This window comes from Candidatus Methylomirabilota bacterium (assembly GCA_036005065.1).
Taxonomy (GTDB): Bacteria; Methylomirabilota; Methylomirabilia; order Rokubacteriales; family DASRDR01; genus DASYQW01.
Window position 1 is genome coordinate 1 of record DASYQW010000161.1, and the last position, 57,671, is coordinate 57,671.

A 57,671-nucleotide genomic window follows, 5' to 3' on the forward strand; every position below is an offset into this window, starting at 1 on the left:
CGGCCGAGGCGACACCCCGGACATGAGTCTCGTGCCCCAACCCGATCCAGCCGGGCTTCGCGCCCTTCCCGCCGTCGTCCCCTTCCTGGTCCGTCCGGGATGCCTGCCGGCCCGCGCCGAGCCGGCCGCCACCGGCCTCCCCCCCCTCGATGCGCTGCTCGGAGGCGGCTTCCCGCGGAGTCGGATCGCGGAGGTCGTCGGGCCGCGCGGCTCCGGACGCACGAGCCTGCTCCTCGCCACCGTGGGGGGCGCGACGGCCCGCGGCGCGCTGGCGGCGCTCGTGGACGCGACCGACGGCTTCGATCCCGCCTCGGCCGAGGCGCGAGGGGTGGGGCTCGACCGGCTCCTCTGGGTCCAGTGCGGCGGATCGATCCGGCGGGCGGTGCAGGCGGCCGACGTCATCGTGCGCGGCGGCGGATTCGACGTGGTGGTGGTGGACCTGGGCGACCTCCCGCCGGGGACCCTCGCCCGCGTGCCCGCGGTCGCGATCGTGCGCCTCCAGCGGGCGGTGGAGGGGACGCCGGCGGCGCTCGTCGTCTCCGGGTCCCGGCGCGTCGCGGGCAGCCTGGCGGCGGTCGCCGTCGCCCTGGCGCCGGCGCGCCCGCGCTGGGAGCGAGGCGGCCCCGGGCTCCTGACCGAGCTCGCCACCGAGGCGCGGCTCGTCCGCTCGCGCGAGCGCGCCCCCGGCGCTCTGGTCCGCGTGACGTGGCACGTGGCGGCGTGACCGGGTACGCGTGCCTCTGGGTTCCGCGCTTCGCCGCCGTGGCGCTCGTCCGGAGCGACCCGCGGCTCCGCGGCCAGCCGGTCGCGGCCATGACGGGGACCCCGGCCACCCGGAGCGTGCTCGACGTCACCCCCGAAGCGTGGGCGTGCGGCGTGCGGCCGGGGATGAGCGCGGGCGAGGCGGCCGCGCGCGCCCCCGGGCTCGTCTGCCGCGACCGGGATGACGCGGCCGAGCGCTCGGCGGCGGCGGCGCTCCTCGACGTGGCGCTCGCGACCTCGCCCCGCGTGGAGCGGGCCGCGCCCGATCGAGTCCACCTCGATCTCGCCGGAGTCACCCATCTCTTCGGGACCGAGGCGCGGCTCGGCGCGCGACTGGCGCGTATGGCCGCCGACCTCGACCTGCCGGCGCGCGTCGCCATCGCGGGGACCCGAACGGCCGCCGCCCTGGCCGCGCGCGCCACCTCCGGCGTCACCGTCGTCCCCCGGCACGGTGAGCCGGCGTTCCTGTCCCCGCTCTCGGTGGACCTGCTGGCGCCGTCGCCGGATCTGGGGGAGTGCCTCGAGCGGTGGGGGATCCGCACCCTCGGCCAGCTGGCGCGGCTGCCGACGGCGGCGCTGCTCGCCCGACTCGGGCTGCCGGGGACACGGCTCCAGGCCCTCGCTCGCGGCGCCGACGAGGCGCCGTTCGTCGCCCATGCGGCCCCCGAGCCGTGCGTCGAGGCTCTCGCCCTCGAGTGGGAGGTCGTCGCCTTCGAGGCCCTCGTCTTCGTGCTCCGGCGCCTCCTCGAGCGGCTGGTGGCTCGGCTGGCTCTGCGCGAGCTCGGCGCGACCGCGCTGATCCTGACCGCGGGACTGGCGAACGCGGGGGTGGAGACGCGGCGGCTCGGGCTCGTCGCCCCGGTCCGCGAGCTGCGGACACTCCTCGCCCTCCTGCGCGCCGACCTCGAAGGGTGGACACTCCCGGCCCCGATCGTCGCGCTCGCCCTCGAGGCCGAGACGGCGCCGCTCTGCGCCGTTCAGCCCGATCTCTTCGAGCCCAAGCGCCCGAGTCCCCACGAGCTGGCACAGACGCTCGGGCAGCTCTGCGCCCTCGTCGGGCGGGACCGGGTGGGCGCGCCCGTGCTCGGCGACACCCACCGGCCCACGGCGATCGGCCTGACGCCATTCGGGGGCACCGCCGAATCCCCGCCCCCCGCCACGCGGGCCAGTCTCGCCTGCCGCCGCTTCACTCCGCCGCTCCCCGCGGCCGTCGCGGTACGCGACAACCAGCCGCGTCGCGTTGCGGCGACCGGCCTCGAGGGGCCGGTGGTCGCCTGCGCAGGCCCCTGGCGGACTGTGGGCGAGTGGTGGACAGACACCGCGTGGTCGCGCGAGGAGTGGGACGTCGCGCTGCCGAACGGCGCCGTCTACCGCCTCGTCCTCGACCGCGCGACCGGTGGCTGGACTGTGGACGCCGTCTATGACTGAGTCAGTACCGCGGCCGGCATGACCACGCTGGTTCGGGCGGATCAGATCGAGCCGAGGATCCTGGTAGTCCGCGGCCAGAAGGTGATGCTGGACAGCGATCTGGCCCAGCTCTACGGCGTCGAGACGAAGGCCCTGAACCGGGCGGTAAAGCGGAATCGCGAGCGGTTTCCACAGGACTTCATGTTCCAGCTGACGCCGGAGGAGGCCGCAGACTTGAGGTACCAGAATGGCACCTCGAGTCTGCGGCCACAATCTGGCACCTCGGGTGGCTGGGGCGGGCGCCGCTACCTCCCCCATGTGTTTACCGAGCAGGGTGTGGCCATGCTCTCCAGCGTCCTTCGGAGCCGGCGCGCCGTGCTCGTCAACATCGAGATCATGCGCGCATTCGTTCGGCTTCGCGCCATGGCCGGCACGATCGCCGAGCTTCGCCGGAAACTAGACGGGCTGGAGAGAAGATACGACGCTCAATTCAAGGCGGTGTTCGATGCCATCCGGCAGTTGATGGAGCCACCGACTCCGGCCGAGAAGCGACGGATCGGCTTTCGCGTTGAGGATCGCGGATGACCGTGCCCGACCACGGCAAGCTGTTCCGGAGCCTGATGACGGCCTACGTCCCCGCGTGGGACCGGGTGCGAGGGCCGCGATTCGCGCGGGGATGCGGGCAGCGAACGCTGGCGCCTTAGAGGCATAGCCCACCAATTTCTCTTTTCCCCAGGAACGTCGGAGGCCGGGTACGGCTCATGCAAGTCAACAGGTGGCGAGGACGCGCGGGGGCTCGAAGTGGCAAAGGGAGGGTAAGCAACCGCCGGCAAGAAAGGAGGAACTCGCGCACTGGAACGCGCGCGACCCGGATGGTACTCGGGCCAAGATGTCGACTGCAGAAGACGAGGCGTGCGGGGATTCATACGGCGTCAGGCGAGGCCCGGCGCGGGCGGGCCCCCGAACGGAGCCTCGCATGACGCCCTACGTCGAGCTCCACGCCCAGAGCGCCTTCAGCTTCCTCGAGGCCGCCGCCTCGCCCGAGCGGCTCGCCGAGCAGGCGGCGGGGCTGGGGTACCCGGCCCTCGCGCTGCTCGATGCCGACGGCATCTACGGCGCGCCGCGCTTCTATCGGGCGGCGTCCGAGCTGGGGCTCCGCGCGCTGGTGGGCGCCGAGCTCACCCTCACCGGCGGCGCCCGGTTGCCGGTCCTGGTGGAGACCCCGGAGGGCTACCGGCGGCTGTGCCGCCTGCTGACGCGCGTGAAGCTGCGGGCCGCGAAGGGGAAGGCCCGGGCCACGCTCGACGACCTCGAGGGGGAGACTGCGGGGCTCGTCTGCCTGACCGGCGGCGCCGACGGCCCGCTGGCCGCCGACCTCCTGGCGGGCCGCCGCGACGCCGCCCGGGGCACTCTCGAGCGGCTCGCCCGGCTGTTCGGCCGCGAGCAGGTGTACGTGGAGCTCCAGCGACACGGGACGCGCGAGAGCGAGCTCCGGACGCGCCGCCTCGGTGAGTTGGCCCGCGACCGGCGCCCCCCCTGCGTGGCGACCAACGGCGTGCGGTACGCGATGCCGGGCGAGCGCGTGGTCCTCGACGTCTTCACCGCCCTCCGCTACCGGACGACGCTGGACGCCGCCGGACGCCGCCTCGAGCCGAACGTCGAGCGGTGGCTCAAGCCGCCGTCCGAGATGGCCCGGCTCTTCGCCGATCGGCCGGACGCGCTGGCCGAGACCGCCGAGCTGGCCGCCCGGTGCGCCTTCACGCTGAAGGATCTCGGCTATCGCTTCCCGGACTTCCCGGTCCCGGACGGAGGCTCGCCGATCGCCTACCTCCGGGCGCTGTCGGAGACCGGGGCGCGCGAGCGCTACCGGCGGGTCGGCGAGCGCGTCCGGCGTCAGCTCGATCGGGAGCTCGATCTCATCGAGAAGCTCGACCTGGCGGGCTACTTCCTGATCGTCTGGGACATCGTCCGCGAGTGCCGGGCGCGGGGCATCCTCGTGCAGGGCCGAGGCTCGGCGGCGAACAGCGCCGTGTGCTACAGCCTGGGCATCACCGCGGTCGACCCGGTCGGGATGGACCTCCTCTTCGAGCGCTTCCTCTCCGAGGAGCGTCACGAGTGGCCCGACATCGACCTCGATCTGCCTTCCGGGGACCGCCGCGAGGCGGTGATCCAGTACGTCTACCAGCGCTACGGGCAGACGGGCGCCGGGATGACGGCCAACGTCATCACCTACCGCCCTCGCCGGGCGGCCCGGGAGGTCGGCAAGGTGCTCGGCTTCCCGCTCGAGATCCTCGACCGGCTCTCGAAGCACGTGAGCGACTGGGAGTACCAGGATCCGGCCGACACCCCGGCCCGCCATCTCGCGCGGGTGGGACTCGACCCCGCCCATCCACGGGTCCGGCGCTTCGCGGAGGTGTGGGCGGCGGTCCAGGGGCTGCCGCGACACCTCGGCCAGCACTCGGGGGGCATGGTGCTCTGCGCCGGGCGTCTCGACGAGGTCGTGCCGCTCGAGACCGCCACCATGCCGGGCCGGGTGGTCGTCCAGTGGGACAAGGACGACTGCGCCGATATGGGGATCGTGAAGGTGGACCTCCTCGGGCTCGGGATGATGGCGGTCCTCGAGGACGCGCTGGTGCTCTGCCGCGAGGCCGGGCACGAGGTCGACCTTGCCCACCTCCCGCCGGACGATCCGCCCGTCTACGCGGCGCTCCAGGCGGCCGACACGGTCGGCGTCTTCCAGGTCGAGAGCCGAGCCCAGATGGCGACGCTCCCGCGGCTCCGGCCCGAGCGCTTCTACGACCTCGTGGTCGAGGTGGCCATCATCCGGCCGGGTCCGATCGTGGGCGACATGGTCCACCCCTACCTGGCCCGCCGGGCGGGACGGGCTCCGGTCAGCTATCCGCACCCCTCGCTCGAGCCGATCTTGAAGCGCACCCTCGGCGTGCCGCTCTTCCAGGAGCAGCTCCTCCGGATGGCCATGGTGGCCGCCGGCTTCACCGGTGGCGAGGCCGAGGAGCTGCGCCGGGCGCTGGGCTTCCGGCGCTCGGAGGCCCGGATGAAGGCGGTGGAGGCGAAGCTCCGGACCGGGATCGCGCGGAACGGGATCACCGGGGAGGCGGCCGAGGAGATCGTGCGGTCCATCACCTCGTTCGCCGAATATGGCTTCCCTGAGAGTCACGCCGCCAGCTTCGCGCTCCTCGCCTACGCGAGCGCCTACCTCAAGGTGCACTACCCGGCTCAGTTCTACGCCGCGCTCCTGAACAACCAGCCGATGGGCTTCTATCACCCGGCCACGCTCGTGAAGGACGCCCAGCGTCATGGCCAGGAAGTCCGCCCGGTCGACGCCACGCGCTCGGACTGGCTGTCGACGGTGGAGGACGGGGCGGTGCGGCTCGGGCTCATGACGGTCAAGGGCCTGCGCGAAGCAGCCGGCCGCCGGCTGGTGGCCGCGCGCCGCGAGCGGGCCTTCGATTCCGTGGACGACGTCGTCGCGCGGAGCACGCTCGCCCGGGACGAGCTCACCCGGCTCGCCGACATCGGCGCCCTCGAGTGTCTCGGGCTCACGCGGCGGGGGGCGCTGTGGGAGGCCGAGCGGGCCGCCCGGCCGCCGGGGCCGCTGTGGGTGGGCCACCGGCCGGCTCCGGACCCCTCGCCGCTCGCGGAGATGACGGTCGAGGAGCGCGTCGTGGCGGACTACCGCGGCACTGGCCTCACGGTCGGGCCGCATCCGATGGCGCTCCGCCGCGCCGAGCTCCGGCGCCTCGGGGTGACCGCGGCTGCCGGCCTGGCCGGAGTCCCCGACGGCGAGCCGGTCCGCATCGCGGGAGGCGTCATCGTCCGCCAACGCCCGGGCACCGCCAAGGGCTTCGTCTTCCTCTCGCTCGAGGACGAGACGGGGATCGCCAACGCAATCGTCCGTCCCGCGATCTTCGAGCGGGACCGCGCGGCGATCGTCCACGAAGCCTTCCTGCTGGTCGAAGGGATGCTGCAGCACCAGGAGGGCGTCACGTCCGTCCGGGCGACCGCCGTGCGGCCGCTTCCCCCATTCCCGGCCGCCGTTCCCTCCCACGACTTTCACTAGGTCATTTCGGGGGGGGCTCGGAAGACCCCCCCGATGCCCCCCCGGCGTGGCGGCGGCAAAGCCGTCGCTCGGAGCACTCCTCGATGAACCGCGCGCTCGGTGGTCGGCGCCGGATTACTCCGACAGACTCCTGGCGCGCGCTGCGCGCCCGGCGTGATCCCGGTCCCTCGGCGGCCCCGCGGCGGCATTGACGTCTCGGAGGGGCGCCGGGTAGACTGACGCTCGAGGCTCGCGGGAGGCCCCAGGGCGCCGTACCGCGAGCCGCGGCGCGGCGTTTTTCGTGGCACGGAGGAGGACTCCGATGACCAGGCGCGTGCTCGTCGCCCTCCTGGCCCTGGCGATGCTCGGCGGGCTCGTGACGTCGGCGCCGCCCGCCGGGGCGCAGGCCCCGAAGTCGCTCCACCTCGTGCTGACGCCGTCCCAGAAGCCGACCGACCTCCTGGCGGCCGGCGAGGAATTCGGCGCGGCCCTCGCCAAGCTGGTCGGCATCCCGGTCCGGGTGACGGTCGCCTCGGACTACGCGGCGGTCGTCGAGGCGCTCCGCAACAAGACGGCAGACCTCGCGTTCGTGCACCCGGCCGGCTACGTGCTGGCCAACCGGGAAGCCAAGGCGATGATCGTCGCGCAGGACCGCTGGCATGGCAACACCTCCTACCGGTCGCGCATCTACGTCCGGAAGGAATCGGGGCTCAAGTCGCTCGAGGAGCTCCGGGGCAAGACGATCGCCTTCGTGGACCCCGCCAGCACGTCGGGATACGTCTGGCCGATGCTCCTCCTGATCAAGCGGGGCCTGGTCCAGAACCGTGACCCGAAGAGCTTCTTCAAGGAGGCCGTGTTCTCGGGCTCCCACGACGCCGGCCTCCAGGCGCTCCTCAAGGGCCACGTGGATGCGCTGGCCTCGTTCGACCAGGCCCGCGAGCAGTACCTGAAGGACCCGGCGGAGCGCGAGCGCCTCAGCTGGGTGGCCGAGACCGATCCCATCCCGGAGGGCGGCATCTGCGCGCGGGACGGCCTGGATCCGGCCGTCGTCGCCAAGGTGCGGGCGTCGCTCGTGGCGATGCGCGGAGCGGAGTACGAGCCGCTCCTGAAGAAGCTCTACGACATCGACGGCTTCGAGCCGGTCGACGACCGCGTGTACGAGCCGGTGCGGGCGGCGATGGATCTGGTCGGCTGGCGCCCGAAGCGCTGAAGGCTCGCGACCGATACCCGTCGCCCCCAGTCGTCCTCCGCCGGGCCCCGCCTCGTCGATGATCGAGGTCGAGGGCCTCCGCGTCGTCCTCCCTCCGGACACCCTCGCGCTCTATGGCGTGGACGTGTCGGTGGCGCCCGGTGAGTTCGTCATGATCATCGGCCGGAGCGGCGCCGGCAAGACCACCTTCCTGCGCTCGATCAACCGCCTGGTCGAGCCCACCGCCGGCGTCATCCGGGTGGCCGGTCAGGCGGTGACCGGCGCCGAGCCGGCCGAGCTGCGCCGCGTTCGCCGCCAGATCGGGATGATCTTCCAGCAGTTCAACCTGATCCGCCGCGCCTCCGTCCTCACCAACGTCCTGGCCGGTCGGCTCGGGTACGTCCCGGTCGGTCCGAGCCTCCTCGGTCGCTTCCCGGCCCGCGACCGGGCCATGGCCCTCGAATGCCTGGCCCAGGTCGGCCTGGCCGACCTGGCGGACCGCCGGGCGGACTCGCTCTCGGGCGGCGAGCAGCAGCGGGTGGCCATCGCCCGCGCACTGGCCCAGGCTCCGGGGGTGATCCTGGGCGACGAGCCGACGGCGAGCCTCGATCCGCAGCTCACCGGCAGCATCATGGGGATCCTCCAGCGGATCAACCGGGAGCGTCGCCTCACGCTCGTCGTCAGCCAGCACCAGCTCGCGACGGCCCTCGAGTTCGGCACCCGCATCGTCGGCTTCCGGGCAGGGCGGATCTGCTTCGACGGACCCCCGGCGAAGGTGACTCCGGGCGTCGTGGAGGCGATCTACGGCGAGGAGTCTCCGGAGTGAGCCGGTGGCAGGCGTCGATCCTGGCCGGGGCGGCGGTCCTGGTCGCCCTGGCCTGGGACACCGGGGCGGACCCGATCCGCTTCGTGCGCGGGATGCCCTGGATGGCGGACTTCGTGCGGCGGTCGCTGCCGCCGGACTTTTCGGTTCTGGTGCCCGCGCTGGAGGGCGCGTGGCGGACGCTGGAGATCGCGCTCCTTGGCACGGCGGTGGCAGCCGCCCTCGCCGTGCCGCTCGGGTTCCTGTCGGCGCGCAATGTGGCGCCGCCGTCCGCCTTCTATCCGGCCCGGGCGGCGCTGAACTTCTTCCGCAGCATCGACACCCTGGTCTACGCCCTGCTCTTCGTGGCCGCGGTGGGGCTCGGCCCCTTTCCCGGGGTCCTGGCGGTCGTCGCATACACCACCACGTCGCTCGCCAAGCTCTACTCGGAGACCATCGAAGGCATCGATCCCGGCCCGGTGGACGCCATCACCGCGACCGGGGCCAGCCGCCTCCAGGTGCTCCGCTTCGCCGTGCTCCCCCAGGTCCTGCCGCTCTTCCTCTCGTACGTCCTCTACCGGCTCGAGTCGAACATCCGCGCGGCCACCGTGCTGGGATTCGTGGGGGCGGGCGGGATCGGGTTCTACCTCCAGACCTACCTCCGGATGATCGACTATCCGGCGGCCTCGACGGTGCTCCTGGTCACCGTCGTCATGGTGATGGTGGTCGACTTCGCGAGCTCGCGGCTGCGAGCCCGGCTGGTCTGACGGGCCCGGCTACCCAGCGGTCCGCGCGAGCACGGGCGCCCGCCGGCGGCGGCGCGACGGGGCCGCCACCTCGCGCACCGCCGCTCGCAGGGCCTGGAGGAAGGCGAGCGCTTCCACGCTCAGGGTCCGGTGGCGGGGGTGGATCACGTCGAGGCTCCGACTCAGCGGCTCGGCGCCCGCGATCTCGACCGCCACCAACGTCGCCCGGCGGATCTCCTGGGCGACCGCCAGGTGGGGGAGGAAAGCCAGCCCGAGCCCCCGCTCGACCATCTTCTTCGCGGTCTCGATCGTCTCCACTTCGAGGACGACGTTGGGGACGAGGCCGGCCCGGCGGAACAGCCCGTGGGTCAGGGTCCAATCGCTCGAACCCCGGTCGAAGAAGATGAGCGGTCGATCCGCCACCTCTTCCAGACGCGCGCGCCGCCCGCGCACGAGGCGATGCGCCCGATCCTGCACCAGGACGAGTGGATCGTCGCCCAGGCTCAGCGTTTCGACGGCGGGATGCTGGAGCGACCGGGCCAGGCCGATCTCCACCTCGCCGTGGAGGACCATCTCCAGCACCTCCTTGGAGTGGCCGGATCGGACCGTCATCATCACGCTCGGGTGCGCGGCCTGGAACCGCTTGAGCACCGCCGGCAGGAGGTACGTGCAGATGGAAAGGGCGGCGCCGATCTGGAGCGCGCCGCCGCTGGCCGGCCGCAGCTCGTGGACGGCCTGGCGGGCCAGCGCGACGGCGTGCAAGAGCTGCTCGGCGTGCGGCCGGAGCGCGCGCCCGGCCGGGGACAGACCGAGCCCGCCGCGGGTGCGCTCGAAGAGTGAGACGCCCAGCGACGTCTCCAGCGCCCGGATCCGGGCGCTCACGGCCGGCTGACTGATCCGGAGCGCGGTCGCCGCCCGGCGGAAGCCGCCGAACGTCCCCACGGCCAGGAAGGTTTCGACCTGATCGATCTCCACGGCGCGACTCGTGGCCCGGGCCCATTATACGGACCGGCCGCCGACCGCGCAAAATTTGCCGATCAGATTTCCTGATCGCTTCGATAAAGACAATCATCTTGCCCGTCACCCCCATTCACCGGCACAGTGCTAATAGAAGCCCGGGTGCCGCCCGGAGCGGACCCGGCCAGGAGGTCCTCCATGAACGAGCGATGCTGGTGCGGTGATCCCCTGCGACACGCCTACGAGAGCTGGACGTGCGCCCGATGCCGACGTCCCTGCTGCCCGGCGTGCGCCGAACTCGACGAGATCGCGCCGACGTGCGTGGCGTGCCGGGAGCCCGGCCGCGGAGCGGAGGCCGCCGCCTGACGGCAACTCGGCCTGAGGTGGCGCGCCCGAACGCGGGAACGGTCCGGGGTCCATTCAACTGGTCCGCGCCGAAGGGAGACGGGATCCATGGAGAGCAAGGGCAAGGCGTTCCGCGAGCTCCTGCGGGAGGAGCCGCACGTGTTCACCGGCGGCATCTACTCACCGCTCGACGCGCAGATCGCCGAACGGGTCGGGATGAAGGCGATCTACATGAGCGGCTACTCGGTGGCCATGCTGAACGGGTGGCCGGACATGGGGTTCCTCACGATGACCGAGATGACCCGGACGGCCTCGATGATCGCCAGCGCCGTCGCCATCCCGATCATCGCCGACGCCGACGATGGCTACGGATCGGCGCTCAACACCATGCGAACCGTCGCCGAGTTCGTGAAGACGGGTGTGGCCGGCATCCATCTGGAGGACCAGCAGTACCCGAAACGCTGCGGGCACATCGCCGGGAAGACGGTCGTGTCGCGCCCGGAGGCGATCGGGAAGTTCCGGGCCGCGGTGGCCGAGCGTGATCGCCTGGATCGCGACTTCGTGCTGATCGCGCGGACCGATGCCTACGGGGCGGTCGGCGGGAGCATGGAAGAGGCGATCGCGCGGAGTCGCGCGTACGCCGACGTGGGGGTGGATCTCGTCTGGTGCGAGCTCTCGAAGTCGGAGCGCCGGCCGGCCGAGGTCTTCGCCGAGGCCATGCGGAAGAGTCATCCCGATCTGCCGCTGGCGTTCAACTACTCCTCCTCGTTCAAGTGGCACGCGGACCCCGCTCCCCTGACGTTCCGGGAGTTGGGCGAGCTCGGCTATAAGTTCATCTTCATCACGCTGTTCGGTGCCCACGCGGCGATGTATGGCGTCTGGAACGCCATGGAGGACCTGGTCAAGAACCAGGAGGCCGCCCAGTGGTCGCTCGAGAAGTTGAAGAGCGGGCACCCGACCGAGAGCCACCACGTCATGGCCCGGGTCGCGCACTTCCAGGAGATCGAGCGCCGCTTCGTGCCGGGGGCCGCCGACCGCCACCAGGCGTCCGCCGGCTTCGGCGAGGGCGGGCACTAGGTCATTTTCGGGGGAAGCCTCGGGGAACCCCCTGAGGCCCCCGGTGCCGTCGCCTGCGCCAGCGGCGCCTGGGCTTCCTCCCAGGCGCCGGTCCGGCGTATGCTGAGGATGGCGGTTCCCGATCCGGCTAAGACGCCGTCCCGCGACGGCTGACCGTAATCCCCTTCCGCAGGTAGGCCCGTTAGGAACGAGCTGAGGAGGCCGAGGCGATGATCCGCGAGGACATTCTCCAGAAGTTCCCCGAGCTCTTCGGGACCAAGACGGTGAACGGCCGAGAAGTCAACGTCGAACAGGCGATTGCCACACTCACCGGAGAGCTCGGTCCCGAGATCGCCGCGGCCCTCACCGCGCGCCGGGCGCTCCTGCAGTCCCCCGCGCCGGTCCGCGAGAAATATGCCTGGCCCAAGTGGGACGACACGTTCGAGGATCCCGTCACGGGGCGGTTCTGGACGTTTCGCCAGATCGTCCAGGGCCTGATCGACAACGCTCTCGGTCGGGACAGCGAGTGGCGCTGGCGGCTCAACGACGAGGTGCCCATCCCGCCGGGCGCCCACCCGTTGACGAATCCCGGCCTGGAGCTGACCGGGCCGTGGCATCCGCTGGACATGGCCTTCAACGCGTTGAACAGCCCGGCGCCCATGAACATGCCGGACTTCGAGGACGCCTCCCCGCCCCATTTTCAGCCCGATGGCACACCCACGAATCAGCCGGTGGGGATCTTCGCAGCCATGCAGAACGCCAAAGAGATTTTCGAGGGCCGCTGGGCCGGCCGCCCCTACGAGGTGGTGAAGAAAGGCCAAGCGCGCGCGTACACGATCAAAACGTCCCCGGCGCAGTGGCCGACCCGGTTTGCGCGGCCTCCCGGCATCCACGTGCGGTACGACCACGTTCGGGTCGACGGCCACCCGGTGCCCGGGGTGATTCCCATCACCCTCCTCTGGGCCCTCAACAACTATGGGTCTCTCACCCAGGCTGGCACCGGCGTGTATTTCTACATCCCGAAGATCCAGACCCCCCGGGAAGCCCTCGTCGTGGAGAAGCTCCTGGCGCGGCTGGAAGGCATGATCGGTGTCCAGCCCGGCACCATCAAGATCAAAGTCCTCTACGAGGAGGGGAATGCGGGCCGGTTCTTGCCGGCGATCGCCTGGGTCTTGCGGCGCCGGCTCCTCGGGACGAACGTCGGCCGCTGGGACTACCTGGCCAGTCTCATCGAGATGTGGAAGGACGACCCGCACGGCGTCTTTCCGGATCCGCAGTCGATCGGCATGGCCTCCCCGAACATGATCGCGTATCAGCGGTATAACGCGCTGGTGATGCTCATGGCCGGCATGAAGAGCGGCGAGCTCAGCCACGGGGCCCCCATCGGCGGGATGGCGGCAGTCATGATCTACCCACCCACCGACCCCTATGGCCGCTCGAAGTACAACCCCCTGGCCCTGCGGGCGATGGTCATCGACAAGCTGCGCGAGCGCCTGTTGGGTCTCGTGTTCATGCCCGAGGAGCCGCTGCCCGCCGGTCAGCCCCCCACCCTCGAGGACATCTTGGCCGGCCGAGTGAAGGGTCGGCTGTATGATGCCTATCGGCAGAGCTGGGTCGCCAGCCCGGAACCGACTTACGTCGCCGCTGGCAATGCCCCGTTGCGGGCTCCCGTGGCGGAGCTCCAGGGGATCCTCGATGCGTCGCCAGAGACGGTGGACGTGAAAGGCCACCCGGTGCCGACGGTGGCCAGTGGGCTGGTTGACGCGGAGCGGCTCCTGCTGCAGTCCCGCGGCTTGTTGAACCCGAAGGGCGCGATCACGCCCTGGGTCATCACCAAGGACATGTTCAGCACGCCGGAGAACCTCTTCACGCCAGAACTGTGGGACAGCATCTACGGGGTGCCGAAGGGTGAGATCACCATCGAGCACATTCAACACGCGTTCTACATGGCGGCGAACTATGGCTTCCAGATTCTCAATGGGAACTTCGCGGCCGCCATCGACGACTACGAGCTGTTCCTGCGGTTCATGAATGACCTCGCCACTTACCGGATCGATGTGTCCTGGCTGTGGAGCCTCGTGCATCACGAGGCCGCCATCACCAAGGCCGGCTCCCTCAAACGGCCCGCGCTGACCGAGGATGGGGTCGTGCCGGCGGTGAACGCTTTCCAGGTCAAGGCCGGGACCCGCTTCACCAAGGAGCTGTTCGAGAAGCTGTGGGACTACCACAACGAATGGACGGCGGCATTCTTCGCCGAGCTGGACCACCGCGGCGATCCCGGCCGCTTCGACCGCGCCAAGGCGCCCCTCATCATGGAGCTCTTGAAGCGGCAGCTCTCGTCGCCCCGCTACATCCAGCACAGCGCCCGCGTGCTCTTCGTCGTGGGGCAGGCGAACGAGCCGGAGCGCGCGCAGATCCTCGAGGCGATCTTCGACCTCTCCCGCGAGGAGATCGTCAAGCGCATTCACGCCGGCACCCTGAACACGATCGCGCTGGGCGCTCACGACTATATCTATGACATCTTTCCGGGCATCGAAGGAGACGAGCGCCCGGCGGTGAGATCAGAGACCTTGGCCTCCGCCAGAACGTGAGGTGGGCATCCCGTCGTCGTCAAGCCCGCGCACCCCCGGGCAACCCCGACGCGCCCCCGCGCTCTGGACATGGCAGGGCTATCTGGCCGGGCGTATGCTGGGAGGGGAAGTCTCTTATGCGGGCGCCCAAGCTCAGCGACGACCAGCTTCAGGAGATGTATCACGCCCTCCGCCTTTCCCGGGCCTTCGAGGAGCGGCTCTCCCTGCTCCACCGGCAGGGGAAGATCCTGGGGGGCATCTACTCGGGGATCGGCCAGGAAGCGATCACCGTCGGCAGCGCCTACGGGCTGCGCCGCGAGGACTTCATCAGCCCGCTTCACCGCGACCTGGGCGCCTTGCTCGTCAAAGGGGTGCCGCCGGGCGTCCTCATGGCCCAGGTCTTCGGCAAGCGCGACGGGCTCTCGCGCGGCAAGGACTCCTACCTCCACTCGGGTGATACCTCGCTCGGCGTCTATGGCAACACGTCGATGCTCGGCTCGAATCTGCCGGTGGCGTGCGGCCTCGCCTATGGTTTCAAGCTGCGCAGCCAGGACCACGTCGTGGTCGCCTACTTCGGCGAGGGCGCCGCGAACTACGGCGACGTGCACGAGGCGATGAACTTCGCCGCCATCCAGCGGCTCGGGATCGTCTTCGTCTGCGAGAACAACCTCTACGCCTACTCCACGCCGTTCGAGAAGGCTTTCGCCATCCCCGAGGTCTCGGTGCGCGCTCAGGCGTACGGCTTCCCGGGCGTCGACGTGTATGGCAACGACCTCCTCCGCGTCTACGCCGCCACCCAGCGGGCCATCGCGCGGGCGCGGGCCGGCGAGGGCCCGACCCTGATCGAGTGCAAGACCTTTCGGTGGCACGGCCACTCCGAGCACGACAAGGCGTCGTACCGGACCGAGGAGGAGCTCCTGGAGTGGAAGGCCCGCGACCCGATCCCCCAGTTCGAGCGCTATCTCACCGAGAAGCGGCTCCTGAACGACGCGAGCCGGGATGAGATGACGGCCCGCGTGGAGCGCGAGATCGACGAGGCCGTCGCGTTCGCCGAGTCGAGCCCCTGGCCCGAGGGGCCGGAGGCACTCGAGGACATCTATGCCCCCTGAGGCCGGCCGCTCTACCGACGAGGTGACCTATCTCGAGGCCATCCGCCAGGCCCTGTGGGAGGAGATGGAGCGGGACGAGGCGGTCTTCTGCCTCGGCGAAGACATCGGCGCCTACGGCGGCGCCTTCCAGATCACCAAGGGCTTCGTGGAGCGGTTCGGCGAGGCCCGCACCCTCGATACGCCCATCTCCGAGTCGTGCATCGTCGGGGTGGCGACCGGGGCCGCCCTGATCGGCTTCCGGCCCGTCGCCGAGATGCAGTTCGGCGACTTCATCGCGTGCGGGTTCGACCAGGTGGTCAACCAGGCGGCCACGCTGCGCTACCGCTACGGCGGCCGGCAGACGGTGCCGATCGTCATCCGCTGCCCGTGCGGGGCCGGCGTCCACGGCGGGCTCTACCACTCGCAGCAGCCAGAGGCCTGGTTCGTCCACCGTCCGGGGCTCAAGGTCGTCGCGCCGGCGACGCCCTACGACGCCAAGGGTCTCCTCAAGGCGGCGATCCGCGACGACAACCCGGTCCTCTACTTCGAGCACAAGGGGCTCTACCGACGGATCAAGGGCCCCGTCGGCGACGCCGAGACCGTGGTGCCCCTCGGCGTCGCCGACATCAAGCGCCCCGGCGACGCCCTCACCGTGGTGACCTACGGCGCGATGGTGCACCCGTGCCTCGAGGCGGCGGCCCGGCTGGCCGACGCCGAGAGCGTGGAGGCCGAGGTCCTCGATCTCCGGACGCTGGCCCCGCTCGACCGGGAGGCCATCCTGACGTCGGTCCGCAAGACCTCCAAGGTCGCCATCGTCCACGAGGCGTCGCGGACGTGCGGCGTCGGGGCCGAGGTCGCGGCGTTCGTCGCCGAGGAGGCGTTCGAGGACCTCGATGGGCCGATCGTGCGCGTCACGACGCCCGACGTCCACCTGGCGCCCTTCAGCCCGCCGCTCGAGGAGTACGTCCTGCCCAACACGGAGAAGATCTTCGCCGCCCTGCGGAAGCTGGCGGCGTATTGAGAGCCGTGGAGGAGCCGATGCGGGACGTGGCCGTGCGAGGACGACGGGAAGCAGCGGGCGGCTGGTGGGGGGGGTTGGGGGGAAGCGGCAGCAGGCGCTCCCGCCCCAAGCTGAACTGAGGCCGCAGTGGCCACGACCGTCCTCATGCCGCACATGGGCGAGTCCATCGTGGAGGGCAAGGTGCTCCGGTGGGTCCGCCGCGAAGGCCAGGCCGTGCAGAAGAACGAGACCATCGCGGAAGTCGAGACGGACAAGGCCGACGTCGAGATCCCGGCGCCCACCGACGGCGTGCTGGCCAAGATCCTCGTGCCCGAGGGCGCGACCGCCGCGGTCGGCGCCGAGCTGGCGGTGATCGAGCCGGCGGGCGCGGCGGAGGTCCGAACGGCCGAGCCGCCGCGGCCGGCGCCGGCCGCCCGGCGGCCCGCCGCGCCCGAGGCCGCTGAGCCCGAGGCCGCTGAGCCCGCGGCCGCCGCCCCCGCCCGCCCGGCCGCGCCCGCGCCGCGACCCGTCCCGGCCCGGCCGGCCGAGGCCGCGCGACCACCGCACGCGACGCCGGACGAGGGCGAGCCGGCCCCGACCGGGCGGCGGGTGATCAGCCCGGTCGTGGCCAAGCTCATGGAGCAGCACGAGCTGACGCTGGCCGACCTGGAGCGGGTCGAGGGCAGCGGGCTCGGGGGGCGCGTGACGAAGCAGGACCTGCTGGCCCATCTCGAACGCCGCCAGGCGCGTGCCGCCGCGCCCGAGCGGCCGCCGCCGGACAGCCGCGCCCGTGTCGGGCCCGAGCCGCGACCAGCGCCGGCGGGGCCGGCCCGGCCGGCCCCGGCGGAAGCCCGGCCGTCGGGCGCGACCGAGGACGAGCCGGTCGAGGTCGTCCCGCTGGAGGGCCTTCGCAAGGCGATCGCCGAGCACATGGTCGCCTCGGTGCGCACGGCGCCGCACGTCACCACGGTGGCCGAGGTCGACGTGACCGAGCTGGTCCGCTTCCGCGCGTATTACAAGGCCCGCTTCGAGAGCGAGGTGGGGGCCCCGCTCACCTATCTGCCGTTCATCGTGCGGGCGCTGCTGGCCGGGCTCCGGGCCTTTCCCATGCTCAACAGCTCGCTGGAGGGCGAGCGCATCCTGGTCCGCCGCTACTACCACATCGGCGTGGCGGTGGCCGCCCCGGAAGGGCTCCTGGTCCCGGTCCTCCGGCACGCCGACCGACTCTCGGTGCGGGAGCTGGCGCGGGCGATCCACGACCTCGTGGAGCGGGCCCGGGTGCGGAGGCTCCGACCCGAGGAGCTGGGCGGGGGGACGTTCAGCGTGACCAACCCGGGGGTCTTCGGCGGGGTCCTCTCGACCCCGATCATCCACCAGCCTCAGGCAGCCATCCTGGGCGTCCAGGCGATCCGCACGCAGCCGGCCGTCCGCGACGGCCAGATCGTGCCGCGGGAGCTCATGTACCTCTGTCTCTCCTACGACCACCGCATCGTGGACGGCGCCACGGCCGTCCAGTTCCTTCAGCATCTCCGAGCCGATCTCGAGCATCCGCTGGCGCTCTTGATCTGACCGGCGACGGTCCCGGCCGGGCGGGGGATTTCCGGCCCCACCGGACTTGTGCTAAAGAGGGGCTGTGCCGTGGCTGGTGGTGCACGAAGAGGGCGAAGCCCCGCGGGTCCTGGAGATCGTGCGGCCGCCGTTTCGGATCGGCCGCCGGGCGGGCAACGACCTGATCCTGGCTGACGCGGGGGTCTCCCGCGCGCACAGTCTGATCGACCGCTATGGCCAGGGCTGGCACCTCGTCGACCTCGGCGGGGCGAACGGCACCTACCTGAACGGCCGGCGGCTCGCCACGAACCAGACCGAGCGGCTCCACCCGGGGGACGAAATCGGGGTGGGCGGGGTCAGCATCCACTTCTTCGAGAAGCCGCCGGACACCGCCCTGGTCGCTCCGCCGCCGTCCGACGAGACCACCGACCGGACGCGGGTCACGCTCTCGCGCGCCCCCGACTTCGTCCGGTCACTCGACCAGGTCGCGCTCCCGCGGAGCGTCGAGTACTTCACGGTCCTCCACGAGCTGGCCAAGCTCCTGCTGGCCGCCCGCGAGCTGCGGGAGATCGGTCAGACGGCCCTGGACCTGCTCTTCCGCGTGTTGCCGGTCGAGCGCGCAGCGATCGCGCTCTCCACTCCGGATGGTTCGCTGGCCACCCTGGTGGAGCGCACGCAAAAGGGCAACGCCCAGGTGGCGATCAGCCACACGATCAGCAGCTGGGTTCTGCGGGAGCGGGTCGCCGTCATCACGTCCGACGCCCGCCACGATCCCCGGTTCCAGCGGGGCGAGAGCATCCACGTGTACAACGTCCGCTCCGCGATGTGCGTGCCGCTCTGGTCGGCCACGGATACCCTGGGGGTGCTCTACCTGGACAACCTCTTCGACGCCCACGCTTTCACCGAGGAGGAGCTCGAGCTGGTGACCGCGGTCGCCAACCAGGTGGCGATCGGCATGCGCCAGATCCGTCTCGTCGAGCAGATCCGCGACGAGGCGATCATCCGCGCGAACCTCTCCGGCTACCATTCCCCCGACGTGGTCGAGATGATCCTGCGGCACTCCCGCCAGGGCCGGAGCCTGGGGATCGAGGTCACCGAAGAGGTCGTGACCGTCCTCTTCGGCGACATCTGCGGCTTCACTCCGCTGTCCGAGCGGCTCTCGGCCGCCGAGCTGGCGGCCCTCCTCAACGTGTTCTTCGACCGGATGACGCGGGCGATTTTCGACTTCAAGGGCTCCGTCAACAAGTACATCGGCGACGCCATCATGGCGATCTTCGGGGCCCCGCTCCCGATGGGGAACCACGCCGAGCAGGCCGTGGGGGCGGCCCTCCGCATGCAGGCGGAGGCCCGGGCCGTCCAGGAGACGCTCCCGGCCGACCGTCGCTTCCAGGTGCGGATCGGCGTCAATACCGGCCGGGTGGTCGTCGGCAACATCGGCTCGCCCCAGCGCATGGAGTTCACGGTGCTGGGCGACACCGTGAACGTGGCCCAGCGGCTCGAGTCCATCTGCGAGCCCGGCCGGGTGTTCGTCGGCGAGGAAACCTACCTCGAGACGCGCGAGCTCTTCCGCTATCGGGGCCTCGGGGAGGTGGCGCTCAAGGGCAAGCAGCAGCACACGCGCGCCTACGAAGTCCTCGCCTGACCCGGGGCGCCTCGCCCGCAGGCCGGGGAGGGTCCCTCCGCGTCACCCGAGGAGCGCCGGCAGCGGCGGAAAGGTCGCCCCGGGATGCGCGGCGACGCGCCCGAGCCACTCCGCCAGGAACTCCCAGAACGCCTCGTCCATGTCGCGGTGGTGCGTGAGGAGGCCGGTCGCCTCGTTGGCGTCCGCGCGGCCCCTCCGCCGATCGGCGAGGTGCGCCCGGAGGCCGTCCAGCGTCGCCGCGGCGCCGGCGAAGCGCTTGGCCTCGCGCCAGACGATGGGATCCGCGTGGCAGTTGAGCCTTCGGAGTTCCGGCGCGGGGTCGCCGGGGTGGCGCCGCCCGAAGGCCGAGAGCGCGCGGCAGCCGGCGCGGGAGAGTCCCTGGAGGACCGCGGGGGCGATGCGGTTCCACGGCGGCACGAAGACGGGCAGCCATCGGGCTCCGAAGGCCGCCGCGAGGTCGGCGCGCCCGGCGGTCACCTCGGCGAGGACGACCTCGGGAGGCCGGGCCGCCCCGCATTCGGCCGGGCGCACTTTGCGCTCGCCCGGCGGCGCGACGGTCTCGTGGTTCGCGTGCGCCCAGCCGTGCTGGAGGACGGCGACCGAGCCCGGCGCACCCCGGATCGCCGCGGCGACCTCGGGGATGAGCCACGCCGGCACGACGGCGAGCCCGAGCGGTATCCCGGTGCGCCCCGCCAGGGCCAGCAGCCGATCGAAGCCCGGATGGGGACGGCCGGCATCGTCGTCGCGCCACCAGAGGCTGGCCTCTCGTCCGTCCCGGTGCCAGGCGTCGAGCTCGGCCGCCAGCCTCTGCCAGGCGCCGTCGTCCCAGGCCGCACTCATCCGGGAGTATCGCCGGACGGGCTGACCTGGCGGCGGTACACGTAGTAGCGGTCGGCGTGCTCGACGGCGCCGGTGGTGTCGACCCGCAAGAGCCGCCAGCCTCGCTCGAGCGACAGATCCTGATCGCTGAGCACGACGGCGCCCGGCGTGAGCCAGGGGTGAATGTGTGCCAGCACGAATTCAGGCAGCCGCTCGTCCTCCGAATCGCCGCGGCCGACGTCCAGATGAGCCAGGATGACGCGGCCGGTGAAGCGGCAGTGGAGGGCGGTATCGGCGAGCACCGCGTCGAACTCGCCGAGGTAGAGGTGATCGGCGGGCGGTCGGGAGCGCGGGTGACAGACATCGCGCCGGTCGAAGCAGAACACCTCCCGTCCCGGGAAGCGCTCCCGGAGATGGGAGTAAGAGCGCCCGGTGCCGAGGCCGAACTCGACGAGGACGCCGTCGGCCCCGGTCAGCCAGCTCGCGGCGAGGTTGATGCTGTCCCGCTTCGCGATCGACTGGCGGATATGGGAATCCAGGCGACTCATCCGGGTCCGCCCCGCCGCGCCGCGACGACGCCGTCGACCATGCCCGCCAGGAGCGCCGCGGCGCGGGCGGCCCCACCCGTATCGAGGCGGGCCGGGGCGGGAAGGTCCGGCGCGGCGAGCGCGGCCTCCATCGCGGCGGCGAGCCGGGCCGGGCCGAGCTCCGATTCCGGGACCACCGTGAGCCGCCCGCGGGCGGCGAGGAGTCGAGCCCGGAGCGGTTGCTCGTCACCGCTTCCCTCGAAGGGCACCACGACGGCCCGGACGCCGCTCTGGAGGACGTCGAGCACGGTGTTGTATCCCGCCTGGCTGATCGAGAGCGCAGCCCCGCGCAGGAGCGCCGGGAAGTCGTCGCGGAAGCGCTCCACGACGACCCCGGGCCGGCCCGCCTGGGGCGGAAGGGCGGCCGCCTCCGCGGCGAGCTCGGCCTGGACGTCGGCGGGCAGGTAGGGCCCGGTGATGAGGCGCCAGGGCAGCGCGGCGGCCGCGGGAGCGAGGGCCCGTGCCGCCAGTGCCGCGCGGAAGAGCGGGCCCGCCACGCGCCCGCCGCCTCCCGACACCACGACTTCGCCCCGGGGTGTCGCCTCGCCGGGCGGGGCGGGGTCCGGCACCACGTACCCCGTGTAAACCAGCCGGTCGGCCAGGGCGCCGGCCAGGCCGAAGGTGCGGTCGAGCGGGATCAGATCGGGACTCCCGTGCACGAGGACGCGGTCCACCCACTGCATGATCACGGCCACGACGCTCAGCTCGTACCACGACGGGTTCTTCTTGCTCACCACGATGTCGCGCACACTGACCGCCACTCGCGGAGCCGCGTCGCCGCGTCGAGCCCGATCGGCGGCGAGCTGGAGGAGCAGGGGGCCGAGCTCGAAGGCCAGGGCGTGACGACCGAAGGGGAACAGCTCGAGCAGCACGATCGCGGGATCGTGCCGGACGAGCAGCGCCAGGAGCGCCGCGCGCCGCTCGGCGAGGTACCGCGCGTCCGGCGGGCGCCCGTCGGGCCGCGCGATGGTGCTGGCCGCCTCGTCGGCGGCGGCGAGGGGCGGAAGCGCGACGGGCTCGACGCCGCCGAGCTCGAGGCCGGGCACCGGCAGGCCGCCGGTCACGAACAGGACGTGCTCGCCGCGCTTCGCGAGCGCGCGGGCGAGGAGGGCCGCCCGCTGCACGTGGCCGAGGCCCAGCAAGTGCTGACAGTGGAGAAGGATCGGCGGTCGCGCCACGGCGCCCCGGGCGGTCACAGCGGCGTGAGCGGCTCGTTGAGTGTCACGAGCTGAAGGTGGCCATCGCCTCGCCGTCGGATGCGGTGGAGCCGGTCAGGCAGCAGGCGGAGCGGAGCCGGCGGCCTCAGGTCCCAGCCGATCGCCGCGGCGAGGAGGGCTCGGATGACGCCGCCGTGGGTGACGGCGGCCCACGTCTCGTGGCCGCGGCCGGCCGCGATCTCGTCGAGCCACGCCCGGACGCGGGCGAGAACCTCCGCCGGCGACTCCCCGCCGGGCGGTCTCGCGTCCCACCCCCCGCCCTCCGTGAGCGCGTCGATCTCGTCGAAGCTTCGCCCGTGCCACGCCCCGTAGTGCATCTCGATGAGCCGCGCGTCGCGCACCGGCTGGCTCGCGCCCAGCCGGGCGGCGGTCGCCAGGGCCCGCTGCAGCGGACTCACGGCCCAGGCGAGCCGGCCGTCCGCATGAAGCCGCGCCAGGTCGGCCGGGAGTCGCCAGCGCGCGACCTGCGCCTCGCCGTCGGCCGACAGCGGCGGGTCCGCGTGGCCCAGGATGCGCCGCTCGGCCGTCCACGTCGTGGCGGCGTGGCGGATGAGGGCCACGTGCGTCGACCTCACGCTGGGGAGCCTGCCGGCACGCGACTCCCCAGCGAAAGACGGGCGAGGCCGTCCCGGAGCCGCCGGGTCCACGCCTCCATCGTCCGCTCGGCGGCGACGAAGGCGCGAGCGGCGTGCCCCATCTCGCGGCACCGGGCCGGGTCGTCCAGGAGCTGGGCGATTCCCGCGGCATAGGCGGCGGGTGTCGCGTCGGTCAGGAGGCCGCCGCCTGGCGCCACCATGAAGTCCGGGCCGGGTCCCCGGCAGGCCACCACGGGCAGCCCGGCGGCCGCCGCCTCCAGGTAGACGAGCCCGAGGGCGTCCCCGATTCCGGGGAAGGCGAAGAGGTCCGCCCCGAGATAGACAGCCGGCAGCGCCGCGGGCTCGAGCGCGCCGAGGAGGCACACCCGGTCCGCCGGCACGGCGGCCAGGACCGCCTCCACCGCGCGGCGGGCCGGCCCGTCCCCCACGACGACGAGATGCCACCGGCGGCCGGCACTCTCGCGCGAGAGCTCGGCGAGCGCCGCGGCGAGGAGTCGGTACGAATCGAGCTTGTCCGCCTCGCGCATCATGGCGACACACAACACGAGCGGGCCCTCCGTGGCAGGGATCCGACGGGCCAGCGCCGCCCGATGCCGCGCCCGGACCGTCTCACTCGCCGCGAATCGCGCGAGGTCCACGGCCGGGGGCAAGAGCAGCAGCCGCTCGGCCGCGAACCGCGGACCCCGGATCGCCGCCAGCCGCGGCACGTCGCGCGGGCTCATGGCGAAGATGAGGTCCGCTCGCCGGACGGCGAGCCGGGCGGCGCTCACCCACGGGCGGAAGGGTGTCCGGCGGCTCGACGTCGAGAGCGCGGTGTCGACCAGGATGTACGGGAGGGCGAGGGCCGTCGCCACGGGGGGCCCGAGGAGGTCCGGGCACCGGGCGTAGTTCTGGTAGGTCATCCAGCAGCAGGGCTGCGCCGCGTGCGGCCGCCGCCGGTAGCGACGCACGAGCTGGGCCGCGACGAGGGCGGCCCGCCGCTCCAGCCGCACGGCGTCGGCGGGCTCGAAGCGGCGCCGCCAGCTCAGGAGCCGGCTCGCCAGCTCGGGCGCGAGGTCGCAGGCGGTGAGGCCCGCCATCAGCGCCCGCGCGATCTCGCGGTCGCCGGAGGCCTCGCCCTCGAACGGGTGTTTGAGCGGCGCGTAGAAGGCCGCCCGCCGCGCGTTGCTCACGGCACCGGGACGCGGGTCGACCGCACCGGGGCGTCCTCGAGCCAGGGACTCAGGAGCGCGGTGAGGCGCCCGACCCCGGCCTCGAGGTCCCAGCCCTCGGCGACCCGCCGAATGCCGGCCGCACCGAGCCGCCGGCGCGTGGCCGGATCGGCCGCGAGACGGGCGAGCGCCGAGGCCAGCGCCGCCGGGTCCTCGGGCGGCACCAGGACGCCGTTCAGGCCGTCCTCCACGATTTCGCCGACGGCCGCCGCGCGGGTGGCCACGACCGGGAGGCCCTGGGAGAGCGCCTCCACCACGACGTTGGGCAACCCGTCTCGGTCGCCGTCCGCCGCGACCCGCGGGGCGAGGACGAAGAGATCGCTCGTGCGGTAGAGCGCCCGGACGGCCGGATGGTCGAGCTGACCGAGCCAGCGGACGCGCGCCTCCAGGCCGAGGGCGCTCGTGAGGGACCGGAGGCTGGACTCGGCCGGCCCGTAGCCGACGAGCGTGAGGACCGCGTGCCCCGGCAGGCGAGCCAGGGCGCGCAGCACCAGGTCGAAGCCCTTCTTGGGCTGCAGCCGACCCACGGCGAGCAGCCGCACCGGGTCGTTCGCGTCGCGGCCGTCCCGCGGCGAGCCGAAGGTCGCCGGGGGCGCGAAGAAGGCGCGGTCGAGGCCGTGGTAGACGAGATCGACGCGCGCCTGGGGCATGAGGCGCCGGAGGTACTCCCGGTTCTCCGCGGTGCACGTCACGCAGAAGCGTGCCCCGGCGAGCTTCGCGCGGAGCTCCCAGGCCGGTCGCGTCCAGATGTCCTTGGCGTGGGCCGAGAGGCTGTAGGTGAGCCCGGCCATGGCCGCGGCGTACCGCGCCACCGAGGCCGGTGTGTGGAGGAAGTGCACGTGCATGTGGCGGGCCTCCGGCCAGAGCTCGGCGGCGAGGACTCCCGCCTGACCGAAGCGGCGCCCGCGGTTCGGTGTCGGGTCACGCGCGAGGTCGGAGAGCCAGAGGCGGAGGCTCCGGAGGTACCGCCCGGGGGCCCGTCGAAAGGCCTGCAGGTGGCCGCGCAGGACCCGCCGCGGGTCCTCGATCAGGTACTCGGGCAGGTAGAGGACCGGAGCCCGCACCTCGGCGTGGACCGGTTGGGTGATCCGGTCATAGGGGCGGCGCAGCGAGACGATCGCCAGGGCGAACCCCCGGCGCTCGAGGGCGGCCAGCTCCTGCGCGACGAAGGTCTCGGAAACCCGCGGATAGCCCTTGACCACGACGACCAGCGGAGGGCGCGGCCCGAGGGCATCCCGTCGCTCAGACGACGGCGCGGCGCCACTCCTGTCCATTCATCCGCCAGCGAGCGACCGTGGCATTGATCTGCTTGAGCCCGTTCAGCAAGCCGGGGATGCGGTGGCTGGCCGGGAGCGGCTGCTCCGGCAGATGGACGAGGGCCTCGGCGAGCGACTCGGGTGTGAGCCGATCGGGGTGGAGCATCTGGACGAGCCCGAGCTCGCGCGCCGCCTCGGCGCGGAGCAGCTGCTCGGCGCGAGGCGTGACACGGGGAACGATCAGGGTCCGCTTGTTCAGCGAGAGCACCTCGCAGAACGTGTTGTAGCCGCCCAGGCAGACCACGGCGGCCGCCTTCTCCATCAGGTTCTCGAGGTGCTCGTGGAAGGTGAGGGTCATCACCCCGGGGAGCCGCGCAGCCCGCCGCTCGAAGGCGGCTCGCTGGCGGGTCGGCAGGAACGGGCCGTAGACGACCAGCGCCCGCCAGGGCAGTCGCCCGTCGAAGCGCTCGTAGGCGGCCAGGGTCGTGTCCACGAGGTCGGCGCCGTCCCCGCCGCCTCCCGGCGTGACGAGCACGAAGGGTCCCTTGTCGAGGGCCGCCGCCACGTCGGGGGGCAGGTACGCCTCGGGCTGGGGCTCGCGCTGGAGGTACCCCGTGAAGACGGTCTTGGCCGCCACGTCCGCCGGAAGCCCGTAGGCGCTGACTGGATCGTAGATCTGAGGGAGGCCATAGACCCAGATGTGGTCGTAGAGACGTTTGAGGGCGGGCATGACGCGCTTGCGCCGCCACTCCCGGGCCAGGAGGTCCGGGTCGTCCATGATGTCGCGGAGCCCCAGCACGAGGCGACAGCCGCCCCGCCGCTTGAGCAGCCGAAGGGTCTTGGCGACCTCGCCCAGGAGGCCCAGCGGCTCCTTGTCCACCAGGAAGAGGTGCGGGTCGAAGACCTGGGCGGTGTGCTCGATGATCGAGCCCCGGAGGGCGAGGGTGTGCTCGATGTCGACGTCCAGGCTCAAGCTCGTGTATTCCCCGTTTCGAAGCTTGATGATGCCTGGAACCCGGACGAAGTCCACCCGTGCCCGGAAGCTGAAGCGCCCGATGATCGGCGAGCCGCTGAGGATGAGGACGTTGAGCTTCTTGTGATGGCCCACCAGGGCGTGCGCGATGGCCCGGCAGCGCCGCAGGTGGCCGAGTCCGAAGGAGTCGTGGCTATAAATGAGGACGCGGTAGCTGGACCCCCGCGCGGCCGGCTCCGGCCGATGGCGGCCCCCATCCTCCGGCGCTCCGGCATTCGAGCGTGATGGCATCACCCTCGCCCCGTCCTCCCTGTCCCCGCGACCCGTCGAGGGGGCCTCACGGGCCCCGAGGCGGACGACGGCCAGGGCCGACCGTCCCGCGAGGCCCCGACGGAAGCCCCCCGCATTTGCCTGCCTCCACGAGTCGTGCGGATGGTAGGATCGTATGCCGTATCACGATGGTCGACAAGCGAGCGTCCGCGCCCTCCCCAGAGGGGCGCGAGCCCGTGGCGCCGGGCCGCGAGTCTCGAGTGGGCTCGGGACCCCGCCTACTATGTCACAAACCGAAGGGCAACAGAAGAGCCTGGCCAGGGGCGGTCGTGCCCGGGTCCGGGGGCCTTTCCTGAGGAACGGAGGAGTGGTACATCTCCCCCATGGCTGAGCCTCTCCTCCGGGTCGAGGATCTGCGGACTTACATCTACCTGGATGAAGGGGTGGTCCGGGCCGTCAACGGGGTCTCCTTCACCTTGGACCGTGGTCAGACCATGGCCATCGTGGGAGAGTCGGGCTCCGGCAAGACCGTGGTCGCCCAGTCGATCCTGCGCATCCTCCCCGACCGGGCCCGGATCGAGGGGGGGCGGGTCCTCTTTTCGGCGGACGGGAGCCCCCCGCTGGACCTGGTCGGGCTTCCCGCCAACGGGAAGGCGATGCGGGAGATCCGGGGGGGGTCCATCGCCATGGTCTTCCAGGAGCCCATGACGTCCTTCTCCCCGGTCCACACGATCGGCAACCAGATCGGGGAGGCGGTGCGCCTCCACCGGGGGGCCAGCCGGGCCGAGGCGCGGGCGGTCGCCATCGAGACGCTCCGAGCCGTGGGGTTTCCGGAGCCCGAGCGGAAGGTCGACAGCTACCCCTTCGAGCTCTCCGGGGGGCTGCGCCAGCGGGCCATGATCGCCATGGCCCTGGCCTGCCGGCCGGCCCTGCTGATCGCCGACGAGCCGACCTCCGCGCTCGACGTCACGATCCAGGCCCAGATCCTGGACCTCTTGCTGGCGCTGCAGAAGGAGTCGGGGATGGGCCTCCTGCTCATCACCCATGACCCCGGCGTGGTGGCCTACGTCGCCGATCTCGTCACCGTGATGTACTGTGGCAAGATCATGGAGACGGGTCCCGTCAGCACCCTGTTCGACAATCCCCGGCACCCGTACCTCCAGGCCCTGCTCCGGAGCACGCCTCACTTCGGGATCCCCGAGGGGGAACGGCTCGAGGCGATCGCCGGGACCGTGCCCGACCCACTCTCGATGATCCGGGGCTGCCCGTTCCTCTCGCGGTGTCCCGAAGGGGAACCGGAGCTGTGTGGGCGGACGATGCCGGCGCTCACGCCCCTGGCGCCGGACCATCACGTGGCCTGCTACAAGCGGGGGTCGCCGCCGGAGGCGGAAGCGTGAGGGGGCTCGGGCCGCGGCCCGTCGCCTCTCGGCGTCCGCAGGTGTCCCGGTGACCCGGAACGGCGGCGGGCGCGCGACGGTCGAGGCGGGGCAGACCCCCGCGCGCCCTTCTTCGCCCGGGCCGCTCCTGACCGTGCATGATCTCACCAAGCACTTTGCCCTCTACCAGCCCTGGCTGCTGGGCCTCGCCCGCCGGCGGGTCGGGACGGTCAAGGCGGTGGAAGAGGTGAGTTTCGCGCTCCAGCGCGGGGAGACCCTGGGGCTGGTGGGTGAGTCCGGCTGCGGGAAGACCACGACCGCCCGGCTCATCCTGCGCGCGATCCGGCCCACCCGGGGCGAGATCCTCTTCAATCTCGACGGCAACGTGGTGCGGGTAGACCAGCTCGAGGGCAAGGCGCTGCGGGCCTTGCGCCGGCACATCCAGCTGATCTTTCAGGACCCCTTCTCCTCGCTCAATCCGCGCATGCCGGCCGGGGAGATCATCGCCGAGCCGTTGAAGCTCCATCAGGCCGGGTCCCCGGCCCAGATCACCGAGCGGGTGAAGGCGCTCATGGCGATGGTCGGGCTCGACGTCCAGTATCTCCGCCGTTACCCGCACTCCTTCTCGGGCGGCCAGCGCCAGCGGATCGGCATCGCGCGGGCGCTGGCCCTGAACCCCGAGCTGATCGTCTGCGACGAACCGGTGTCCGCCCTCGACGTGTCGATCCAGGCCCAGGTGCTGAACCTCCTCAAGGATCTCCAGGCCGAGCTCGGCCTGACCTATCTCTTCATCTCGCACAACCTCGCCGTCGTGGACTATGTGGCCGATCGCGTCGCCGTGATGTATTCGGGGCGGATCGTCGAGCTGGCCGGCAAGCGCGAGCTCTTCGCGCGCCCCCGGCATCCGTACACCGAGGCTCTGCTGGCCGCCGTCCTCCAACCCGACCCGAAGCTCCGCCCCGACCACGCGGCCCTGGGGGATGGCCAGGTGATCGAGGCCCCGGTGGAGGGGTGCCCCCTCGCCCCCCGGTGCCGCTACGCCGTCGAGCGGTGCCAGATCGAGGATCCGCCACTCCGCGAGGTCGAGCCGGATCACTGGGTCCGGTGCCATCGGGTCGACGAGATCCGGCTCGCGCCGCTCCTGAGGCGGCCCCGTCTCACGCAGGAGAAATCGGCATGATCGAGCGAAGGCTGGGGTGGTTCATCGGGCTGGTCGGAGTCGGGCTGGCCGCGGCCGCCGCGGCCGCCCCCGGGAGCGCCCCTCCCGAGCCGCCCTCCCTGGCGGCCCGCGCGGCATCGGGCGAGCTCCCGCCGCTCGCCCGGCGGCTGCCGGAGCATCCGATGGTGGTGACGACGGCGGCGGAAGCCGCCTATGGCGGCGAGCTGCGGACGCTCATCGGGACGCCCAAGGACCTGAAGCTCGCCTTCGTCTACGGCTACGCCCGCCTGGTCCGGTTCAATCACCGCTATCAGATCGTTCCCGACATCGCCGAGCGGGTCGACGTGGCGGAGGGGCGCACGTTCACGTTCCACCTGCGCAAGGGGCACCGCTGGTCGGACGGGACGCCGTTCACCAGCGCCGATTTCCAGTACTGGTGGGAGCACGTCGCCAACAACAAGGAGCTGTCCCCCGGGGGGCCGCCGGCGCTTCTCCTGGTGGATGGGGAGTTGCCGCGCGTGGAGTTCCCGGACGCGCAGACCGTGCGGTTCAGCTGGTCCAAGCCCAACAACCTCTTCCTGCTGGACCAGGCCGGCGCGGCGCCGACGATCCTCTATCGGCCGGCCCACTACCTCAAGCGGTTCCACAAGGCCTTCGCCGACGCCGAGAAGCTGGCCGCGCAGGCCAAGCAGGAGCGGCGGCGGAGCTGGGCCGGGCTCCACAACGCGCGCGACGCCCTCTACGTGATGGACAATCCCGAGCTGCCGACCCTCCAGCCGTGGAAGCCCACGGTGGCGCCGCCCGCCGAGGTGTTCCACGCCGAGCGCAACCCCTACTTCCACCGGGTCGACCAGCGCGGGCGGCAGCTCCCGTACATCGACCGCCTCAAGATGATCCTGGCCGACAAGGCGGTCATCCCGGTCAAGGCGTCCACGGGGGAAACCGACCTTCAGGCGCGCTACCTGACGTTCGACCAGTACACGTTTCTCAAGCGGAACGAGCAGCAGGCTGGCTATCGGGTGTACCTCTGGTCGACGGCCGCCAGCGCCGCCGTCGCCCTCTACCCGAACCTCACGACCGGCGACCCCGTGATGCGGAAGCTGCTCCAGGACCGGCGCTTCCGTCAGGCGCTGTCCCTGGGCATCGATCGGGAGGAGATCAACAAGATCCTCTACTACGGCTTCGGCACCATCGGCCAGAACACCGTCCTCCGGAGCCCGGCCTCCCACGAGGACACTCGCATGGCCTACGCCCGGTTCGATCCCGCCCAGGCCAACCGGCTCCTCGACGAGCTGGGGCTCAAGGGGCGCGACGCGAAGGGTTTCCGGCTGCGCCCCGACGGCCAGCGCCTGGACGTCATCGTGGAGACCGCGGGCGAGTCCACCGAGCAGACCGACGTGCTGGAGCTGGTGGCGGACACCTGGGCCCAGCTCGGCGTCGAGCTCCTGATCCGGCCGACTCAACGGGAGATTTTCCGGCGCCGGGTCTTCTCCGGCGAGGCGATGATGAGCATCAGCAACAGCGACCTGTTCGGGCTCCCCACGCCCGACATGAGCCCGAGCTGGCTGGCGCCCGTGGCCGAGGAGCAGCTCCAGTGGAGCCGCTGGGGCGTGTATTTCGAGACGAAGGGCAAGCGCGGGGAGGCTCCCGAGCTGCCGTCGGCCCGCCGGCTGGTCGAGCTGTACCGGCGGTGGCTCGTCTCGACCGAGCGCGCCGAGCGGGAGCGGGTCTGGGGCGAGATGCTCGACATCAACGCGGAAGAGGTGTTCACGATCGGGATCCTGGGGGGCACCCTCCAGCCGGTCGTCGTGGCCAACGGCCTCCGCGGCGTGCCGGAGAAGGGCATCTACGCCTGGGACCCCGGCGCCCACTTCGGGATCCACAGCCCGGACACGTTCTACTGGCAGGGGGGCCGTCCGTGACCACGCCGGTCCCGGGGTAGGCCGGCCATGCTCCGCTATCTCGTTCAGCGAGTGCTCCTGATGATTCCGACGCTCCTGGCCATCTCCATCCTCACCTTCGTGATCATCCAGCTTCCCCCGGGGAACTACCTGGACACGCTCATCAGCGAGCTGCGGTCGGCCGGCGAGACGGCGGACCTTCAGAAGATGGAGTTCCTCCGGAAGCAGTACGGCCTCGATCAGCCGGTCTGGATGCAGTACTGGATCTGGCTCCGGGGCCTCTTCCACGGCGACCTGGGCTATTCGTTCGAGTACGACCGGCCGGTCACGGCGATCATCGGGGAGCGCCTGGCCCTCACCTTCGTCGTCTCGTTCGGGGCCATCTTATTCACCTGGCTGGTCGCGTTCCCCATCGGCGTCTACTCGGCGACGCACCAGTACAGCTGGGGGGACCACGGCCTGACCTTCCTGGGCTTCCTGGGGCTGGCCACCCCCAACTTCCTACTAGCCCTCGTGCTGATGTTCGTCTCGTTCACCTGGTTCGGGGTGAGCGTGGGAGGTCTCTTCTCGCCCGACCTCCAGGAAGCCCCCTGGGGCTGGGCCAAGATCGTCGACCTGCTCGAGCACCTGTGGATCCCCGTGGTGGTGATCGGCACCGCCGGCACCGCCGGGATGATCCGTCGCCTCCGGGCCAACCTCCTCGACGAGCTCAAGAAGCAGTACGTCGTGACCGCGCGGGCCAAGGGGCTTCCGCCCGGGCGGCTGCTCGTCAAGTACCCGCTGCGCATCGCCCTGAATCCCTTCATCAGCGACATCGGCAACCTGCTGCCGGAGGTGGTCTCGGGGTCGGTCATCGTCTCGATCGTGCTGTCGCTGCCCACGACCGGCCCCATGCTGCTGCGCGCGCTCCGAACCCAGGACATGTACCTGGCCGGCTCCTTCCTCATGCTGCTGGCCTCCCTCACCGTGCTGGGGGTCTTCCTGTCGGACCTGGCGCTGGCCGCGCTGGATCCGCGGATTCGCCAGGGCGCCGAGCGCAGCCGATGAGCGTGCCGGTGGTGATCGCGGCGCCCGCCCCGGACGTGCGGACGCTGACCCCCGAGCAAGAGCGCTACTACCTCGCTTCCCAGTGGCAGCTCATCTGGTGGCGCCTCCAGAAGCATCGGCTGGCCATGGCGGCGCTCTGGTTCCTGGTGGCGTTCTACGCCATCATCCCGTTCGTCGAGTTCCTGGCGCCCTACGCGCTGCGGACGCGGCATGCGGACTACGTGTACTTCCCGCCCCAGCGGGTGCACGTCTTCCACGACGGGCGGCTGGTCGGGCCGTTCGTGTATGGCCACGTCATGACCATCAACATGGAGACCCTCAAACGGGAGTACCGTGAGGACTTCACCCGGCGCTACCGGGTCCGGCTCCTCGCCGAGGGCGAGCCCTACGCCTTCCTGGGTCTGTGGCAGGCCCGCGTGCATCTCTTCGGGTCGGAGGAGGGCGGGACGCTGTTCCTGCTCGGGACCGATCGGCTCGGGCGCGACATGCTCTCGCGAATCCTCCACGGCGCCCGGATCTCGCTCACGGTGGGACTGGTGGGGATCTCGGTGAGCTTCGTCCTGGCGCTGATCTTCGGCGGACTGTCGGGATACTACGGCGGCAAGGTGGACATCGTCATCCAGCGCCTGATCGAGGTGATCCGATCGTTCCCCGAGCTTCCGCTCTGGATGGCGCTCTCCGCCGCGCTGCCGGCCCGCCTGGAGCCGATCCTCGTCTACGTGGGCATCACGATCATCCTGGGCATCATCGACTGGACCGGGCTCGCCCGGAGCATCCGCGGCAAGCTTCTCTCCCTGCGGGAGGAGGACTTCGCCACCGCGGCGCTTCTGATGGGGGGCTCGCCGGCCTACGTGATCCGCCGGCATCTGCTGCCGGCCTTCACCAGCCATCTCATCGTCTCCGCCACGCTGAGCATCCCTCGGATGATCCTGGGGGAGACCGCCCTGAGCTTCCTGGGCCTCGGCCTGCGGTCGCCGATCACGAGCTGGGGCGTGCTTCTCACCGAGGCTCAGAACATGAACGCCGTCGCCCTCTATCCCTGGCTGATGGCGCCGGTCGTGGCCGTCGTCCTGACGGTGCTCGCCTTCAACTTCCTGGGCGACGGCCTCCGCGACGCCGCCGATCCGTACGCGTGATGGGAATCTGGCGGCGCTGCCGACGATATCCCGAGTCGACGAAGAGGGGACCCTCCCCTCCGGCTGGAGCGTAACCGGATGGAAACCAATCTCTATCGCTACATCATCCGACGGAGCCTCAGGCACCAGCTCATCCTGATCGCCATCATCTTCGTGCTGGCGTTCCTGAACCCCTGGATGTTGTCCCTGACGAAACAGATCATCAACAAGGCCATCGGGAAGGGCGACCTGGGCGCGCTGGTGTGGCTGTGCACGCTGTTCCTGGGGGCCGTGCTGGCCTCGGGGGCGCTCAAGTACGTCAAGCAGAACATGGAGGGGCTGATCTCGGAGCGGATGCTGCGGAACCTGCGGAGCGAGCTGTACGAGCGGATCCTGCGCTTCCCGCTGCCGCATTTCCGGAACACCTCGACGGGACAGCTGGTGGCCATGATCCTGGGCGAGGTGGAGGACCTCGGCAACTTCTTCGGTGAAGCCCTCTCGATCCCCGCGTTTCAGGGCTCCATGCTGATCGGCACGCTGGCGTTCATGGTGTATCAGAACCCCTGGATGGCCCTGGCCGGCATGGCGCTGTTCCCCGTCCAGGTCTGGCTGGTTCGGAAGCTCCAGCGCCGCGTCACCCAGCTCTCGCGCGAGCGGGTCCGGCTGGTGCGGGGGCTCTCCGACAAGATCCAGGAGTCGGTCGGGAGCATCCAGGAGATCTACGTCCACAACACGCTGGCCTACGAAGCCACCGGTTTCCGGGGCCAGCTCCGGCGGATCTTCAAGGTGCGGCTCCGGATCTACAACCTCAAGTACCTGGTCAAGTGGATCAACAACTTCCTGGAGAAGTTCGGGCAGTTTGTCCTCCTCCTCCTCGGGGGGTGGCTGATCATCACGCGACCGGACCTCTTCGACGTCGGCAGCCTGGTGGCCTTCCTGCAGGCCTACAACCAGCTGAACGAGCCGTGGCGGGAGCTCATCAACTACTTCCAGCAGAAGGAGAACGCGCGCGTCAAGTACGAGCAGGTCATCCTCAACTTCGACGTGCCGGGCATCCGGCCGGAGTTCCCGCTGGAGGAGCGCCTCCCGGAGCCGGTGCCGAAGCTGGCCGGCGCCTACGACGTCCGCGGCGCCACCGTGCTGCTGGACGGCTCAGTCAAGGCCCTCGACCAGATCAAGCTGGCCACGCCGCCCCACGAGCACGTGGCCATCGTGGGGACGGCCGGCAGCGGGAAGTCGACCCTGGCCCTGGTGCTGGCCAAGCTCTACGGCTACACGGGCACCGTCTTGCTCGACAACGTTGAGCTGGCCCAGATCCCCTCGGCGGTGGCCGGTCGCCAGATGGCCTACGTGGGCAGCGAGGCCCGGCTGTTCACCGGCACCGTGCTCGACAACGTGGTGTATGGCCTCCGTCACCGGCCGGGTACCGGCGACGCCCGGCCGGACTCGGACGACTGGCTCGATCTCTCTCCGCTGGGGGTGTCGGATCGGGCGGGGCTGGTGGCCGCCGTCCTCGAGTCGGCCCGGGTGGGGAGGTTGGACGACGACCTCTTCGCGCTCGGTCTCCGGTCGACCATCGATCCGGCGAAGCAGCCGGAGATCGCCGCCCGGCTCCTCACCGCCCGCCGGCTGGTGGCGGAGCGCTTCGCCCGCGAGGGGGGCGAGCCGGCCATCGAGTTCTTCGACCGGGAGCGCTTCGCGACCTACGCGTCCATCGGCGAGAACATCCTGTTCGGGCACAGCGCGGTCCCGGCCCTCGCGCTGGAGCGACTGCCCGCCAGCGAATACTTCCTGCGGGTCATTACCGAGGTCGAGCTGCGAGCGCCACTGCTGACGCTGGGCGCCGAGATCGCCAGGGAGACGGTCGAGATCTTCAAGGACATCGCGCCCGACAACGAGCTGTTCGCCAACTTCAGCTTGATCACCGCCAGCGAGCTCCCGGAGTACACCCGGCTGGTCTCGCGCCTGGACGGAGGCCCGCCGGACGGGTTGCCCGCCGAAGATCAGGAACGACTGATCGCGCTTTCCCTTCGGCTCATCCCGGCTCGCCACCGACTGGGCCGCGTCGACGAGGCGTTCATGGCCAAGATCGTCCTGGCCCGGCGGCGCTTCGCCGAGACCTTGCCGCCCATGCTGGCCGAGACCTTCGCGCCCTACGACCGCGAGCGGTATTTCGCGGACGGCACCCTGCTGGAGAACATGCTGTTCGGAAAGGTCGTGGCCACCAGCAGCCTGGCCGTCAAGCGCGTCAACGCCATCGTCGAGGAGGTGATCACCGCTCATGGCCTGCGCGACGTCGTGATGGAAGCGGGACTGGGCTATCACGTCGGGCTCTTCGGCAGCCGGCTGTCCCCCGCCCAGCGCCAGAAGGTGGCGCTGACGCGGGCCCTGCTCAAGCGGCCGCACATCCTCATCATGGACCAGGCGGTGAGCGTCCTGGAGGGGGACAAGCGCGGCGAGGTCCACCAGCGGGTCACGGCCGCCATGAAGGGGCGAACGATCATCGCCGTCGTCGACCGGCTGGACCTGGCCCGGTACTACGATCGGGTGGCGGTGCTCGACGCGGGCAAGGTCGCGGAGTTCGGGACCTACCAGGAACTCGTGACGCAGGGAAGCCTGTTCCGTCAACTCGCGGTCCAGGCCGGGGTCACGGCCTGAGGGACGACAGCGATGCAGCCGCTAGAACGAGACGTCGAGACCCTGCGCAACATCCCCCTGTTCGCCGGCCTGCCGACGGCGCGGCTCAAGCTCATCGCCTACACGGCCGAAGTCGTACGCTTCGAGCCCGGCGAGGTGATCGTGCAGCAAGGCGACGCGGCCGATGCCGTGTACATCATCGCCGAGGGCGAGGCCGAGGTGTGGCTCACCGACGCCGACAGCCACCGCCTGCTCCTGCGGACCATGGGGCCCCACAGCCTGTTCGGGGAGACGGCCGTGCTGTGCAAGCGGCGACGGACGGCCACCGTGAAGGCCAAGGATCGCGTGGTGACATTCAAGATCTCGGCCCAGCTGTTCCTCGACCTCGTGCGCCAGAGCCCGGAGATCGGGATGCAGGTGATGACGGTGCTGGCCGAGCGCCTGGAGAGCAGCACCGCCCTCTTGCAGCAGCACGACCGCCACTGAGTGAGTTTCGGAGGGGGTGTCGGAACACCCCCTCCGAGGCCTCCCCCAAGAATCGTGGCGGCGGCAAAGCCGCCGCTCGGAGCGGGACATCCAGGCCGCCGCGTGCTCGAGCGAGCGCGAGGGCCGTGCTGAGTTCAACCGGAGGCTCCGCGGTGGCGACTCCGTCGGCGGCCGCCTCTCCTGGGCCGGGTGTGGGAGGGAGCCGTGGGGACTCCCTCGCGGGATCTACGGCCGCTCGACGATATCGGTCTTCAGGGTCCCGAGGAGCGCCAGCACCTCGCCCTTTTCCTTCTCCGGCACCTTGAACTTCTCGAGGGTCGCCACCAGGTGGTTCACCGCGATGGTCCAGTCCCGCTCCGAGATCCCCGACCCGGCGTGGGAGGCTTTCATGGTGCGCCCGGTGTAGATGCAGGGCCCGCCCGTCGCCGCGCAGAGCTGGTCGACCACGTGCTGGCGGATCCGGGTCTTGGAGTCCGTGCTGAACACCTCGAAAAAGCGGCGGAGCTGGGGGTCGCCGACGAGGCGCCCGATGAACTCGTCCACCACGGCGGCGATCGCGTCGTATCCGCCCAGCCGCTTGTAGAGAGTGTCGGCGGACTGGGCCGACACGCTCGGCGCCAGGGAGGCCACCGTCAACAGAGCGACGAGGGTGAAGCCGATGCAGAGAGCACGGATCCGCATGAGCGATGCTCCTTTCCCAGCGTGACGCTGGCCCGAGTCGCCGGACCACCGGCGATCACCTCTCCTCTACGCCGCGACCCCCCCGCTCGGATTGAGAGCCGCGCCTCAGCATACGCCGGTGAACCGCTCAGTCAAGGGCTCGCCGTGTCGCCTAATGCGGTTGGACCCGCCGCCGAAGGAGTGGCTTGAGACGGGAGCCCTCTTCCCCTATGCTGACGATCGCCGGCTCCGCGAGCGCAGTCGCGCCGCGAGCCGTGTCCGAGACACGGCGATGGCCGCCGGAGGGTGCCGATGAGACGGGTTGGATTGTCGGTGGGCGCGTTCATCCTGCTGGCACTGGCTTCCCCGCTGCTGGCGGTCGGGCTGGAGGACCCGCCTGACGTCGAGGTTCCCGGCGCGGCTCCCTGCATCATTGGCGGGGACGCCTGTCTCGCGAATCTCGCGCTGGGGAACGGCGCCCGCTTGAGCTACTACCGGACATTCCCGCTGCAGCCGCTGCCGGGGACCACTTACGCCGGCATCAAACGGGCGGTGATCGTGATCCACGGGCTCAGCCGCAACGCGCCCGGCTATTTCAGCTACGTGGTCCAATCGGCCATCGTGGCGGGCAAGCTCAACGAGACGATCGTCATGGCGCCGTACTTCCGGCCCGCCGCGTCGGACGCCCGGGTGCTCTACTGGAAAGGGGACGGCTGGCGAGAAGGCGAGCTGTCCAACGACCCGGGCGGGGGCGCGCCGCGCATGACGTCCTTTCACGTCATCGACGTGCTCCTGGCGATGCTCAACCACCAGGCGCTCTTCCCCGATCTCGACGCCATCGTCATCGCGGGGCACTCGGCCGGAGGCCAGTTCACCCAGCGCTACGCGGCCACCAGCCCGGCCGCCAGCTACTTCGCGGGAAGTCGGTTCCGCTTCGTGGTCTCGAACCCGTCGTCGTACATGTACCTGGGGCCCGAGCGCTGGATCAGCGACCGCTTCCGCATCCCACCCCTGGAGGTGCGCCTGCTATGCGGCGGCTGGGACCGCTACAAGTACGGCCTCGGCGGCCGGGACGGCTACGTCGGACAGCTCCATGCCTCGGCGATCCGCCAGCAGTATCGGGTCCGCGACGTGATCTACCTGATCGGCCAGGCCGACACCGGCAACGCCGAGCTGGATCGGGGCTGCGAAGCCAACCTTCAGGGCCGCCACCGGTACCGTCGCGGAGTCATCTTCAAGGACTTCATGCAGACGTTCTACCCGGGCAACGGCCACCGGCTGCTCATCGTGCCTGGTGTCGGCCACGACGCCAATCAGATGTTCAACTCGGCGCCGGGGCGGTCCGCGCTCTTCGGCGTGCCCTGAGGGAGGGAGGCCGGCCCATGGCGCGCATCGTCCACATCGCGCTTCGCGTCCGCGATCTCGAGGCGACGACCCGCTTCTACGAGGAGGTGTTCGGCTTTCGGCGCGTCGAGGAAGGACGGGTGCGGGACCACGTCTCCCGGCACCTGAGCGACGGCACCATCGACCTGGCGCTCATCCAGTACGACGCCGGTGCGGACTCGGCGGAAGCGCGCGCGTCGGGGGTGGAGCCGTGCATCCACCATTTCGGGGTCGAGGTCGAGGACGTCGACACGACGCGGAAGCGGCTGCTAGCGGCCGGCTGCCGGATGATCAGTGAGCCCGGCGTCGTCCCCATCAAGTTCCGCGACCCGGGCGGGGTCGTGGCCGAGATCGTACCCGAGGGGCGCTACCGGACGCCCGAGTGAGTCGAGTTCGGTGGGCGCGCGGCCCTGCCGGATACGAGCTCAGGCGCTCGCGGCCGCGGCCCTCCCGGCGCGCGGCGTCCGGGGCTCGCGTACCCGGGCGAGGAGCAACGCCAGCCCCACCAGGCCGAAGACCGCCGCGGTCGCGAACACGGCCGGGAACCCGACGCGGTCCGCCAGCAGGCCGGCGGCGAGAGGCGCCCCGGCCGAGAGCGGACCCAGCGCGGTGTTGGCGAGACCCAGGTAGGTCGGCCGGGCCCGCTCGTCGGGCGCGAACTCGAGGACGATGGTCCGCGCCGAGACGTGGATGGCCGCCAGATGGATGCCGACGAGCACGAAGACCGGCCCGAACGCCTCCACCGATGGCGCCGTCAAGGCGCCGAGGTTCCCGACCATCAGCGCGGCGATGCCGAGGGCGATCACCAGGCGGTGCCCGGCCCGGTCGGCCAGCCAGCCGAGCACGAGGTTGCCCACCGTCTGGCCACCGAGGAAGAGCATCGTGAAGAGGCCGACTCTCCACTCCGGCGCGCCGAAGGCGCGCAGGGCGTACACCGTGTAGAAGCCGGTGGCCATCGCTCCCACGACCGCGAAGCCGCGCGCCGCGATGAACCAGGCGAGGTTCCGGTCGCGCCGCAGAAGCGCCGGCATCCCACGCAGGTAAACCCGGAGGGGCATGGGGACGGAGGGCGCGGCCGCGGTCGGCTCGCGCACCGAGGCCAGCGCGACGTAGGACAGTGCGAGGAAGATGCTCGCGGCAAGAAAGCAGAGTCCGTAGCTGCGAGGCGCCGGGAACGTCACCAGGATGTACGCGGTCCCGGCGCTGCCAACCAGCCCCCCCACGCTCGCCAGCAGGTTCGCCGCTCCGAAGAAGCGACCGCGGAGCTCGACCGGAATCGTCCGGCCCATGATGTCCATCCAGGCCGGCATGAGCGCCCCGCCCACCCCGCTCGCCACCAGGAGCAGGGCGAGGAAGACCCCGAGAGCCAGGCGCGGGGCCGGCTCGGCGAGGACAATCGCGAGCGCCGCCAGCGCGGGAAACGGCAGGCGCTCCCAGACCGTGTAGCGCAGGACGAACGGCAGTTTCCGCGGCAGCGTCTCGGTGTAGTGCGCGACGAACAGCGAGGGGAGGAACCAGCCCAGCATCAGCACGGCGGGGATCGCGCCGATCACCACATTGGGCGCGCCCAGGTGCGTGGCGAAGGCCGGCAGGATCGTCGTCTGGGAGGCGAACGACCAGCCGATGAGGAAGCAGGCGTAATCGAGCCCGAGGGCGAGGAAATTGTGCCGGGCGTTGGCGCCGGCCACGGCGGCCATAGCGGTTCCTCATGCTACCACGAGCGGGCCCTGGCGCGGCGGGCGCCGCCGAGCCTCGCCGGTGCCCACGGTCTGGGCAGCGCTGCCTCCGAAGGCGGCAGCTGTGAATGACGGATGGCGGGGCGCCGGCGAGGTAAGTCCTCGCCGTCACGTCGTTCGGGCATCGCGCCTCGAACGGAAGTCCGGCACAGCCCTTGCACCGCTGACCACGGCGCCATCCGCACGTTTCGGACCCCGTCGAGTATGCCGGCCGTGCCGAGTCCCGAGCGAACGGAGGAAGGAGTCCCATGGGATCCCGACAATGGGCGATGGAACACCGGAAGCGGATCGCCCTGGTGGCGCACGACAACAAGAAGCATGATCTGCTGGAATGGGCGGCCTTCAACCGAGAGCTCCTGGCTCGACACGAGCTGTACGCGACCGCCACCACCGGGACCCTCCTCCGGCAAGAGCTCGAACTCGAAGTCATCTCGCTGCAGAGCGGACCGCTCGGCGGTGACCAGCAGATCGGCGGGAAGATCGCGGAGGGCGCGGTCGACTTCTTGATCTTCTTCTGGGATCCTCTCAAACCACAGCCCCACGATCCCGATGTGAAGGCTCTCCTGCGGATCGCGGTGGTATGGAACATTCCCGTCGCGTGCAACCGAGCGTCGGCGGATTTCATGATCTCGTCGCCGCTGATGTCGGCGGGCTACCAGCGTCTTCTTCCCGACTACGGGGATCCGCATAAAGCGGTCGCCGATCCGAGTTCCTCCGGCTCTCGCTAGAAGCCTGTCGGGTGGAGCGCGGGCAGCGTGATGCCCAAACGCTGGCGTATGGGGGCCCACTCAGAGCGCGGGCTTTGCCCGCGGGCCCACCCACGGAAGCCCGAGAGGTGGGGGGAGGTTCGAGAGGGGGCCGTCGAGGCCCCCTCACTGCAAGAATTGCGGCGCGGCCCCGGACGCCGAACTGGTCCACCCGCTCGGCCGGAGGGCTGATGGCCCGGTGGCAGACCGCCTTCGATTTCGTGGTCCTGGCCGGCGCGATTTATCTCCTGCTCCGGTGGGCTCGCGACGCCCGAGCCTTCCGTGTGACGTTCGCGATCCTCGGGCTCGCGGCCGGGGCGGTCCTTGCGCGGCAGCTTGAGCTGCTGATCACGAGCTGGATCCTCGCGCTGGCGAGCCTGGCGGCCCTCGTCTTGGTACTGATCGTGCTGCAGAACGAGCTCCGTCACGCCCTGATGCGGCTCGACGTCGTCGCCTGGCTCCTGCGCCGCCGGCAGGGCACCACGGAGCGGCTGGTGCAGGTCATCAGTACGGCAGCCTTCTCCCTCGCCCAAGCGCGGCGCGGAGCCCTCATCGTGCTATCTGGCCGGGATCCTGCGGATGAGCTCGTCGACGGCGGTGTGCCGCTCGGCGGCGAGGTGTCCCAGGAGATCCTCGAGGCGATTTTCCGCAAGGTGTCTCCCGTCCACGATGGCGCCGCGATCGTCCAGGGCGAACGAATCAGTCGGGTCGCGGTCATCCTTCCCTTGACGCAACGCCGGGATGTCCCGCGGGGGTACGGGACACGGCACCGGGCCGCCTTGGGACTGGCCGAGCGCTGTGACGCAATCGTGATCGTCGTGTCCGAGGAACGCGGTACGGTGAGCCTGGCCCATGGCGGCGAGATCGCGACGATCCAGTCGCCCGAGGAGCTGGCCCAGCGCGTGCGCGAGCTGCGCGCCCCGCCGACGGCCGCGACCGGCACGCGATGGCGGCGACTCCTCCTCGCCGACTACCGCCTCAAGGCCGTCGCCTTCGGCCTGGCGGGAGTGCTGTGGACCGCGTCGTTCCTGTTGGGCGGGACTTCTATTCGCTCGGTCACGGCCGGCGTCGAGTTCCGTAACGTCCCGGCCGATCTGGAAATCGCCCAGTTGTCGGTGCAGGTCGTCCAGGTCCAGCTCCGCGGCAGCCCCTGGGTTCTGGAGTCCTTCGGCATGACGCCCCTCGTGGCTCGGTTTGACCTCGCCGGTACGCGAGAGGGCACTCTGACTCTCCGGGTGCAGCCCGGCACGCTCGGTCTGCCCCCCGGACTCGAGATCCAGCGGGTCTTCCCCCCAACCGTCACGATTCAGCTCGTTCCTCGCCGGGCGCCGCTGAGACGATGAGCACGGACCGCTACGATGCGCGCCACACGACCCCGTGGAACGACCACGGCAAGCGCCCAGGAGCGCCGTCGACTGCAGGATTTGCGGTCGCAGATGGCGGTGCGGGCGCCACGACCGTGCAATCCGCAACCGGCACGCGCGAGTAGCGCGTTTGGTACGCCCGGTGCTTGCCTGATCTCTGGTGGTGGCACTGGCGGTGGGGCGAGGATGGGCTCGTCGCGGTTCCCAGGGCACGTTCCCGCCGGAGTGCCGGGGTGCTACAGTGCGGGGGATGAGGAAGTGCCGCTGCCGAACCTGCTTTCCGCCCCACGGGCCCTGGGGCGGTTCCCGGGAGGCGGTCTAGTGTGTCCGAGTAATCCGACGCCGACCACCAAGCGCGTGGTGCATCGAGAGGCGCTCCGCGCGGCGGCTGTGCCGCCGCCACCGAGGGGGGGCATCGGGGGGGTCTTCCGAGACCCCCCCGAAAAGACCTAGCCCATGCTTCGCCCGGCTCCGGCTCGCTCGCTCCTGGGATATGTCCCACTTCGCCTGGCCGCGTCGGTCTTTCTGCTCTTCGCCTTGCTCCTGGCGGCCGCCGTCGTGGTGGGCATTCAATTCGAACGGTATTCCCTTTTGAGTTCCGGCGCCATTCCGTCGCCCGAGGGACTCCCTGGCGGCCTCACATGGAAAGATGCGCTGAAGATTGTGGCGATCCTCCTCACGCTCGCCGCCGCCGCCATCCTGCTGTTCACCACATTCCAGAACTACCGGTCGACCACCCAGACGTTTGAGCGCGTCAAGACGCTCATGCGGAATGTGCTGGAAAGCATCCCGACCGGCGTGTTGACGCTGGATTCAGACGGCGCGCTCACCTCGCTCAATAGCGCCGCCGAACGCTTGCTCGGGGTCCGGGCCTCGATGGTCGTCGGCCGCCCCCTGGAAGACGCGCTCCAGCACACGACGGAACTCGCCGCCTGGGTTCGCGCGGCACTCAGCGGACGGGGACTGTTCCAGGAGAGTGATCTGTCTGTGTCCGGTGCCGAGAGTCGCCGGCTGACGCTGCGCGTGTCGGCGGCTGAGCTCCGTAACGAATCGAATCGGTTCGACGGGCTGGTCGTTCTCCTCCGCGACGTCACCGAGGTCAGCCGGCTGGAGCTTCAGCTCCGGCGAGCGGACAAGCTCGCCGCACTCGGCACGCTGGCCGCCGGCGTCGCCCACGAAGTGAAGAATCCGCTTCATGCCCTCGGCCTCAATCTCCACCTGCTCGTCCAAGAGCTCGGCGCGCCCCAGCCGTCCAAAGTGGAGCTCGAGGATTATCTTGGGATTCTTCGCGCGGAGATCGAGCGCATTCACCAGATCGTGGAGAACTTCCTCCGTTTTTCGAAGCCCTCGATCCCGGAAGTGAAGCCGCTCGATCTCAATGCGCTCGTCGAGCGGGTACTCAGTCTCGTCGGGTTCGAAGCGGCGGGGCACCGGGTCGGGATCCAGACCGAGTTTGACCCCGAGCTCGATACGATCGCGGGTGACGAAGGCCAGCTGGCCCAGGTCGTCCTCAATCTCGTGATCAACGCCATGCAAGCTATGCCGACCGGCGGGAACCTGACGCTCACGACTCGGCGCGACAACGGCTGGGGGGAACTCACGGTGAGAGATACGGGTGAAGGCATCCCGCACGACGTCGTTCCGCAGATCTTCGACCCGTACTTCACCACCCGGCAGGGCGGCTCCGGGCTTGGGCTGGCGATTGCCCACCGTATCGTCGAGGGCCACAACGGCACCATTGACGTCGAGAGCAAGGCTGGCCTGGGTACGACCATGGTCGTCCGCCTCCCGCTGGCCGGTCGGCCTATGCAGGCCGCGAGGAGCGCCTGATGCGAGGCCGCATTCTGATCGTCGACGACGAGTTGAACATTCGGACCGCGCTGGCAAAGATCCTCGAGAAGGCTGGCCACACGGTCATGACGGGAGAGAGCGGCGAACGGGCGCTCAGTCTACTCCACGAAATGTCGTTTGACGTGATTCTCACCGACCTCAAGATGGTGGGCACGGGAGGCCTGGATGTTCTGCGTGCCGTCAAGCAGGGACAGCCGGAGGCCGAGGTGATCCTGTTGACGGCGTTCGGCACGATCGACAGTGCCGTCGAAGCGATGAAGATCGGGGCGTACGACTATCTGACCAAACCGACCGACCCCGACCGGCTCGTCCACGTCCTGGCGAAGGCACTCGAGCACAAGGCGCTGCGCGAGGAAGTCCGGCAATTGCGCGAGCGCGCGGCAGTGCGTGAGGCGTTCGAACACATCGTGGGACGAAGTCTCCGGATGTGCGAGGTCTACGAACGGGTCCGCCAGGTCGCATCGACGACCGCGACCGTGCTCATCAGCGGCGAGTCCGGGACCGGCAAGGAGCTGGTGGCCCGGGCCATTCACAATCGCAGCGCCCGAAAAAGCGGCCCCTTCGTCACGCTGAACTGCGGCGCGCTGCCGGAGACCCTGCTCGAGTCTGAGCTCTTCGGCCATGAGCGCGGCGCGTTCACCGGCGCGCTGGCGGCGAAGGTCGGGCGGATCGAGCAGGCCGACGGTGGAACGCTGTTCCTCGACGAAGTGGGCGAGATGAGCCCCAAAACCCAGGTGGACTTCCTTCGAGTCCTCCAAGAACGGGACTTTCGCCGAGTCGGGGGGACCTACCCGGTCACGGTCGATGTTCGCTTCATCGCGGCAACCAACAAGGACCTCGAGGCGGCCGTCAAACGGGGCGCGTTCCGGGAGGATCTGTATTACCGACTCGCCGTAGTGCCGATCATCCTGCCACCGCTTCGCGAACGCACGGAAGACCTTCCCGTACTGGCGACCGCATTTCTACGGGAGTTCTGCACCCGGTACGATCGACCGGAGAAGGCCTTCTCGGCGCCGGCGCTCCAGGCGCTCCGCGAGTACGCGTGGCCGGGCAACGTCCGCGAGCTTCGCAATCTCGTCGAGCGGCTCGTCGTGACCGTTCCCGATCGGGTAGTCCGCCCCGTCCACCTGCCCTCCACGATCCTGACCGGCGAGCGCCCTGAACACAGTCTGACGATCCCGTTGGGCATCCCACTCCACGTCGTCGAGGAACAGGTGATCCGTCGAACCCTCGGTGCGATCACCGCGAACCGGGAGCGGGCAGCCAAGGTCCTCGGCATCAGTCCGCGCGCGCTGCACTACAAGCTGCGGCAGTACGGGATCGAGAAGTTGTCGCGCGAGCGATCCGAGGAGGAAGAGTCGCCTCGGGCAACCCATCAGTAACCCCCGGGCCTCCCTCCCTGCCCCTCGAGCCAGCTGGTCCCCGTCGGACCGGCTGCAACTCTTGCGGTCCGTTTCCGAGCCTCGGCCGGCCGCATCGCCCCGTTCGGTGTGAGTCCCGGATACTAAGTCCCCGTCCCGCCGAGAGTTTCTGGCGTCACCTCCCACCGGCACGCGAATTGCCCTGCAGGGGCGCGAGGCCGTATGGCGTTACTGTGTGCCCCAACTCCGGTGGCTGCCGCCGTGGGCGTCTCGCCATGACGCGCCGGCAGCCGCCAGATGCTCCACCACGCCGCACGGACTGCGGCCGCTGCCGCCGGTGGTGGTCGCCACAGAGGGGATAGCGGGTGGACACACTCATTGTGGTCGTCACGTGTGAGCTCTGCGGGCAAAGCTGGCAGCGACGGACTGTCTCGCCGGAGCAGGTGCTGGAGTGCATCTTCTGCGGCAGCCGTGGACGCCTGAGCATCGGCCCTGTCCAGGCGGATCTGAACGGGGTCCAGCATGCGGAAGCCCGGCTGCGCTGCCGGCGCGGGTCGCGCTGAGCCGCCGCCGCTGAGATAGGCCGTGGGCTTTTTCTTTGGCGCTGACGCAGAGCGGGCTCTGGGCGAGGACCTGACGCCGACGATCACCGCGGGGGAGTATCTCGAGGCGATGACCGATGTCATCCAGGAATTGACCGAGTCGCCGCGCGATCGATGTCACATGTGCATCCCCGGAATTCGCGCTCTCGCAGCGGGCTTCGCGGGGCGGGCGACCCTCGTGTTCTCGACTCACGTGCGCCGCCACCTGAGCGACGAGCATACCTACCGCCTGCTGGGGCTCGCGCACCTCACCTGGGGGAACGATCGGTTGGCGGTGAAGCATCTCGAGATCGCGCTCGGCCTTCTGCGCCGCAGGGCTGTCCGGGCCATAAGCCTGCGTGACAAGTTACGCCTCCAGTGTGAAGCGGCGCTATTGCGGACCGTGCTCATCCGGTTGTACTCCCGGCTCGGTGAGGTCCAGGCTGTGCGGTGGCTCGTCCGCGAGGGAGAGGAGTTGCTCTGAACCCCGACCAATAGGGAGGAGGGTCGCTGCTGTGAACCGAAGGCGAGGACTGACTCTGAGTATTGCGCTGTTGGGGACGGCGCTGCTCCTTGCGGGGTGCCCCAAGAAGTCGAGCCCGACGCCGGGTGGCAGTGCCGCCGTCGCAGGCCCGGCCCAGGGCGCCGGCGCGACCGGTACCCGGTCGAGCGGTGGGGCGCCGGCCGGGCCGGGGACTGGGGTGGCGACTGCGCCGGGCGCGGTTACCGGGAGCGGCGCCGGTGGCCCCGGAGCGTCGGGCGCCTCCCCATCGCCAGGGTCGATGGCGGCCGCGGGCACCACTCTACCGGCTCTGCCCGCGCCCGGGGAGTACGTCGAGAATCCGGCCCTGACGGAGATTCACTTCGATTTCGACCGGTACGACCTTCGGCCGCAGGACAAGGCAGGGCTGGCCAGGAACGCGGAGTGGCTCAAAGCGCACGGCGGGGCGCTACTCCTGATCGAAGGGCATGCCGACGAGCGCGGCACGAACGAGTACAACCTCGCGCTGGGCGAACGCCGGGCAAAGGCCGCCCGCGACTACCTCGCCAGTCTCGGCATCGTCGGCAGCCGGGTCACTATCATCAGTTACGGAGAGGAGCGGCCCCTGTGTACCGAGCGTGACGAGAGCTGCTGGGCCAAGAACCGGCGCGCGCACTTTCTCGTCAAACCGTGAGGGCTGCGCTCACGCGCCCGCCAGGCTCCGGCACGTCCGCAGGCACCGGGTGCGAGCGGCGGGGTCACGCCGGGAGACCGTACCGCCGGTAGATGGCGACCATCTCCTCCTGGCACTTGCCGACCGCCTCGGCCGCGTCGATGCGATCGACCAGCACCTTCTGGAGCCACTTGACGACGATCGACTGGTTGACGATCTCGCCCAGGGCGACGTTGACCTTCCCCGGCCAGTACGTGGTGATCGTCCCCAGCGCGATGTCGATCAGGCCCCTGAAGGCCGGGCGCGACTTCCAGAACGGGTCCTTCGTCATCTCCGGGTAGACGGGCAGGTAGCGGCCGCCCGCTCCGAAGATCAGCTTGCTGTAGTTCTTCGGCTCGATCAGGTGGCGGATCAGGCCCTTGGCGATCTCCGGATAGGGCGAGAGCTTGAAGGCGGCCCAGTAGTCCGTGTACCCGTTCTTGAACCGCCCGGCCGGGCCCCCGGGGGCCGGGAACAATCCGGTCTTTTCCAGGAACGGGCTCTTGTTGTTGAGCAGGCTCGAGTAGATGCTCGGTGGGTTGAGCACGTAGGCGACCTGGCCGGACTCGTAGGCCTTGTTGTTGCCGGAATTGTCCCAGCTCAGGGTTCCTCGCGGGATGATCTTGTGCTTGTTGTACATGTCGTCGATCAGCCGGAAGGCCTGCACGGTGCCCGGCGAGTTGAACGCCGGCCGGCTCTCCTTGTCGACCAGCGCGCCGCCATAGGGCCAGACCACCGACATGACGTCGGCCAGGCTGTCGGACGGCGTCAGGCCGAGGGCCATCCCGTAGGCGTAGAACGGCGGCTTGGTGATCTTCTGTCCCGCCTCGATGAATTTCTCCCAGGTGTCGGGAAAGTCGGTGTAGCCGGCTTTCTCGAAGGCGTCCATCCGGGCGTGGCCCGCCTGGGGGTTCAGGCCGAACGGGGCCCCGTAGTATTGCCCGCTCTCTTCCGCGATGGGCAGGACGTTCGCGTTGACGCCGCCCGCCACCTTGCCCATGTCCTTCACGACGTCGGTGATCGGCAGGAGCTGCTTCTGGCTGATCAGCCGGGCCAGGTCCTCCTCGTTGAATCGCGTGACGTCGGGTGGGGCGCCCACCTCGAGGGCGGCGGCCATGCGCTTGGCGACCTCGCCCCCGGGTACCGTGAGGATCTGCAGCTCGTTGTCCTTCAGGCCGGCCTGCCGGGCGTACTCCCGCACCTGGCCCAGCATGATCTCGTCGGCGTCCTTGTTGAACAGCGGCTGCATCCAGAAGATGAGCTTCTGCTCCCGGGCCGCGAAGCTCTTCCGCGGCGGAAGCAGGTGAGTGGCGGCCGCCACGGTGGCCCCCAGCTTCAGCACGGTCCGGCGCGACATCGATCCCTGTGCCATGATGGCCTCCTTGCTCGGGTGGGGACAGACTATGCCTTGATGGCGCCGGTGGTCAACCCGGCGATGAGGAGTCGCTGGAAGACGAAGTAGACGACCAGGGGTGGGATGGCGCTCAGCAGGGTGGAGGCCATCATCGGACCCCAGAAGAAGACGTCCTCCACGATGAAGCTCGGGATACCGGTCGGGATCGTCCGCACGTTCACGTTACTGACGAAGACCGAGGCGTACAGGTACTCGTTCCAGGAGAGCGTGAAGGAGAAGAAGGCGACGACGGCGAGGGCGGGTAGCGTGACCGGAAACACGATGCGGAAGAGCACGCCCAGACGACTGCAGCCGTCGACCAGCCCCGCCTCCTCCAGCTCGATGGGGACGGACATGAAGTAGCCCATCAGCAGCCACGTACAGAAGGGCACGGTAAAGCCCAGGTAGACCCACACCAGGCCGGTCCGGGTGTCCTGCAGCCCGAGCGTCATCAGGATGCTCAAGAGGGGGATGAACAGCATCGAGGTCGGCATCAGGTACGTGTAGACGAGGCCCTGGGCGAGGACGGTCCGCCCGGGAAACCGAAGGCGCGTGAGGGCGTAGGCGCCGAGCGACGCGAACAGCAGGGAGAGCAGGGTCGTCGCCGACGAGACGACCAGGCTGTTGCGGAAGTAGAGCAGGTACGGCGTTTTCCGGAAGAGGAGCGCGAAATTCTCCAGGGTCGGCTCCTGGGGCCAGAGCGACAGACCCGCCCCGTAGATCTCGTTGGGGATCTTGAACGAGGTCGTCACCATCCAGTAGAGCGGTCCGAGCGTCCAGACGATGAGCGCCGCCAGGACCACGTAGGCGAGCCCGGAGGTCAGCCGGCCGGTGAGCGTCCGGCTCCGCGACCACGAGGGGCGCCGGGACCCGGTGGCAATCATGGGCTCCGCCGGAGCAGGCGGCGACTCAGCAGGACCACGACCGACACGAGCACCGGGAAGAAGACGATGTTCACCGCCGACCCGATCCCGAGCCGGCCGCTGACGATGGCGAAGTTGTAGGAGAAGTTGGGGACGATGTCGGTGCGGAAGGCCGGGGCGCCGTTGGTCAGGATGTGGACGGCCACCAGGCTGGTGGAGGTGAAGACGCTGGACAGCATGACGGTGACCATGAAGACGTTCTTCATGGACGGGATCGTGATGTGGCGAAAGCGCTGGAGGATGGTCGCGCCGTCCACCTCGGCCGCCTCGTAGAGCTCCTTGGGAATGGCCTGGAGCCCGGCCAGGAAGTGCATCGTGTAGAAGGGCGTCCCGTTCCAGACCACGACCGCGATGACGGCCCACATGGCCAGCCGCGGCTCGGCCAGCCAGGCCACCGGCTCGGTGAGGAGTCCCAGGCGGACGAGGACGACGTTGAGGAGCCCGTTGAACTCGTCGTAGACCCACAACCAGTTCAGCGAGGCCAGCACCGTCGGGATCGCCCAGGGCACGAACAGAATGGTGCGATAAAGGGCGTTGAAGGGGCGTTTCTCGGCGAGGACGAGGGCGGTCACCAGGCCGATGAGGAACTTCAGGACGACCGCGAAGAAGGTGTAGAAGAGCGTGTTGCAGAAGATCCGGGCGAAGTTCGGGTCGCGAGCCAGCTCCGCGTAGTTGGCCAGCCCCACGAACCGGCCGGGCAGGCCGGCGACCTTGGACTGGAGGCTGATCCAGAGGGCGGAGAGGAATGGGTAGACGACGACGCTGCCGAGGATGAGGACGGTGGGCAGGACGAAGGCGTAGGCCAGCGCCACCTCGCTGTGCGTGAGCCGCTCCCACGCCGAGGGTCGCGGCCAGGCCAGCGCGGGACGGCGAGCGGCGGCGTCGGCGGTGGGCGCCGTGGTGCCGGGGCGGCGCATGGGATCGGATCCGGTCCACTCGAACTGTTCCGCGAAGGGCGCGCTTTGTCAACGCCCCTCGCTCCGCCCGGCACGTGCGCGAGGCGTGGGGCACTCCCGGTTCTCGCCGCGACGGATCGGCGGCGGTCCGTCATCGCCGGCGGATGCCATACGTGAAGTGCGAGTTCGACCAGGCCGGATCCGTCACGATGGACGGCCAGAGCGCGTCCTGGTCCGACCTCAAGGAGGGGACGAAGGTCAGGGTCTCTACGAGGTCAAGGATGGCCGTAACGTCGTGAGCCGCATCGAAAGCGTCAAGTAGTCGGTCGACGACGCGGCGTCGAGACCCCCGCAGGGGTGACGCCTCCGGGCGTCACCCCTGTTCCTTCGCCCCGACGAGACGGATGGACGCCATGCGATTCCGGAAGCAGAGGCACCAGCAGGCCAAGCAGATGGCGGGGCCCTGAGGAGGAAAGTCGGCGCCAGAGGTCGTCTGTAAGCCGGGTTCTGTTCGTCAGCCGGAATCCCGGGCTGACGCGACGGTCATTCCTCTGGGCGACCGGTTACCCGGCCGCTCGAGCGGCCTGACCCGAGGGCCCCGGGCGGGCCACCCTTCACCTCCCCGAGGGGAGGCTTGCCCTCCTATTCGGCCTTGCACCGGGTGGGGTTTGCCGAGCCGGCCCGGTCACCCGGGCCGCTGGTGCGCTCTTACCGCACCGTTTCACCCTTACCCCGGCCCCCCGCGGGAGCCGGGGCGGTCTGCTTTCTGTGGCACTCTCCGTGGGGTTGCCCCCCCTGGATGTTATCCAGCACCCTGCCCTGTGGTGCCCGGACTTTCCTCCGGTCCCCAAAGGGACCGGCGACCGCCCGACGGCCTCTGGCGCCGACGAACCATTATACCGCGAGGCGCAGGAAGGAACCGTCGCGGCCCCTTCCGAGAACTCAGGGCTGGTAGTAGAGGATTCGCCCGCAGGACTCGCAGGGGAGGATCTGGCTCGACTGGCGGACCTCGTTGAAGCGCTGAGGAGTCAGGGAGATCCGGCATCCCGAGCACATACCGTTCTGGCCGACGATGGCCACGGCCAGCCCCCCGCGCCCCCGCAGGAGGCGCATGTAGTGCTGAAGGAGGTCTCGGGTGACGTCGCGGGCGAGGGACTCGCGCTCCGCGCGGACGCCAGCCAGATCGGTCTCCAGCGCCCGGAGCTCTTCGGTGGCGGCGGCCTCCTGGCGCTTGGACTCCTCCTCTTCCCGCCGGAGGCGCGCCTCGGCCTCGCCGATCTCGCGGGTCATGCGCTCCTGGGCCTCCATGAGGGCCAGGACCTCTTCCTCGATGCGCCCCTTCTCGACCTTCAGCGACTCGATCTCGGCGAGGACGGCCGAGTACTCCTTGTTGGTCTTGACCTCGTAGAGCCTCGCCTCGCACTTGGCCCGCTGGCTGGCCTGGTAGTCCAGCTCCTTCTCCTTGGCGCGGATTTCCTTGCGCCCGACATCGAGCTTGGCCCGCAGGGACTCGACGGTCGACTTCGCCCGCTCGTAGGCCTCTCGGATGGCCTTGACGCGGACCGGGATCGCCTCGAGCCTCCGCTCGAGACCGCTGATGCGGGTGTCGAGGGTCTGCAGGTCGTGAAGCCGCTGAAGATCGAGATTCATGTCAGATGGTGGGCCCACCCGGACTCGAACCAGGACCCGACCGGTTATGAGCCGGTGGCTCTGCCAGTTGAGCTATGGGCCCGCAATTGGCGATGCTAACAGATTTCCCGGAGCGACACAAATTCGGCTCGCCGAGTCGTGACTCCAGGGGCCGAGGACGACCCGGGGCGACGGGGCTCGGTGCCGCAGCGGTCACGATTCCAGGAAGCTCCTGAGCTTCTTCGACCGCGACGGGTGGCGCAGCTTGCGGAGGGCCTTGGCCTCGATCTGGCGGATCCGCTCGCGGGTCACCGCGAAGTCCTGTCCGACCTCCTCCAGCGTGTGCTCGCACCCGTCGGTGAGGCCGAAGCGCAGCCGGAGGACCTTCTCCTCGCGCGGCGTCAGCGTCGCCAGGACCTTGTTCGTCTGCTCCCGAAGGGAGAGCCCGATGATGGACTCCACCGGCGAGACGACCTGCTTGTCCTCGATGAAGTCGCCCAGGTGGCTGTCCTCCTCCTCGCCGATGGGCGTTTCCAGGCTGATCGGCTCCTGGGCGATCTTGAGGACCTTGCGCACCTTCTCCACGGGCACGTCCATCTTGACGGCGATCTCCTCGGGGGTCGGCTCGCGGCCCAGCTCCTGGACGAGCTGCCGGGAGGTCCGGATGAGCTTGTTGATCGTCTCGATCATGTGCACGGGAATCCGGATCGTCCGGGCCTGATCGGCGATGGCCCGGGTGATGGCCTGGCGGATCCACCAGGTGGCGTAGGTCGAGAACTTGTACCCACGGCGGTACTCGAACTTGTCCACGGCCTTCATGAGGCCGATGTTCCCTTCCTGGATGAGGTCGAGGAACTGGAGCCCGCGGTTGGTGTACTTCTTGGCGATGGAGATCACCAGCCGCAGGTTGGCCTCCACCATCTCCTTCTTGGCCTGGGCCGCCTTCTCCTCGCCGCCCCGGATCACCCGGACGATGCGCTTGAGCTCGTCCACCTTGGCCTCGCCGTCCGACTCGACCCGTTTGATCTTCCGCACCGCGTACCGCTTCCACCGCTCGCGGGGGGCCAGCCGGCGGTCGGCCGGGGTGTTCAGGAGGTCGAAGTCCTCGGCGTCGTCGAGCGAGGCGAAAAAGGCGTGGAACTCGTCCGGCTTCCCCTTCTCCGGATCGCCCCAGAGTCCGATCTCTCGCTCGGCCTTCTGAACCTTGGCCACCATCTGCTTGAGACGCTGGGCCAGCCGCTCGATGACGCCGGAGTTGAGGCCGATCTCCCGCAGGGTGGAGAAGATCCGCTCTTCCTTGGTCCGGACGGCGAGCTCCACCTTCTGGCGCCTCGTGTGGCGAGGGCCGTGCTTCTTCCGCTCGCGGTAGAGCGCCTGCGTCTCGCGCACCAGCCGGTCGACGAGGGCGAGGCCGGCCAGCACGTCACGGACCAGCTCGTCCTCCTTCTCCTCCACGAAGTCCTCGTCGGAGCTGTCGACGATGTCCCGCACCGCGATGCGGCCCTTCCGGAGGCCCTCCCGCAGCGCCTGGAACTCGCGCTTGGCGAGGTTCGTCCCCATGACGGCGCGGGTGACCTCTTCCTTGCCCTCCTCGATCCGCTTGGCGAGCGCGATCTCGCCCTCGCGCGTGAGGAGGGAGACGCGCCCCATCTCGCGGAGGTACATGCGGACCGGGTCCTCGGTGCGCCCGATGGGCCCGGGCGTGAGATCGATGGGCTCCCCGCTCTCACTGGCCGCGGGCTCTTCCCGCTCGTCGATGGCGTCCTCGATCTCGGCGGGGATCCGCGCGGCCTTGGCGGAGTCCACCACTTCGATGTCCATGGCGCCGAACATCATCATGATGTCGTCGAGCTGGTCCAGGGAGACCAGGTCCGAGGGAAGGGCATCGTTCACCTCGTCGTAGGTGACGTACCCTTTCTGCTTACCCATGGAGATCAGCTTGTCCAGCTCTTCGAGCTTGGGGTCGTCACTCATGGACGAACATCCTCCCTGAATTGGGATTTCGGCGCACTGGGGTCGGTCGAGAGCTCGCGGACCCGCCGCGCCTCGCCCTGGAGGGCCAGCTGCAGGTCCTCCACTCCGGTGCCACCGGCAGCCTGGACCTGGGCGATGGCTTGACTGATCTCGCGGATGCGACGCAGATGACGGCGACGCTCCAGGCGTCGCCGCAAGTCGTCGATGAGGGTCGCCACGGGATCGGGCCAGGTCCGCTCCTCGACCAGCAACCGGGACAGGAGCGCGCGCTCGGGCTCGCCCGGCAGCTGTTGCACCAGGGCCGCCGGACTGGCGTCCGGATGGGCCTCGAGGCCGACCAGGATCGCGCGGAGCGCGGCGTGGGCGAGGTCCTGCGGATTGGCCAGGGGGGCCAGCTCCGTGCGCGCCTCCGGAACCTGCACCAGCAGCTGGACCAGATCGCGCTCGAACGAGCCGGGCGGAGCCGGGGGCGCCCCGGGAGCGGCCGGCGGGACCGGACGTCGCACCGCCGCCCCGAGGCGCTGGGCCTGGTTCCACAGGTCGCTCGGGTCGATGCCGAGGCGGCGGGCGGCCTCGCGACCGAGCTCGATCGCCTCGTCGGCGTCCTGGACTTTGGAGAGCAGGAGCGCGATCCGCGCCACCCCCGTCGTCTTGCCCCGCGGGCTGGTGGTGTCTTCCTCCGCGAAGATCCGGTCGATCGCGAACAGGAGGAGGTTGCGGGCCGCCGCGCACCGCGCCTCGAAGGCCTCCCGCCCCTCCTGCCGCAGGAAGGTGTCGGGATCGTGCCCGGCGCTGAGCGTCGCCACCTTGAGGCGGAGCCCGCTCTTGGCCAGCGTGTTCGGCTTCCGGTCGAGCGCCCACCAGTGAGGGTCGGCCGAGTGCTCCAGGAGCTCTTCGGCCCGGCGGGCGGCGTCGATGCCGGCCCGGTCGGCGTCGAAGAAGAGCACGACCTCGTCCGCGTACCGCCGGAGGAGGCCGAGGTGGTGGGGCGTCAGCGCCGTCCCGAGGACCGCGACGGTCTCCCCGAAGCCGTGCTGGTGCGCCATCAGGCAGTCGATGTAGCCTTCGACCAGGAGCGCGCGCCGGGAGACCGCCATCCGCTCCCGCGCGAGATGGAGCGCGTAGAGGGTCTGACCCTTCTGGTAGAGGGGGGTCTCGGGGGAGTTGAGATACTTCGGCTCTTCGCCGCCGAGAGCGCGGCCGCCGAAGGCGATCACGCGCCCCTGGCTGTCGGCGATGGGGAAGATGAGCCGGCCACGGAACCGGTCGTAGTGACCGCTCCCGGTCTGGCGAACCAGGACGAGCCCGGCTCCCACCAGCGCGTCGGCGCCGAACCCCTCGGCGCGCGCCGCCGAGAGGAGGTGGTCCCACCCCTCGGGGGCGTAGCCGAGCCGAAACGTGCGCGCCACCTCGAGGGCGATGCCGCGCTCGGCCAGATACCCCCGCGCCCGCTGGGCGTCGTCCCTGTCCCAGAGCCACGTCTCGTATCGGTGCGCGGTCCACTCCACCAGGCGATAGAGCGCTTCGCGGGCGCCTGTCTCGGCCCGCGCCCCCGGCTCCGCGCGCGATGGGAGCGCGACCCCGGTCCGCTCGGCGAGGAGCCGCACGGCCTCGGGGAACTCGAGCCGGTCGTGCCGCTTGAGGAACTCGAAGGCGTCCCCGCCGGCGTGACAGCCGAAGCAGTGGAAGATGCCGAGCTTCGGGTTGACCGTGAACGAGGGCGTCTTCTCCTGATGGAAGGGACACAGGCCCTTCCAGCGCTCGCCGGCCCGCTTGAGGGGCACGTAGCTCCCGATGAGGTCCACGAGGTCGACGCGGGTCCGGATGTCATCGAGCACATCGGACGGCACCATCATGGGCGTCTCGCCTCGCCATCGCCCGACCCACCGCTCGGGTCTCGGCCCGGGAAGCTCATCAGTCGCGCCGACCTTCCACCAGCTCGACCACCGTGGCGCCGGCCCCGCCCTCCCCGGGCCTGCCCGCCCGGAAGGCGCTGACCAGGGGATGCGCGCGCAGGCACGCCTCGACGGCGCGCTTGAGCGCCCCCGTCCCCTTGCCATGGACGACGCGCACCGTGTCGTGGCCGGCCAGGACCGCGTCGTCCAGGAACTTCTCGACGGCGACGCGCGCCTCGTCGGTGGTCCACCCGAGCAGGTGGAGCTCGCGAGGCACGTCGTGCCGCTCGGGCACCGAGATGGCGGGTGTCCGGGCGCGGCCCCGGGCGGCCGGCGCCGACTCGACCTCGCTCCGCGGCACCCGGACGGTGAGGCTCCCGGCTTGCACCGTGACGAGGCCGGCGTCTTCGGCGACGATGCGGCCCCGGAGCCCGAGGCCCCGCAGGCGGACCTCGCCCGGCTCGGCGTCGACCCGCGAGGCCTCCGCGGGCTCGGTCGGCGGCGCCGGCAGCTCGGCCTCGGCGCTGCGGAGGCGATGGTAGGCTTCCTGCGCCCGCCGCCGCGTGGCCTCCTCGGTCTTCAGCCGGTCGAGCTCTTGCCCCACGCGTCGGCGCGCATCGCCGAGCAGGGCGCGCGCCTCGGCGTGAGCGCTCCGGCGCACGCCGGCTGCCTCCGCTTCGGCCTGGGCCAGGGCGCGCCGGGCGTGGTCGAGAGCCGCGGCCGCCTCGGCCTCGCGGCGCGCGGCATCGGCCACCCGGGTCTCGGCCTCGCGCTCGCGTGTCGCGAGGTCGGCCAGGAGCGTCTCGATGCGCCGGCTGGCCTCCGAGAGGTGCGCGCGCGAGCGCGCGATGACAGTCGACGGCAGGCCCAGCCGCTCGCCGATGGTCAGCGCGTAGCTCGGCCCGGGACGCCCGTACTCGAGGCGGAAGGTCGGCGCGAGCCGCTCGGCGTCGAAGGCGACGCTGGCGTTCTCGAGACGAGGCTCCAGCTGGGCGAAGACCTTCAACGGCTCCAGGTGAGTGGTGGCGATCACGCGGGCGCCCCGGTCGAGGAGTGCCTCGACGAGGGCCGCCCCGAGCGCCGCGCCCTCGGCGGGATCGGTGCCCGCCCCCAGCTCGTCGAGCAGCACGAGCGAGCGGGAGGTGGCGGCATCGAGGATGTCGCGCAGCTGGCGCACGAAGGAGGAAAAGGTCGAGAGGTTCTGGGCAAGGCTTTGGTCGTCCCCGATCACCGCGAAGACCCGATCGCAGAGCGGGAGGCGGCTGCCTGGCTCGACCGGCAGGTGACACCCCGCCTGGGCCATCAGGACGAGGAGCCCGGCCGTCTCCAGGGCCACTGTCTTGCCGCCGGCGTTGGGTCCGGTGATGAGGAGGCCGGGACGCTCGGCCGGCACTCGAACGTCCACGGGCACGACCGGGCTGCCCCCCTCCCACTGCTGCAGGACGAGCAGGGGATGCCGGGCCCCCCGCAGGTCGAGGTCGCCGCCGTCCTGGACCTCGGGCGCGGTGGCGCCGAGCCGCTCGGCGAGACCCGCCCGCGCGAACGCGAGGTCGACCGTGGCGAGCCCCTCGACGGTCAGGTCGAGCTCACCGAGGTGGCGGCACACCCGACGCGTGAGCTCGCGCAGGAGCCGCGCCTCCTCGTCGCGCTCCTCGAGGCCGCGCTGGGTGAGCTGGTTGTTCAGCTCGATGACCTCCTCGGGCTCGATGAAGAGGGTCGCCCCGCTCCCGGAGCGATCGTGGACGATGCCGCGGATCGCTCGCCGGGCGTCACCGCGGACCGGCAGCACGTACCGGCCGTTGCGGACGGTGATGTACCGCTCCTGGAGCGCCGGGGCCACGGTCGGCCGATCGAGGAGCCCTTCGAGCCGGGCCTGGAGCTCGGCCCGGAGCGTGGCGATCTGGCGCCGGATGGTCCGCAGCCGCGGGCTGGCGCGGTCGAGCAGACGGCCCTCGGCATCGAGGTCGTGGGCGAGCGCGGCCGCCAGGTCGGGACAGGCCGGAACCCGCCGGCACCGCTCACTGATGGTCGGGGCGACGTGGGCGACACGCCGGCCGTAGTCATGGAGGCGCTCGGCGGCGGCGAGGGTCCGTCCGAGGGCGACGAGCGCGGCGCCCTCGAGCGCGGCGCCGTCGGGAGCCGCCTCGGCCAGCGCGGGCCGGATGTCGCTCACCCCGTCCCACGGAGGGTCGCCCTCGCAGGTGAGGGCGGCTCGCGTCTCTCCGGTTTCCTGAAGGGCGGCCTGGATGACCGTCAGCGTGTCA

Annotated in this window: 47 protein-coding genes, 1 tRNA gene and 1 other RNA gene (1 of these 49 running past the window's edge); 30 read left to right on the forward strand and 19 right to left on the reverse strand. The window is 70.6% G+C overall.

Features of this window, described 5'->3' with window-relative positions; translation table 11 throughout:
• From VGW35_11320 to phnE, 8 genes are all read left to right on the forward strand, one after another.
• Positions 1-724: hypothetical protein (locus VGW35_11320; GenBank protein ID HEV8308248.1), on the forward strand; the 724-nt coding region annotated here is incomplete at its 5' end.
• Positions 721-2,190, forward strand: coding sequence for a DNA polymerase Y family protein (locus VGW35_11325; GenBank protein HEV8308249.1), 1,470 nt, complete (start codon positions 721-723; stop codon positions 2,188-2,190). The genes VGW35_11320 and VGW35_11325, both read left to right, overlap by 4 nt.
• A gap of 18 nt (positions 2,191-2,208) precedes the next feature.
• Positions 2,209-2,754 (forward strand): ORF6N domain-containing protein, encoded by a 546-nt coding sequence (locus tag VGW35_11330; GenBank protein HEV8308250.1) that lies wholly within the window; start codon positions 2,209-2,211, stop codon positions 2,752-2,754.
• Positions 2,751-2,873 (forward strand): hypothetical protein, encoded by a 123-nt coding sequence (locus VGW35_11335; GenBank protein HEV8308251.1) that lies wholly within the window; start codon positions 2,751-2,753, stop codon positions 2,871-2,873. The genes VGW35_11330 and VGW35_11335 overlap by 4 nt, the downstream gene beginning before the upstream one ends.
• A 272-nt stretch (positions 2,874-3,145) precedes the next feature.
• Positions 3,146-6,250 (forward strand): error-prone DNA polymerase, encoded by a 3,105-nt coding sequence (locus VGW35_11340; protein HEV8308252.1) that lies wholly within the window; start codon positions 3,146-3,148, stop codon positions 6,248-6,250.
• Positions 6,251-6,551: 301 nt separating this feature from the next.
• Positions 6,552-7,439, forward strand: a complete 888-nt coding sequence (locus VGW35_11345) for a phosphate/phosphite/phosphonate ABC transporter substrate-binding protein (protein HEV8308253.1) — start codon at positions 6,552-6,554, stop codon at positions 7,437-7,439.
• A 58-nt stretch (positions 7,440-7,497) separates the two neighbouring features.
• Positions 7,498-8,244 (forward strand): phosphonate ABC transporter ATP-binding protein, encoded by a 747-nt coding sequence (phnC, locus tag VGW35_11350; protein ID HEV8308254.1) that lies wholly within the window; start codon positions 7,498-7,500, stop codon positions 8,242-8,244.
• Positions 8,241-8,987, forward strand: a complete 747-nt coding sequence (gene phnE / locus VGW35_11355; GenBank protein HEV8308255.1) for a phosphonate ABC transporter, permease protein PhnE — start codon at positions 8,241-8,243, stop codon at positions 8,985-8,987. The genes phnC and phnE overlap by 4 nt, the downstream gene beginning before the upstream one ends.
• Positions 8,988-8,996: 9 nt before the next feature.
• Here phnE and VGW35_11360 read toward each other — a convergent pair whose 3' ends face one another.
• Positions 8,997-9,941 (reverse strand): LysR substrate-binding domain-containing protein, encoded by a 945-nt coding sequence (locus VGW35_11360; protein ID HEV8308256.1) that lies wholly within the window; start codon positions 9,939-9,941, stop codon positions 8,997-8,999.
• A 435-nt stretch (positions 9,942-10,376) separates the two neighbouring features.
• Between VGW35_11360 and VGW35_11365 the strand changes: the two genes are divergently transcribed.
• The 6 genes from VGW35_11365 (at position 10,377) to VGW35_11390 (ending at position 19,172) form a co-directional block, all read left to right on the forward strand.
• Positions 10,377-11,345: an isocitrate lyase/PEP mutase family protein gene (locus VGW35_11365; protein ID HEV8308257.1), complete on the forward strand. Its 969-nt coding sequence runs from the start codon at positions 10,377-10,379 to the stop codon at positions 11,343-11,345.
• A gap of 209 nt (positions 11,346-11,554) precedes the next feature.
• A complete protein-coding gene (locus VGW35_11370; GenBank protein ID HEV8308258.1) occupies positions 11,555-13,915 on the forward strand; it encodes a malate synthase in 2,361 nt (786 codons plus the stop codon).
• A 116-nt stretch (positions 13,916-14,031) separates the two neighbouring features.
• A complete protein-coding gene (locus tag VGW35_11375; GenBank protein HEV8308259.1) occupies positions 14,032-15,003 on the forward strand; it encodes a thiamine pyrophosphate-dependent dehydrogenase E1 component subunit alpha in 972 nt (323 codons plus the stop codon).
• Positions 14,993-16,003 (forward strand): alpha-ketoacid dehydrogenase subunit beta, encoded by a 1,011-nt coding sequence (locus VGW35_11380; GenBank protein HEV8308260.1) that lies wholly within the window; start codon positions 14,993-14,995, stop codon positions 16,001-16,003. The genes VGW35_11375 and VGW35_11380 overlap by 11 nt, the downstream gene beginning before the upstream one ends.
• Positions 16,004-16,129: 126 nt before the next feature.
• Entirely contained in the window at positions 16,130-17,551 is a 1,422-nt protein-coding gene (locus VGW35_11385; protein ID HEV8308261.1) for a dihydrolipoamide acetyltransferase family protein, read from the forward strand.
• 64 nt (positions 17,552-17,615) lie between these two features.
• Positions 17,616-19,172 (forward strand): adenylate/guanylate cyclase domain-containing protein, encoded by a 1,557-nt coding sequence (locus tag VGW35_11390; GenBank protein ID HEV8308262.1) that lies wholly within the window; start codon positions 17,616-17,618, stop codon positions 19,170-19,172.
• Positions 19,173-19,214: 42 nt separating this feature from the next.
• Here the strand turns inward: VGW35_11390 and VGW35_11395 are convergent, their stop codons facing one another.
• From VGW35_11395 to VGW35_11425, 7 genes are read right to left on the reverse strand one after another with little or no spacing between them, the layout of a single operon-like run.
• Complete coding sequence (locus tag VGW35_11395) at positions 19,215-20,012, reverse strand: polysaccharide deacetylase family protein (GenBank protein HEV8308263.1); 798 nt, start codon at positions 20,010-20,012, stop codon at positions 19,215-19,217.
• On the reverse strand, positions 20,009-20,539 hold the full coding sequence (locus tag VGW35_11400; GenBank protein HEV8308264.1) for a class I SAM-dependent methyltransferase: 531 nt from the start codon (positions 20,537-20,539) through the stop codon (positions 20,009-20,011). The genes VGW35_11395 and VGW35_11400 overlap by 4 nt, the downstream gene beginning before the upstream one ends.
• Complete coding sequence (locus VGW35_11405; GenBank protein HEV8308265.1) at positions 20,536-21,774, reverse strand: glycosyltransferase; 1,239 nt, start codon at positions 21,772-21,774, stop codon at positions 20,536-20,538. The genes VGW35_11400 and VGW35_11405 overlap by 4 nt, the downstream gene beginning before the upstream one ends.
• Positions 21,771-22,370: a histidine phosphatase family protein gene (locus VGW35_11410; GenBank protein ID HEV8308266.1), complete on the reverse strand. Its 600-nt coding sequence runs from the start codon at positions 22,368-22,370 to the stop codon at positions 21,771-21,773. The genes VGW35_11405 and VGW35_11410 overlap by 4 nt, the downstream gene beginning before the upstream one ends.
• Entirely contained in the window at positions 22,367-23,563 is a 1,197-nt protein-coding gene (locus VGW35_11415; protein ID HEV8308267.1) for a glycosyltransferase family 4 protein, read from the reverse strand. The genes VGW35_11410 and VGW35_11415 overlap by 4 nt, the downstream gene beginning before the upstream one ends.
• The gene (locus VGW35_11420) at positions 23,560-24,876 is read right to left on the reverse strand and encodes a glycosyltransferase (protein ID HEV8308268.1); all 1,317 of its coding nucleotides are present in this window, start codon (positions 24,874-24,876) and stop codon (positions 23,560-23,562) included. The genes VGW35_11415 and VGW35_11420 overlap by 4 nt, the downstream gene beginning before the upstream one ends.
• Entirely contained in the window at positions 24,845-26,122 is a 1,278-nt protein-coding gene (locus VGW35_11425; GenBank protein ID HEV8308269.1) for a glycosyltransferase, read from the reverse strand. Before VGW35_11425 ends, VGW35_11420 begins: the two co-directional genes overlap by 32 nt.
• Positions 26,123-26,484: 362 nt before the next feature.
• On the opposite strand from VGW35_11425, the gene VGW35_11430 reads away from it, so the two are divergent.
• The 7 genes from VGW35_11430 to VGW35_11460 all read left to right on the forward strand — a co-directional run bounded on the left by VGW35_11430 (position 26,485) and on the right by VGW35_11460 (position 35,822).
• Positions 26,485-27,498 carry an ABC transporter ATP-binding protein gene (locus VGW35_11430; protein HEV8308270.1) on the forward strand — a complete coding sequence of 338 codons (1,014 nt, stop codon included), beginning with the start codon at positions 26,485-26,487 and terminating at the stop codon, positions 27,496-27,498.
• Positions 27,499-27,547: 49 nt separating this feature from the next.
• Positions 27,548-28,657, forward strand: coding sequence for an ABC transporter ATP-binding protein (locus tag VGW35_11435; protein ID HEV8308271.1), 1,110 nt, complete (start codon positions 27,548-27,550; stop codon positions 28,655-28,657).
• Positions 28,654-30,558 (forward strand): ABC transporter substrate-binding protein, encoded by a 1,905-nt coding sequence (locus VGW35_11440; protein HEV8308272.1) that lies wholly within the window; start codon positions 28,654-28,656, stop codon positions 30,556-30,558. Before VGW35_11435 ends, VGW35_11440 begins: the two co-directional genes overlap by 4 nt.
• A gap of 27 nt (positions 30,559-30,585) precedes the next feature.
• Positions 30,586-31,584, forward strand: a complete 999-nt coding sequence (locus VGW35_11445; protein HEV8308273.1) for an ABC transporter permease — start codon at positions 30,586-30,588, stop codon at positions 31,582-31,584.
• Positions 31,581-32,720 carry an ABC transporter permease gene (locus tag VGW35_11450; GenBank protein HEV8308274.1) on the forward strand — a complete coding sequence of 380 codons (1,140 nt, stop codon included), beginning with the start codon at positions 31,581-31,583 and terminating at the stop codon, positions 32,718-32,720. The genes VGW35_11445 and VGW35_11450 overlap by 4 nt, the downstream gene beginning before the upstream one ends.
• Before the next feature lie 78 nt (positions 32,721-32,798).
• The gene (locus VGW35_11455; protein HEV8308275.1) at positions 32,799-35,357 is read left to right on the forward strand and encodes an ABC transporter transmembrane domain-containing protein; all 2,559 of its coding nucleotides are present in this window, start codon (positions 32,799-32,801) and stop codon (positions 35,355-35,357) included.
• 12 nt (positions 35,358-35,369) lie between these two features.
• Entirely contained in the window at positions 35,370-35,822 is a 453-nt protein-coding gene (locus VGW35_11460) for a cyclic nucleotide-binding domain-containing protein (GenBank protein HEV8308276.1), read from the forward strand.
• 225 nt (positions 35,823-36,047) lie between these two features.
• On the opposite strand, the gene VGW35_11465 is transcribed toward VGW35_11460, so the two are convergent.
• Positions 36,048-36,503, reverse strand: a complete 456-nt coding sequence (locus VGW35_11465) for a group 1 truncated hemoglobin (protein ID HEV8308277.1) — start codon at positions 36,501-36,503, stop codon at positions 36,048-36,050.
• A gap of 291 nt (positions 36,504-36,794) precedes the next feature.
• On the opposite strand from VGW35_11465, the gene VGW35_11470 reads away from it, so the two are divergent.
• Both VGW35_11470 and VGW35_11475 read left to right on the forward strand, forming a co-directional pair.
• Positions 36,795-37,847, forward strand: a complete 1,053-nt coding sequence (locus VGW35_11470; protein ID HEV8308278.1) for an alpha/beta hydrolase — start codon at positions 36,795-36,797, stop codon at positions 37,845-37,847.
• Positions 37,848-37,864: 17 nt separating this feature from the next.
• The gene (locus VGW35_11475) at positions 37,865-38,251 is read left to right on the forward strand and encodes a VOC family protein (protein HEV8308279.1); all 387 of its coding nucleotides are present in this window, start codon (positions 37,865-37,867) and stop codon (positions 38,249-38,251) included.
• A gap of 39 nt (positions 38,252-38,290) precedes the next feature.
• Here the strand turns inward: VGW35_11475 and VGW35_11480 are convergent, their stop codons facing one another.
• On the reverse strand, positions 38,291-39,562 hold the full coding sequence (locus VGW35_11480; GenBank protein ID HEV8308280.1) for an MFS transporter: 1,272 nt from the start codon (positions 39,560-39,562) through the stop codon (positions 38,291-38,293).
• Between the two features lie 287 nt (positions 39,563-39,849).
• Between VGW35_11480 and VGW35_11485 the strand changes: the two genes are divergently transcribed.
• From VGW35_11485 to pal, 7 genes are all read left to right on the forward strand, one after another.
• Positions 39,850-40,329: a methylglyoxal synthase gene (locus VGW35_11485; protein HEV8308281.1), complete on the forward strand. Its 480-nt coding sequence runs from the start codon at positions 39,850-39,852 to the stop codon at positions 40,327-40,329.
• A 209-nt stretch (positions 40,330-40,538) separates the two neighbouring features.
• Entirely contained in the window at positions 40,539-41,690 is a 1,152-nt protein-coding gene (locus VGW35_11490; protein HEV8308282.1) for a diadenylate cyclase, read from the forward strand.
• A 477-nt stretch (positions 41,691-42,167) separates the two neighbouring features.
• Positions 42,168-43,541, forward strand: a complete 1,374-nt coding sequence (locus VGW35_11495; GenBank protein HEV8308283.1) for an ATP-binding protein — start codon at positions 42,168-42,170, stop codon at positions 43,539-43,541.
• Positions 43,541-44,944 (forward strand): sigma-54 dependent transcriptional regulator, encoded by a 1,404-nt coding sequence (locus VGW35_11500; protein HEV8308284.1) that lies wholly within the window; start codon positions 43,541-43,543, stop codon positions 44,942-44,944. Before VGW35_11495 ends, VGW35_11500 begins: the two co-directional genes overlap by 1 nt.
• 344 nt (positions 44,945-45,288) lie before the next feature.
• Complete coding sequence (locus VGW35_11505) at positions 45,289-45,486, forward strand: hypothetical protein (protein HEV8308285.1); 198 nt, start codon at positions 45,289-45,291, stop codon at positions 45,484-45,486.
• Between the two features lie 22 nt (positions 45,487-45,508).
• Complete coding sequence (locus VGW35_11510) at positions 45,509-45,988, forward strand: hypothetical protein (protein ID HEV8308286.1); 480 nt, start codon at positions 45,509-45,511, stop codon at positions 45,986-45,988.
• Positions 45,989-46,286: 298 nt separating this feature from the next.
• On the forward strand, positions 46,287-46,679 hold the full coding sequence (pal, locus tag VGW35_11515; GenBank protein ID HEV8308287.1) for a peptidoglycan-associated lipoprotein Pal: 393 nt from the start codon (positions 46,287-46,289) through the stop codon (positions 46,677-46,679).
• 64 nt (positions 46,680-46,743) lie between these two features.
• On the opposite strand, the gene VGW35_11520 is transcribed toward pal, so the two are convergent.
• From VGW35_11520 to VGW35_11560, 9 genes are all read right to left on the reverse strand, one after another.
• Complete coding sequence (locus tag VGW35_11520) at positions 46,744-48,069, reverse strand: extracellular solute-binding protein (protein ID HEV8308288.1); 1,326 nt, start codon at positions 48,067-48,069, stop codon at positions 46,744-46,746.
• 29 nt (positions 48,070-48,098) lie between these two features.
• Positions 48,099-48,974 carry a carbohydrate ABC transporter permease gene (locus tag VGW35_11525; GenBank protein ID HEV8308289.1) on the reverse strand — a complete coding sequence of 292 codons (876 nt, stop codon included), beginning with the start codon at positions 48,972-48,974 and terminating at the stop codon, positions 48,099-48,101.
• Positions 48,971-49,930: a sugar ABC transporter permease gene (locus VGW35_11530; protein HEV8308290.1), complete on the reverse strand. Its 960-nt coding sequence runs from the start codon at positions 49,928-49,930 to the stop codon at positions 48,971-48,973. Before VGW35_11530 ends, VGW35_11525 begins: the two co-directional genes overlap by 4 nt.
• Positions 49,931-50,389: 459 nt before the next feature.
• Positions 50,390-50,788: RNase P RNA component class A (gene rnpB, locus VGW35_11535), an RNA gene on the reverse strand.
• A gap of 63 nt (positions 50,789-50,851) precedes the next feature.
• Positions 50,852-51,559, reverse strand: coding sequence for a C4-type zinc ribbon domain-containing protein (locus tag VGW35_11540; protein HEV8308291.1), 708 nt, complete (start codon positions 51,557-51,559; stop codon positions 50,852-50,854).
• A 6-nt stretch (positions 51,560-51,565) separates the two neighbouring features.
• Positions 51,566-51,641 (reverse strand) — tRNA-Ile (locus VGW35_11545).
• A 110-nt stretch (positions 51,642-51,751) separates the two neighbouring features.
• Positions 51,752-53,512: an RNA polymerase sigma factor RpoD gene (rpoD, locus tag VGW35_11550; GenBank protein ID HEV8308292.1), complete on the reverse strand. Its 1,761-nt coding sequence runs from the start codon at positions 53,510-53,512 to the stop codon at positions 51,752-51,754.
• A complete protein-coding gene (gene dnaG, locus VGW35_11555; GenBank protein ID HEV8308293.1) occupies positions 53,509-55,368 on the reverse strand; it encodes a DNA primase in 1,860 nt (619 codons plus the stop codon). The genes rpoD and dnaG overlap by 4 nt, the downstream gene beginning before the upstream one ends.
• A gap of 58 nt (positions 55,369-55,426) precedes the next feature.
• Positions 55,427-57,671, reverse strand: partial view of an endonuclease MutS2 gene (locus tag VGW35_11560; protein ID HEV8308294.1) — the 3' portion only. Its footprint extends 104 nt past the window's final position; the window shows 2,245 of its 2,349 coding nt (coding positions 105-2,349); its start codon lies beyond the right edge, outside the window; its stop codon occupies positions 55,427-55,429.

Coding starts and splice junctions, on each gene's coding strand:
- VGW35_11450 (HEV8308274.1), top strand. CDS start 31,581: ATGAGCGTGCCGGTGGTGATCGCGGCGCCCGCCCCGGACGTGCGGACG.
- VGW35_11335 (HEV8308251.1), top strand. CDS start 2,751: ATGACCGTGCCCGACCACGGCAAGCTGTTCCGGAGCCTGATGACGGCC.
- VGW35_11475 (HEV8308279.1), top strand. CDS start 37,865: ATGGCGCGCATCGTCCACATCGCGCTTCGCGTCCGCGATCTCGAGGCG.
- VGW35_11395 (HEV8308263.1), bottom strand. CDS start 20,012: ATGAGTGCGGCCTGGGACGACGGCGCCTGGCAGAGGCTGGCGGCCGAG.
- VGW35_11460 (HEV8308276.1), top strand. CDS start 35,370: ATGCAGCCGCTAGAACGAGACGTCGAGACCCTGCGCAACATCCCCCTG.
- VGW35_11470 (HEV8308278.1), top strand. CDS start 36,795: ATGAGACGGGTTGGATTGTCGGTGGGCGCGTTCATCCTGCTGGCACTG.
- dnaG (HEV8308293.1), bottom strand. CDS start 55,368: ATGATGGTGCCGTCCGATGTGCTCGATGACATCCGGACCCGCGTCGAC.
- VGW35_11380 (HEV8308260.1), top strand. CDS start 14,993: ATGCCCCCTGAGGCCGGCCGCTCTACCGACGAGGTGACCTATCTCGAG.
- VGW35_11420 (HEV8308268.1), bottom strand. CDS start 24,876: ATGGACAGGAGTGGCGCCGCGCCGTCGTCTGAGCGACGGGATGCCCTC.
- VGW35_11365 (HEV8308257.1), top strand. CDS start 10,377: ATGGAGAGCAAGGGCAAGGCGTTCCGCGAGCTCCTGCGGGAGGAGCCG.
- VGW35_11525 (HEV8308289.1), bottom strand. CDS start 48,974: ATGATTGCCACCGGGTCCCGGCGCCCCTCGTGGTCGCGGAGCCGGACG.
- VGW35_11375 (HEV8308259.1), top strand. CDS start 14,032: ATGCGGGCGCCCAAGCTCAGCGACGACCAGCTTCAGGAGATGTATCAC.
- phnC (HEV8308254.1), top strand. CDS start 7,498: ATGATCGAGGTCGAGGGCCTCCGCGTCGTCCTCCCTCCGGACACCCTC.
- VGW35_11345 (HEV8308253.1), top strand. CDS start 6,552: ATGACCAGGCGCGTGCTCGTCGCCCTCCTGGCCCTGGCGATGCTCGGC.
- VGW35_11445 (HEV8308273.1), top strand. CDS start 30,586: ATGCTCCGCTATCTCGTTCAGCGAGTGCTCCTGATGATTCCGACGCTC.
- VGW35_11530 (HEV8308290.1), bottom strand. CDS start 49,930: ATGCGCCGCCCCGGCACCACGGCGCCCACCGCCGACGCCGCCGCTCGC.
- VGW35_11520 (HEV8308288.1), bottom strand. CDS start 48,069: ATGGCACAGGGATCGATGTCGCGCCGGACCGTGCTGAAGCTGGGGGCC.
- VGW35_11400 (HEV8308264.1), bottom strand. CDS start 20,539: ATGAGTCGCCTGGATTCCCATATCCGCCAGTCGATCGCGAAGCGGGAC.
- VGW35_11480 (HEV8308280.1), bottom strand. CDS start 39,562: ATGGCCGCCGTGGCCGGCGCCAACGCCCGGCACAATTTCCTCGCCCTC.
- VGW35_11540 (HEV8308291.1), bottom strand. CDS start 51,559: ATGAATCTCGATCTTCAGCGGCTTCACGACCTGCAGACCCTCGACACC.
- VGW35_11430 (HEV8308270.1), top strand. CDS start 26,485: ATGGCTGAGCCTCTCCTCCGGGTCGAGGATCTGCGGACTTACATCTAC.
- VGW35_11370 (HEV8308258.1), top strand. CDS start 11,555: ATGATCCGCGAGGACATTCTCCAGAAGTTCCCCGAGCTCTTCGGGACC.
- VGW35_11340 (HEV8308252.1), top strand. CDS start 3,146: ATGACGCCCTACGTCGAGCTCCACGCCCAGAGCGCCTTCAGCTTCCTC.
- VGW35_11425 (HEV8308269.1), bottom strand. CDS start 26,122: ATGCCATCACGCTCGAATGCCGGAGCGCCGGAGGATGGGGGCCGCCAT.
- VGW35_11490 (HEV8308282.1), top strand. CDS start 40,539: ATGGCCCGGTGGCAGACCGCCTTCGATTTCGTGGTCCTGGCCGGCGCG.
- VGW35_11455 (HEV8308275.1), top strand. CDS start 32,799: ATGGAAACCAATCTCTATCGCTACATCATCCGACGGAGCCTCAGGCAC.
- rpoD (HEV8308292.1), bottom strand. CDS start 53,512: ATGAGTGACGACCCCAAGCTCGAAGAGCTGGACAAGCTGATCTCCATG.
- VGW35_11495 (HEV8308283.1), top strand. CDS start 42,168: ATGCTTCGCCCGGCTCCGGCTCGCTCGCTCCTGGGATATGTCCCACTT.
- VGW35_11465 (HEV8308277.1), bottom strand. CDS start 36,503: ATGCGGATCCGTGCTCTCTGCATCGGCTTCACCCTCGTCGCTCTGTTG.
- VGW35_11500 (HEV8308284.1), top strand. CDS start 43,541: ATGCGAGGCCGCATTCTGATCGTCGACGACGAGTTGAACATTCGGACC.
- VGW35_11330 (HEV8308250.1), top strand. CDS start 2,209: ATGACCACGCTGGTTCGGGCGGATCAGATCGAGCCGAGGATCCTGGTA.
- VGW35_11485 (HEV8308281.1), top strand. CDS start 39,850: ATGGGATCCCGACAATGGGCGATGGAACACCGGAAGCGGATCGCCCTG.
- VGW35_11440 (HEV8308272.1), top strand. CDS start 28,654: ATGATCGAGCGAAGGCTGGGGTGGTTCATCGGGCTGGTCGGAGTCGGG.
- pal (HEV8308287.1), top strand. CDS start 46,287: ATGGCGGCCGCGGGCACCACTCTACCGGCTCTGCCCGCGCCCGGGGAG.